Raw genomic sequence first — 56,202 nt, 5'->3', positions numbered from 1 at the left:
GACTCATCCGTTGAGCGCCGCCCCCGTGCGCGCTGTTCGGGGTGTTTCGCCAACGGCGCGCGCCTGGCTTTTCCTCACGCCGTCGATGCTGTTTCTCGGCGTGCTGATCGCCGCGAGCCTGCTGGTACTGCGCATGAGCGTGGGCACCAAGGGCGCGGAATGGTCCGGCTTCAGCCTGGCCAGTTACGCCCAGTTGCTGGAACCCTATTACCTCAAGTCGCTGATGCTGACCCTGCGCCTGGCGCTGATCAGCGCGGTGATCGCAGTGATCCTGGCGATCCCGGTGGCCTACACCATGTCGCGCCTGACCTCGCCGTTCGTGCGACGGATTTTCCTTGCGGCGGTGTTACTGCCATTGCTGGTCAACCTGCTGCTGCAAAGCTACGGCTGGCTGGTGATCCTCGGCCCTGGTGGCATGCTCAACCAGGCCCTGATGGGCCTGGGCCTGATCAAGCGCCCGATCATGCTGTTGTACAACCAGAACGGCGTGTTGATGGGCCTGGTGCAAACCGCCTTCCCGCTGGCCGTGTTGCCGATTGCCAGCGCCATGCGCGGCGTCGCTCGCAGCTACGAAGAAGCTGCCGCCACCCTGGGCGCCAGTCGCTTCCAGGTGTTCCGCCAGGTGGTATTGCCGATGAGTCTGCCGGGGATCATTACCGGTGCGACCCTGGTGTTCGCCTACAACGCCAGCAGTTTCGTGGTGCCCTTGCTGCTCGGTGGCCGGCGCGTGCCGATGCTGGCGGTGATGGTGCATGACCAGATCGCCCCGCTGATGAACTGGCCCGCAGCGTCCGCTGCCGGTGTGGTGCTGATCGTCACCACCCTCGCGATCATGACCCTGTCCGAATACATCACTGGCCGTCGTCGGCGCATGCTGGAGGCTTCGCAATGAGTACCCTGATCAAGAAGCGCCAGTTGTTGCCCGGTGATACCGGCAAGTTTGCCGGCATCCTTTCGGGCTTCATCCTGCTGTTGGCGGTGTTGCCGATCCTGACCATGATCGTGATGTCGTTCAGCGGCGCGTCGAACCTCGACTTCCCGCCGAGCAGCTACAGCCTGCAATGGTACAAGGCCGCCTGGCACACCTTCGTGTCGCCGGACGCCAGTGATGTGCTGAGCCTTGGCCAAGCGATGTCCACCAGCTTGCTGGTGTCGTGCCTGACCATGATTTTCGCCACGATCATCGCGGTGCCGGCGGCCTACGCGCTAACCCGCTGCGAGTTCCGCGGCAAGGCTGTGGCGCTGCAACTGATGTCGTTGCCACTGGTGTTCCCGATGGTGGTGTTGGGTCTGGCGTTGTTGCTGGTGTTCGACAGCCTGCCGTTCCACATGACCACCTCGCGCCTGGTGATTGCCCATGTGATTCTCGCCTTGCCGTTCGTGGTGAAAAACTGCACGGCGGCGATGCTTTCCATCGGCACTGAAGTTGAAGAAGCCGCGCAAATGCTCGGTGCTTCGCCGATGCGGGCGATTGTCGATGTGGTGGTGCCGTTGATGAAGTCGGGGATCCTGGCGGGCATGCTGCTGGCGTTCATCGTCTCGTTCAACGAATTCACCGTGACCTATTTCCTCTACACCATCGACGTGATGACCGTGCCGATCTGGATGTACAGCCGCACCGTGTCTTCGCTCGACCCAACCGTATTTTCGTTTGCCGTGCTGATCGTGCTGATCGACTTCGTCCTGATCTGGGCGCTGGAGAAGCTGGTTGGTGAAGGTGGCGTTTCGTTCTGATTTCTTGAGGTGCTTCTTATGTCTGGTCTGATTCTGGAAAACGTCGAGAAACATTACGGCTCGGCCTGCGCGGTAACCGATGTGAACCTGCATTTGCCCGAGGGCAAACTGGTGTGTTTCCTCGGCCCTTCGGGCTGCGGCAAAACCACCTTGCTGCGCATGATCGCCGGCCTTGAAACCCTGACCGGTGGCGAGATCCGCCTGGACGGCGAAGACATCGGCAACACCCCGGCGCACCTGCGCAACTTCGGCATGGTGTTCCAGTCCCTGGCGTTGTTCCCGCATATGACGGTCGGGGAGAACATCGCCTATCCGCTGAAACTGCGCGGGGTCAGCAAGGCCGATCAGCATGCGCGGGTGGTGGAGTTGCTGGAGCTGATCCAGCTGCAACAGATGATCAATCGCCCGGTTGCCAAGCTGTCCGGCGGCCAACGCCAGCGCGTGGCGATTGCCCGTGCGATTGCCTCGCACCCGAAAATCCTCCTGCTGGACGAACCGTTGTCGGCACTGGACGCCAAGCTGCGCGAGTCGATGCAGGTGGAAATCCGTCAGCTGCAACAACGCCTGAACATCACCACCATCATGGTGACCCACGACCAGCGCGAGGCCATGACCATGGCCGATATCGTGGTCGTATTGGGTGAACACAAGGTGCAGCAGGTGGGCACGCCGATCGAGATCTACCGGCACCCGGCCAACGAGTTCGTCGCGGACTTCATCGGTTCGGGCAACATCTTCCCGGCCACGGCGCTGGGCAACGGTAAGGTCAGCCTGCCGGGCGGGGACGCGCTGCAAGTGCCGATCTGCAGCAGCATTGTGGTCGGTGAGAAGGTGAAGATGCTGATTCGCCCGGAAGACCTGCAACTGTCCGCACCCCAGGCGACCGCGGGCAACCGTCTTCTGGGCAAGGTGACGTTCGTGCGCGATATCGGCGCGACCATCGAGACCACGGTGGAGTGTTCCGGGGTATCGTTTACCGCGCTGAGCACGCCGTGCCAGGGCTTTGGCCTGAGCGTTGGGCATCCGGTGTCGGTGACCTTGCCGGTGGAGGCTTGCCGGGTACTTGGGGCCTGATCCTGGACTTGTAGTGCCTGAGCTGGCCTCTTCGCGGGCAAGCCCGCTCCCACAGGGGATTATTGGTGGTCACACAAAATGTGTGAACACCGACGATCCCTGTGGGAGCGGGCTTGCCCGCGAAGGCGTCGGTAGTCGCACCGAAAACTCCGGATCAGACGCTCAACCGCAACCGCGCCAGATCCCTCAACGGCGGCGCCCCAAACAACCGGCTGTACTCCCGGCTGAACTGCGAAGGGCTTTCATACCCGACGCGATACCCCGCCGCCGAAGCTTCCAACCCTTCGGCCAGCATCAACCGCCGCGCTTCCTGCAGGCGTAACTGCTTCTGATACTGCAACGGACTCATCGCCGTCATCGCCTTGAAGCGGTGATGCAGCGTCGATACGCTCAGGTTCACCTCCTTCGCCAGATCATCGATGCGCAACGGTTGTTCGAAATTGCCGTTGAGCCATTTGATCGCCTGGCTGATGCGATGGCTCTGACTGTTGGTGATGGCGATTTCGTACAGCCGATGCCCTTGCTTGCTGCGCAACAATCGATAGAGGATCTCCCGGCGAATCAGCGGCGCCAGCATGGCGATGTCTTTCGGCGTGTCCAGTAAGCGTGCCAAGCGCAGCACGGCGTCGAGCATGGCGGTGTCGAGCCGCTCGACATATAGCCCGCGCCCGGTCGGCCGGGTGGGCACGCCGAGGGGGCCGGCGTCGGCGATCAGTGCGGTGATTTCCGCCGGGTCGATGTCCAGGCGCAAGGCCAGGATCGGTTCCTCGGCCGAGACATCCACCACCCGTCCACTCAGCGGCATCGAGACCGAGACCACCAGATAGTTCAACGGGTCGTAATTGAAGTATTCATCGGCCAGCCGAACTTCCTTGCGCCCCTGGGCCATGATGCACAGCGCCGGTTGCGCCAGCCCGGGGGCGAACTCATGGGACTGGCTGTGGCGTGACATGAATAGCGAGCCGATGGCCGTGGCATAACTGCCATCTTCGGCGGTGTTACGGCGGATGATCGCCGCCAGTTCCGCGCGCTGCTTTTCCATGTCGGTGTCCAGCGGGGCTTGAAAGTGATCGAGCGACGACATGCGAGGCATCCTCGGCAAGGCATGGAAGGAATGGAGCAGAGCATAAGTTTGTGCAAGCGGCAGCGGTAGACACATCCTGCCGGATGCTTGCCTGATTCTGCACGAGGTGGCTTCTATCCCTGCGCATATTCAGCGCCCAGTCAGACTGCCTGACGCCACCCAAACCCTGTAGGAGCTGCCGAAGGCTGCGATCTTTAGATTTTGTTTTTAAGATCAAAAGATCGCAGCCTTCGGCAGCTCCTACATGACAGAACCGTGACAGGGTTTTACCGCTTGTTACAGGCTTGTCATGCAGTTTCGCAGGATTGTGCAACGCACCGGCAGGAATCGACTAACGAGACAGGCGTCGCGGCCCTTAACCTTTGATCCTGTCGCAGCCCGTCCCCCGGCTGCCACGCGACTCCCCGGGAGGGTTGAACATGTCCACGCAGATCCCCGTCAGTCATATGGCCTTCGTTCGAGCGCGCGCCGGGCGTTCGGAGGAACTCGGTGTGCGCCTCAGCGCCCTGATCGAACCATCCCGTGCAGCGCCAGGCTGCCTGAGCTTTGCCTTGCAGCATTCGCAATGCGATCCGCAGCTGTGGCTGGTGTCCGGTTTCTGGAGCAATCAACAAGCAATGACCGCGTACTTCAGCACGCCGGCGATGGAGATTTTTGCCGAGCTGGTGCAGGAACTGGTGGTCAACAGCCTGGATTTCCACACCTTCAAGGATGTCTCGGCGGCGCAGGCCCTGGGGCAGTCCACGGTGGCGGTACACAAACTGGCCGGTTGAGGGTTTAATGACGGCATTCTCAACCAGCCAGGATGCGCGACATGGCACGTAAAGCCTTTGAACACTTCGAAGCTGTTTCCGCTGTAGTACCGGGCGAGGGTGGTTACCACGCCGCTATCGCTGTCAAGGCGCTGGGTGGTTCCGGCGCCCCGCGTTTTCACAAAGTGCTGGAAGGCCAGACCTTCAAGACCGCTCACGAGGCCGATGATGCGGCCGCCAAGGAGCTGACCCGCCTCAAGGACGTCAAGGAAAACACCGACCTGCTCTGGTGATCACTTCACCGCCCCCGGGCGGTACATCTTGAACAATGCCTCAGGCCCCAGCTGGAAATAATCCGCCGGCCCGCCGCCGCGCAGAATCGGTTCTGCCGCGGCGGTGTCGTATACCCCATCCTTCAACAGCCATTTGGCGATATGCACGGCGACCACTTCGCCGAGGATCAGCCAGCTCGGCACCACATTGCCGTCCGCCCGTTGCAACTGGATGATCTGCGTGACCTTGCATTCGAATGACACCGGGCTCTCGGCCACCCGTGGCACTTGAATGACCTTCGAGGCTGCGGTTGTCAGCCCGGCCAGTTCGAACTCGTTGACCTCAGGCTTGACCATGGCGCTGCTCTGGTTCATCTGCTCGGCCAGCGGCCGGGTGGCCAGGTTCCAGGCGAACTCGCCGGTTTGCTCGATGTTGTTCAGGCTGTCTTTGCGCCCGACGCTGGAAAAACCAATGATCGGCGGGATGTAGTTGAAGGCGTTGAAGAAACTGTAGGGCGCCAGGTTCAAGCGGCCCTCGGTATCCTGCGAAGAGATCCAGCCGATGGGACGCGGGCCGACGATGGCGTTGAACGGATCGTGGGGCAGGCCGTGGCCGTTGGCGGGTTCGTAGAAGTGGATGTCGTCGGACATGGGGTGGGATTTCCAGAGCTTGCGGGGAGACGTGCATGGTGCAAGCACGCGGGGCAGATTTCCAGTCGGATTCGGTACTTGGAATGATGAGGTCCAATGTGGGAGCGGCGGTGCGACGATTCGACTTGCTCGCGAAAGCGGTGTGCCAGTCACATTGATGTTGGATGGGCCACCGTCTTCGCGAGCAAGTCGAATCGTCGCACCGCCGCTCCCACAGGTTTTATGTGATTGCCAGACTTTGTGTTCCCCCCCCCAAAAAATGACTAAGCCCGGCCGAGGCCGGGCTGTGAATTTCCCTCCACATTCAGCCGATAGCTTCTGCGCTGCCGGTTTTGTCGAAGCCATCGGAGGCATAGGTGCCCGAATGGGCGTGTTCGATGGCCGCGCTGGTGCCGGAGCCGTAGGAGGCCGAACCGGTCTTGTCGTAGCCGTCGGCTGCAAAGGCATTGGCAGCCAGCACGGAAAGGGTCAGGGCAAGGATCAATCGGGTTTTCATGACAGGTACTCCAGGTACGTTCGCTATGGGTACGTTCAGACACTCCTTCGAGGCCTGTAACGGATATACGTGCGTCCTGTAGATATGGATGCACTCAGCAGCAGGCTGCTGCCGGTGCATTAACCGATGATTATCCTGGTGGAGGGGGAGACGAATGGTGCCCTTCGCGAAACCGTCCGCGAAGGGCCTGGCGCTCACCGTTGCAGTGAGCGTCGGTTGGTGATCAGTCGGTGACGATCCGCGAATGCTTGCGGGTGTCTTTCATGGTGACGTAAACCAGCAATGACACGGCAATGCACGCGGTAACGTACCAGTAGTAGCCCGTCTCCATGCCGATGCTCTTGAACCACAGCGCGATGTATTCAGCGGTGCCGCCGAAGATCGAGACGGTCAGTGCGTACGGCAGGCCTACGCCCAGGGCGCGGATTTCGGTCGGGAACAGTTCGGCTTTGACCACCGCGTTGATCGAGGTGTAGCCGCTGACGATGATCAGCGCCGCCATGATCAGGAAGAACGCGCCCCACCAGGTCTGGATGGTGTGAAGGGTGGTGAGGATCGGCACGGTGAACAGCGTACCCAGAATGCCGAAGGCAATCAGGATCGGCCGGCGACCGATTTTATCCGACAGCCCGCCGATGATCGGTTGCAGGCACATGAACAGGAACAGCGTGGCGGCGGAAATGGTGGTGGAGTCGGAAATGCTCATGCCGACGGTGTTCACCAGGTATTTCTGCATGTAGGTGGTGTAGGTGTAGAACGCCAGGGTACCGCCCATGGTCAGGCCGACCACGGTCATCAGTTCCTTGGGGTGACGCATCAAGGTGCGCATGGCGCTTTCCTTGGCTTTTTCTTTCTTGGTGAAGGACTCGGTTTCTTCCATGCCGCGACGCAGGTACAACGCAACCACGGCACACAGCGCGCCGATGGCGAACGGAATGCGCCAGCCCCAGGCGTAGAGCTCTTCGGTGGTCAGCAGTTGTTGCAGCACGATCAGCACCGCCAGGGCGATGAGCTGGCCGGAGATCAACGTCACGTACTGGAAGCTGGAGTAGAAGCCGCGACGTTCCTTGGTCGCCATCTCGCTGAGGTAAGTGGCGGAGGTGCCGTATTCGCCACCCACCGACAGGCCTTGCAGCAAGCGCGCGAACACCAGCAGGATCGGTGCGCCGATGCCGATGACTTCATAGCTCGGGCTCAGGGCGATCAGCAGCGAGCCGAAGCACATCAGGTACACCGAAGCCATCAGGGCCTTTTTGCGCCCGACCTTGTCGGCATACAGACCCATCAGCCAGCCACCGATCGGACGCATCAGGAAGCCCACGGCGAAGATCGCGGCGGTGTTGAGCAGTTGGGCGGTGGTGTCGCCTTTGGGGAAGAAGGTCTTGGCGAAGTACAGGGAGAAGGCGGCATAGACGTACCAGTCGTACCACTCGACCATGTTGCCGACCGAACCGCTGAAGATCGATTTGATGCGGCTGGAAGTGCTTCTTTCTTTGGCCGGCACGGCAGCCGACCCGAGCGGCAGGGAGTTGGAGTTATCCATTGAAGGATCCTTCATTTAATTGTTTTTGTGGAGCGCGATTAAACGCAGCCTGTAGGGGCTATAGCAGGAGCTGTGCCAACGGGGAGAGGGCCGGTTTAGAGGGGTAGTGGTGTTTTTATGAGCGGAAATCCGCCTATAGAAGTTTGACGGTGAGCGGAAAATTGCTGATTCGAATCGTGGATTTGTGATGCCTGCACTGGCCTCTTCGCGGCCAAGCCCGCTCCCACAATGACCGAGTTGAACGCAGATTGTTGAGCACGACACAGAACCTGTGGGAGCGGGCTTGGCCGCGAAGAGGCCAGTTCAGACGCTACAGGAACATCTCTCTGCTCAACCCATGCCGCTGCATCTTTTCATTGAAGGTCCGGCGTGGCAGTTGCAGTTCTTCGAGCACCGCTTTTACATCGCCCTTGTGCCGGGTCAGTGCCGCACGCAGGCATTGCGCCTCGAACGCTTCCTGCTGCGCCGCCAGTGACTGGCCGGGCTCGATGCCCAAGGGCTCCGGCTCACCGAGCCCCAATACCTGACGCTCGGCGACGTTCGCCAGTTCGCGCACGTTGCCCGGCCAGTCGTGGCTCAGCAGGTGACTCAACTGCGCGCCGCTCAACGGTGGAAACTTGCGTCCCAGGCGTTCGGCGGCGTTTTGGGCAAAGGATTCGAACAGCAGGGGTATGTCTTCACGGCGTTCGCGCAACGGCGGCAAACGCAACTCGGCGACGTTCAGACGATAGGCCAGGTCCTCACGAAAACGCCCGGCCCGAGCCTCGTCGAGCAGGTCCGGCTTGGTCGCGGCAATGATGCGCAAATCCACGCGGATGCTCTGGTTCGAGCCCAGTCGTTCAAGCTTTTGCTCCTGCAACACCCGCAGCAATTTCACCTGCTGGGCCAACGGCATGCTTTCGATTTCATCGAGAAACAGCGTGCCGCCGTCGGCGTACTCCAGCTTGCCGATGCGCTTGCCGGACGCCCCGGTGAACGCGCCGCTCTCGTGGCCGAACAGCTCGGCCTCGAACAATTGCTCGGGAATGGCCGCGCAGTTGAGTGCGACAAAGGGCTTGTCGGCCCGCGGCCCGAAGTCGTGCAGGCAACGCGCGACCAGTTCCTTGCCGCTACCGGTTTCGCCGCGAATCAGCACGTTGACCGGCAGTGCTGCCAGGTCCAGCACCTGCCGACGCAGGGTCTGCAACCCCCGGGACACGCCGAGCAGCGTGGCATCCAGTTTGGCGCGGTTGTCCGCCTGCTCGTGCAGCGCGCGGTTTTCCAGCACCAGCCGGCGTTTGTCGAGGGCGCGACGCAGGCTGCCGAGCAGGGTTTCCGGGCTGAAGGGTTTTTCGAGGAAATCGTAGGCACCGTCGCGCATGGCCTCGACGGCCATCGGCACATCGCCGTGGCCGGTCAGCAGGATCACCGGCAAATCGGCATCCCGGCGTTGTACTTCGGCGAGCAGTTCCAGGCCGGTCATGCCGGGCATGCGCACGTCGCTGAGAATCACCCCGGCAAAATGCCTGGGCAATTGCGCCAGACATTCATCGGCGCGGCTGAACAGCTGCACCTCGAAACCCGACAGGCTCAACCATTGCTCGACGGCACTGCGAATGCTGCTTTCGTCGTCGACCACGATCACTGAGTTCAGCATGGTTCATGCACCTCCAGGTCGATGGGCAAGGTCACGGTGAACACCGCCCCTTTGTCATGATTTTCGGCACTCAGGCGCCCGCCGGACTCGTGAACGATGGCGAACGACACCGCCAGCCCGATACCCAGGCCTTCACCCACCGGCTTGGTGGTGAAGAACGGATCGAAGACCTTGGACAGGTTTTCTTCAGCGATGCCTCCACCGTTGTCGATCACGCTCAGGCGCCACAATTGTTCGTCGGCTTCGAGGCGAATTTCCAGGCGTTTGCAGGGTTTGTCCTGCATCGCATCGAGGGCGTTGCGCAGCAGGTTGATCAGCACCTGTTCCAGGCGAATCGCATCGCCACGCACCCAGGCCGGGCGGGTCAGGTGCAGTACGGTGCTGACCTGTTCGTCGCGCAGCCGGGTGTCGAGCAGTTGCAGCGACTGGTCCACTACCGCCGCCAGGTCCAGGCGTTCGCGTAAACCGCTGGGGCTCTTGCGGGCGAAGGTTTTCAGGTGGCCAGTGAGGGCGGCCATGCGGGTGAGCATTTCATCCACCGGTTTGAGCGCCTTGTAGGCGTCGTCGACCCGGCCGTGGTCGAGCAGCAGTCTCAGAGTAGCAAGCTGCATGCGCTGGGCGGTGAGCGGCTGGTTGATCTCATGGGCCAGGGCGGCGGACATCTGCCCCAGCGCCGCGAGTTTGGCCGACTGCACCAGGCCCTCCTGGGCGGTGCGCAGGTCACGGGTACGCTCTTCTACAAGCTGTTCGAGCTCTTCGCGACTGCGTTGACGCAGTTTGGCCAGGCGCCAGCGCTGGTTGAGAAACAGCAGCAGGAACACCAGGGTCAGCCAAAGCCCGGCTGCGGCGAGGGCGGCATTGCGGCTGTCTTCGAAGGCGACCTGCGGACGCCGCAGCAGGTGCAGGGTCCAGCCCTCGGTACTCAGCGGCAGGGATTCCCACAGGTAATCCGCCTTGCCGTCGGGGCCGTCGACCCGAACCAGGTCACTGTTGTCGTCGAAACGTCGCAACGATTGAAACTCAAGCGGCGTCAACGGTTGCTTGTCGTACTGGCGGGTGGCCTTGAGTTCGGCATGATCGCTGTCGCCGAGCGGCTTGAGCAGGCGATAGCGCCAGCCCGGCTGGTTGGCGATGAAGATGATTCCACGTGCGTCGCTGACCAACAGCGTGTCGCTACCCTGACGCCACTCGCGTTCCAGTTCGGGGAATTCCAGTTTCACCACCATGGCACCGAGGAACTGGCCGTCGTCATCGCTGACCGCGCTGGAGAGGAAGTAGCCGGGAATCCCGCTGGTCACCCCCACGGCATAAAAGCGCCCGGTGCCCTGGGTGCGGGTCTGGTTGAAATAGGGGCGGAAACCGTAGTTGTGGCCGACATAACTGCTGGGCAAACGCCAGTTGCTCGCCGCCACGGCCAGACCGGTGCGATCGAGCAGCTCCAGGGTCGAGGATTGGGCGGCGCCGTTGATCTTTTCCAGTTTGCGATTCAGCGCATCCTGTTGCTCGGGACTCACCGCCCCCTTGAGCGCCGAACGCAACTCCGGGTCCAGCGCCAGCACGGCGGGCAGGGCGCGGTACCGTTCGATCAGGGTATGCAGGGACGTGGCATACAGCGCCAGTTGCTGATTGGCGCGAGCCGCGTCTTCGACCATTGACTGGCGCACGGTGTGGCGCATGGCCAGGGTGGCGGCGATGGCGGCACCAGCGATGATCAATAGGGTGTAGAGCGCCAGGCGCAGGGGGCGGGAGGTCGTCAACATGCAGTGAACAACAGGCCAGAATGGGGGAAGGCACCATAGCATGCGAAGGGCGCTCTTCTCTCGCCGGAGTACCGTTATCCGGCCGAAAAAAAACCGGTCTGTCGTTGCCGACAAACCGGTTTTTTCAGCGCAGCCGGGTGCCGTTTATTGCACTTCTACCGCCAGGCTTTCACTGATCTTTTTCTGCCAGATGGCGGGACCGGTGATGTGTACCGACTCGCCCTTGCTGTCGACCGCAACGGTCACAGGCATGTCTTTTACGTCGAACTCGTAGATCGCTTCCATGCCCAGTTCGGCGAAAGCTACCACGCGGGATTTCTTGATCGCTTGCGCCACCAGGTAAGCCGCGCCGCCGACTGCCATCAGGTAGACGGCCTTGTGGTCCCTGATCGCTTCGATCGCGGTAGGGCCGCGCTCGGATTTGCCGATCATGCCCAGCAGGCCGGTTTGCTCGAGGATCTGACGGGTGAACTTGTCCATCCGCGTGGCGGTGGTAGGACCTGCCGGGCCAACTACTTCTTCGCGCACCGGATCGACCGGGCCGACGTAGTAGATGAAGCGACCCTTGAGGTCCACCGGCAGGGTTTCACCCTTGTTCAGCATCTCGACCATGCGCTTGTGCGCAGCGTCGCGACCGGTGAGCATCTTGCCGTTGAGCAGGACGGTCTCGCCCGGCTTCCAGCTCTGTACTTCTTCCGGGGTCAGGGTGTCGAGGTTGACGCGACGGGCCGACGGGCCGGCTTCCCAGACGATTTCCGGGTAGGCGTCCAAAGGTGGCGCTTCCTGGGCAACCGGGCCGGAACCGTCGAGCACAAAGTGCGTGTGACGGGTGGCGGCGCAGTTCGGGATCATGCACACCGGCAGCGAGGCTGCGTGGGTCGGGTAGTCCATGATCTTCACGTCGAGCACGGTGGTCAGGCCACCGAGGCCCTGGGCGCCGATGCCCAGCTGGTTGACCTTCTCGAACAGCTCCAGGCGCATTTCTTCGATGCGGTTCTGTGGGCCACGGGCCTTCAGCTCGTGAATGTCGATGGATTCCATCAACACTTCCTTGGCCATCACGGCTGCTTTCTCGGCGGTGCCGCCGATGCCGATGCCGAGCATGCCCGGTGGGCACCAGCCGGCGCCCATTTCCGGGACGGTTTTCAGAACCCAGTCGACGATCGAGTCGGACGGGTTGAGCATGGCCATTTTCGACTTGTTCTCGGAACCGCCGCCCTTGGCCGCCACGTCCACTTCCACGGTGTTACCCGGAACGATGGAGTAGTGGATGACTGCAGGGGTGTTGTCCTTGGTGTTCTTGCGAGCGCCCGCCGGGTCGGCGAGGATCGAAGCGCGCAGGACGTTTTCCGGCAGGTTGTAGGCGCGACGTACGCCCTCGTTGATCATGTCGTCCAGGCTCATGGTGGCGCCATCCCAGCGCACGTCCATGCCCACGCGGACAAACACGGTCACGATGCCGGTGTCCTGGCAGATCGGACGATGGCCGGTGGCGCACATGCGCGAGTTGATCAGGATCTGTGCCATCGAGTCGCGGGCCGCTGGCGATTCTTCGCGCAGGTAGGCCTCGTGCATCGCCTGGATGAAATCCACGGGGTGGTAGTAGGAAATGAACTGCAGGGCGTCGGCAACGCTCTGAATCAGGTCGTCTTGCTTGATCACGGTCATGAGTCGCGCTCCTCTAAAAGACGGGAACATTCTATAGGGCAGCTGCAAGCCATTAGCGGCAAGCGGCAAGCTGAAGCAATACGCGTACTGCTCTGAACTTGTCGCTTGAAGCTTGAGGCTTGAAGCTGACCCTCAAGGTCACAAGGCACGCCGGGCAAGCTGGCGCGACGCTAAAAAGGCGCGGCAGTATACCGCGCCTCGCGGACAGGCACACCCGCCGGCAGTCAATCGTTGGTCGCATAGGGCGATCCCGAAAATTGAATGGTCATTTATCGGTCACGCCACTAAAGTGACATGCGGTCTGTAGAGTAGGACGCTCTGTCAGTCTCCTTTCATCTGGTGAGTCAACGATTGACCCATAACGCCATCCAGCGCCTGTTGCTCAAACGTTTCGCCCTCGCGGCCGGCACTTATGCCCTGGCATTGCTGTTGCTGTGGCTGGCGTTTTTTACCGGCCACTATGATGCATCGCTTTCCAGTGTCGCCATCGGCAGCGCACTGGTGGTGATCAGCCAGGCCATCCTGTTCTCGGTGTTCTACAGCGGCTGCAACCTGCGCTTCGCCGACACCAGTCTGACCGAGGTGCAAGTCTTGCTGGGGCTGGGCTGGCAAACCTGGCTGATCGCCCATCTGGACGAAGCCCGGGGCGCGTTTCTGGTGTTTTACGTGCTGATCCTGCTGTTCGGCCTGTTCCATCTGTCACGCCGGTCTTTAGTACGATGCGCGCTGCTGGTGTTTTTCAGTTTCAGTGCGATCACGCTGTGGGAGGGCTACCACTTCCAGCTGCCCGACCCGGCCATGGCGTTGTTGCAGGTCTGTGTGCTGTTCATCGTGCTGGTGTGGCTAGTGCTGTATGCCCGCTATGTGCAGGCTTCGCGACAGCGTATGCGCCAGCGACGTTTTGCCTTGCAGGCGCACCAGGACACGTTACGCGGGATGATGCGCCAGCTCGAAGACCTGGTGGCCACCGACGAGCTCACGGGCCTGTTCAATCGACGGCATTTCCTGCGCCTGGCTTCGCGCGAATTGAACGCCATGGACGCCGGTGCCGTGCATGGCCTGGCGCTGATCGACCTCGACCATTTCAAACGCATCAACGACCTGCACGGCCATGCCGCCGGCGATCAGGTGCTGCAAGCCTTTGCCGGCGTTGCCAGCGCGTGCCTGCGCGACGGCGATGTTCTGGCCCGTTACGGCGGTGAAGAGTTCGTGGTACTGCTGCCCGATTGCGATGCCGACAGTCTGACTTCGTGCTGCGAACGGCTGCGCATCGCGTTCACCGATGTCGAGCTGATTGGCCTGAATGTACGTAGCCTCAGCCTGTCCGCCGGCATGACGCTGCTGGAGTTGGGCGACGATCTCGATGACGCCCTGCAACGGGCCGATCAGGCGCTCTATCGCGCCAAGCGTGACGGCCGCAACCGGTGCGCGGCAGCGTGGGAGAACGTCGATGCCTGAGCTGCGGGTCGGCGAGCGCCACTGGTCGGTAGCGGCGGGCAGCAATCTGCTCGACGCGCTGAACCAGAACGGCGTGCCAGTGCCTTACAGTTGCCGCGCCGGTAGTTGCCATGCTTGCCTGGTGCAGTGTGTACAGGGCCTGCCGAGCGACAGCCGCCCCGATGCCCTGAGTGCACAGCAGCGCGAACAAGGCTGGCGGCTGGCGTGCCAGTGCCAGGTGGTCGAGGACTTGCAGGTGCATGCCTTTGACCCGCAAACCGATGGCCATCCGGCCGAAGTCGCGGCGATCGATTGGCTGAGCACCACGGTGCTGCGCTTGCGGGTAATCCCCCAGCGGCCGTTGCGCTACAGCGCCGGTCAGCATCTGGTGTTGTGGGCGGGCAGTGTGGCGCGGCCGTATTCTCTCGCCAGCCTGCCGCAGGAAGACCGTTTTCTGGAGTTTCATCTCGATTGCCGCAAGCCCGGGGAATTCAGCGATGCCGCCCGGCAAATGCGCATCGGCGATCCGATTCGTCTCGGTGAATTGCGCGGCGGTGCCTTGCATTACGACCCTGACTGGCACGCCCGACCGTTGTGGTTGATGGCGGCCGGTACCGGGTTGGGGCCGTTGTTTGGTGTATTGCGCGAAGCACTGCGCCAGGATCACCAGGGCACCATCCGCGTCATCCACCTGGCCCATGATGCCGATGAGCACTACCTGGCCAAGCCCCTGCAAGCCATGGCCGCCAGCCGTCCGAACCTGAGTGTCGAACTCTGGACCCCGGCCGAGTTGCCTGCGGCTTTGGCGCAACTGCGGCTTGTTTCCCGGCAAACCCTGGCCTTACTCTGCGGAGCCCCCGACAGTGTCGACGCCTTTGCCCGGCGCCTGTACCTGGCGGGATTGCCGCGCAATCAACTGCTGGCCGATGTGTTCCTGCCCCGTGGTTGAGCGCTGACTTTTCAGACGCGAGACCTGCCATGACCGATGCCATCGAAGTTGAACGCGAACGCGGCCTGTTGACCCTGCGCCTGAATCGCCCGGACAAGAAAAACGCCCTGACCCGCGCCATGTACAGTCACTTGGCCGAGGCGCTGAAACAGGCCGACAGCGACCCCGGGATCAACGCCGTGCTGATCACCGGTTCTGCCGAATGCTTCACCGCCGGCAACGACATCGCCGATTTCATCCAGCAACCGCCGAGCGGCCTCGACAGCCCGGTGTTCCAGTTCATGCTCAACCTGCTCGAATGCCGCAAACCGGTGATCGCCGCCGTGGCCGGAGCGGCGGTGGGCATTGGTACGACCATGTTGCTGCATTGCGACCTGGTCTACGTCAGCCGCGACGCCCGCCTGCGCATGCCGTTCGTCAACCTTGGTCTATGCCCGGAGTTCGGCTCCAGCCTGATCCTGCCGCGCTTGCTAGGGCAGGCCAAGGCGGCGGAGTTGTTACTGCTGGGTGAAGGTTTCAGCGGTGAACAGGCGGCTGCGTGGGGCATTGCCAATGAAGCCTTGGGCAGTGGCGAAGAGGCCCTGGCCAAGGGGCGGGAGATGGCCTTGCGCTTTGAGTCGCTACCGCCGGAAGCGGTGCGGATCAGCAAGCAACTGATGAAAGCGCCGGATCGGGAACTGTTGCGCAAGGTGATTGAGGAGGAGGGGGCGTTGTTCACCCAGCGGTTGCGCTCGCCGGAAGCCTTGGCGGCGTTGACCGGGTTTATCAAGCGGCATTGAGTTTTCGGTGTCTGGGCCGGCCTCTTCGCGGGCAAGCCCGCTCCCACAGGGTTTTTTGTTGTTTACATATCACAAGACCGCCTCCGGAACCTGTGGGAGCGGGCTTGCCCGCGAAGGGGTCGGATCAGGCAAAACAAAAAATGGATCAGAAAGCAAAAAGCCCCGCCATTCACATGGCGGGGCTTTTGTTTATCAGCAACCGGTCACTCAGACCATCGGGTCGCCAACGTGCAGGATCTTCATGCCGTTGGTGCCGCCGGTGGTGTGGTAGCTGTCGCCCTTGGTCAGGATGACCCAGTCGCCTTTCTGTACTACGCCGCGCTTGACCAGCTCGTCGATCGCTTTCTGGCTGACTTCGTTCGGCGCCAGGGATGCCGGGTCGAACGGGATGGTGTACACGCCACGGAACATTGCCGCGCGAGCCTGGGCTTCGCGGTGTGGGGTGAACGCGTAGATTGGCACCGAGGAGCGGATGCGCGACATGATCAGCGGGGTATAGCCACTTTCGGTCAGGGCGATGATCGCCTTGACGCCCGGGAAGTGGTTGGCGGTGTACATGGTCGCCAGGGCAATGCTCTCGTCGCAGCGCTCGAACTCTTTGCCGATGCGGTGGCTGGAGGTCTTGCTGGTCGGGTGCTTTTCGGCGCCGACGCAGATACGCGCCATGGCCTGAACGGCTTCCAGCGGGTACAAACCGGCAGCACTTTCGGCCGAGAGCATCACGGCGTCGGTGTAGTCGAGCACGGCGTTTGCCACGTCGGACACTTCGGCGCGGGTCGGCATCGGGTTCTGGATCATCGACTCCATCATCTGGGTCGCGACGATCACCGCCTTGTTGTGGCGGCGTGCGTGCAGAATGATTTTCTTCTGGATGCCCACCAGCTCGGCGTCGCCGATTTCCACACCCAGGTCACCACGGGCAACCATCACCGCGTCGGACGCCTTGATCAGACCGTCGAGGGTTTCGTCGTCGGCCACGGCTTCGGCGCGTTCGATCTTCGCCACCAGCCAGGCAGTGCCGCCGGCTTCGTCGCGCAGTTGACGGGCGTATTCCATGTCGGCGGCGTCACGGGGGAAGGAGACCGCGAGGTAGTCGACTTCCATTTCCGCGGCGAGCTTGATGTCGGCCTTGTCTTTTTCAGTCAGGGCCGGAGCGGTCAGGCCGCCGCCGCGACGGTTGATGCCTTTGTGATCGGACAGCGGGCCGCCGATGGTCACGGTGCAGTTCAGTTCGGTGGCCGTGGCAGTATCGACGCGCATCACCACGCGACCGTCGTCGAGCAGCAACTCGTCGCCCACGCCGCAGTCCTTGACCAGGTCCGGGTAGTCGATGCCGACCACTTGCTGGTTGCCTTCGGTCAGAGGATGGCTGGTGGAGAAGGTGAATTGATCACCGATCTTCAGCTCGATCTTCTTGTTGGCGAATTTCGCGATACGGATTTTCGGGCCTTGCAGGTCACCCAGCAGGGCGACGAAGCGGCCGTGCTTGGCGGCGAGGTCACGGACCAGCTTCGCACGAGCCTTGTGCTCGTCGGGGGTGCCGTGGGAGAAGTTCAGTCGGGCGACGTCCAGACCAGCCAGAATCAGCTGTTCGAGAACTTCCGGCGAGTTACTGGCCGGGCCAAGGGTGGCGACGATTTTGGTACGACGGACGGACATGCAAAGACTCCTGAGTTCAAGCGCTGAGTGAGGCTACTATGCTCCGAAGTTGTAGTCATTGTTCGTTTGCACTACTTATTTCTTTCTTTATTGAACCCTGCAACTTTGCGTCCCGGCAGCCTGAAGATTTCCGACCATGGGTCGATACAGCGTTCAAGACAGGAGATTTCCCCATGCGTTTCGTTCTCATTGCCGCCATTGCCATCGGCGCCCTCAGTGTCACGGGTTGCACCCGTTGGTCGATGAACCATCACTTGAACAATGCCTACAGCGCCTACGACCGGGGCAATTGCGAGCAAGTGATGCTCGAACTGTCCAAGGTCGAACGTGACAGCCGCGCGCGGCCTTACGTGTGGCCGGAAGTGTCGATGATGCGCGGCCTGTGCCTTGAGCGGCAGAAGATGTACATCGATGCGGTTCAAACCTATCAGTTCATCATGGCGTCCTATCCCCAGAGCGAATATGCCTACCGCGCCCGTGCCCGCATTGAAACCCTGCAGAGCCTGGGCCACTACCCGACGCGCAGTGCTGCAGCGGCAAAACCGGCGCAGTTCTGACGGCCGTAATCCTCTGATCGCTGGCTCACCGGAGGTGGTGAGCTATAGTCCAGGGAACCGGTTTTAGAGCCTTGCCTCTGAACCGGGGCAACACCTGCGACCGGCACAAGCAGGACTCAGCGCTGTCGGGACTGGCGCACCGGAAGCGGGGAGAGCGGGCAAGACTTATGCATACCCGTTCCGAAGCAGTAGTGCGGCTCTGCTTAAGAGCCTTGCATAGCGAATTTGCACATGTTCACCGACCGCCGAATCGAGCGGCATCAACTGCCGTACTTCCTCAAAGTGTTCAACGGCATCACCGGCAAACCCATTGGCTACCTGGGCAATGTCTCTGAAGACGGGCTGATGTTGATCAGCCTGTTGCCAATGATGATCGGCGCGGACTTCAACCTGCGCCTGAAAATACCCGCCAGCGAAGGTGGCCAGCGGATCATCGACCTGCAGGCCTGTTGTCTGTGGTGCCACGAAGATGCGACCCCCCAACATTACGACGCAGGGTTCAGCCTGCAACGGGCGCCACCGGAATATGGGCAACTGGTGGAAGCGTTGAAGCAGTATTTCAGTTTTCTGCCGTTGCCGGCTTCGGCCTGAGATCAATGGGAACGCGGCTGTGAGTGATTGCCAAGGCTCAGAGTCCGGTTCTTTTCCAGCCCAGGTACCGGGTCACCAGCTCTGCCCCCAACTCGCCGGGCCGCGCGTCCATCACCAACACGCCATGAGCGTTCAAGCGCTCGTGGAGTTCGGCGCGAGCATTGAGGTAGTCCACGGTCCCGCAATAGGCCAGCGCTTCGGGCAAAGTCTGCACCGGCGACTGACGCAGGGCGTCGAGCACGTCTTCGCGCAGGCTCGCGACCAGCACCTGATGCTGCCGGCTCAGACGGTGGACGGCTGAAAGCAGTTCATCGTCGGCCTCTTCGCGCAGGTTGGTCACCAGCACCACCAGTGCCCGGCGTTTTTGCCGTGCCAGCAGTTGCGTGGCCGCGGCTTGATAGTCGGCGCTACGTTGGCTGCTGTTCAAGTCATAGACGGTATTGAGCAGGGTGTTGAGATGGCTGGTGCCTTTTACCGGCGCGAGGTAGCGCGGCTGTTCGCTGGCAAAGGTACTCAGGCCCACCGCGTCGCCCTGACGTAGCGCCACGTAGCTGAGCAACAGGCAGGCGTTGAGTGCGTGATCGAAGTGCGACAGTTCATCATCCTGGCTGCGCATGTACCGGCCGCAGTCGAGCATGAAGATGATCTGCTGGTCGCGTTCGTCCTGATACTCCCGGGCAATCGGCGTGCGCTGGCGGGCGGTGGCTTTCCAGTCGATCTGTCGGAGGCTGTCGCCCTCGCGAAATTCGCGCAATTGATGGAATTCCAGGCCCAGGCCCCGTCGTTGTTTGCGGCGCACGCCAAGCTGGCTGAGCCAGTTGTCCACCGCAAGCAATTGCCCTTCATAGAGGCGGGCGAAGTCGGGGTAGACGCGGGTGGCGTCGGGCAGGTCGAGCATGCGTCTGTCCGACCAGAGCCCCAAGGGGCTTGGCAGGTCGATTTCGCAGCGTTCGAAGCTGAAGTGGCCGCGCTTGAGCGGGCGCAGGCGATAACCCGCCAGGCTGTGCTGGCCGGGCTGCAGCTCGACCGTCAGGGGCAGGTATTCGAAATCCAGGCCCGGTGGCACATGGTCGAAGACTTGTATCTTCAGCGGTTGCGCAAAGTCGTGTTCCAGCGTCAGTTGCACCTCGCTCCATCGCCCCAGCGCCAGGCTGCCGGGTATCTGGCGTTTCAGTCGGGGCGACGGCAAGCGCTTCACGCGCAGCGCATCCAGCAGTGCCAGGGCCAGCAGCGCCAGGAGCAACCCCCAGTTGATCGCCATGAGATTCGCAGGAACCGCGAACTCCAATGCCCGCAAAGTGCCCGACACAATGGTGCAGGCAAGCAGGATCAGCAGCCAGGCGAGCATCAGGCGCGAGGGTTTCACAGGCGCGGCGCCGGCACTTGGTCGAGCATCTGCTGGAGCACCTGATCGACATCCAGGCCCTCGATGTCCAGCTCTGGAGCGATGCGCACACGATGGCGTAGCACGGCCAGGGCGCAGCCTTTGATGTCATCCGGAATCACGAACTCACCGCCGCGCAGCAGCGCACGGGCCCGGGCACATCGCACCAGCGCGATGGAGGCGCGTGGGCCGGCGCCGAGGATCAGGCCGGGCCAGTTGCGGGTGGAACGGGCCAGGCGCACGGCGTAATCGAGCACCTGATCGTCCAGGGCCAGGTCGCTGGCGATGCGTTGCAGGGCCAGTACATCCCTGGCCTGCAACAACGTGCGCATCGGCTGGACATCAAGCATGTCGGCCCGGGTCGAGCGGCTGACCTGACGCACCATGTCCAGCTCTTGCCCGGCATCGGGGTAATCCATGCGCACCTTGAGCATGAAACGGTCCAGTTCAGCCTCCGGCAAGGGGTAAGTGCCTTCCTGTTCGATCGGATTTTGCGTGGCGAGCACCATGAACGGTTGCGCAATCGGCAATGGCCGTCCTTCGAGGGTGACTTGCCGTTCCTGCATGGCTTCGAGCAGCGCGGCCTGGGTTTTCGCAGGGGCACGGTTGATTTCGTCGGCCAGTAGGAGGTTGGTGAACAATGGCCCCTTGCGCAGTTTGAATTGCTCGGTCTGCAAGTCATACACGGCATGCCCGGTGACGTCGCTGGGCATCAGGTCCGGGGTGAACTGGATGCGCGCGAACTCACCGCCGAAGCAGCGGGCGAGGGCGCGCACCAACAGGGTCTTGCCCAAGCCTGGCACGCCTTCGAGCAACACGTGGCCACCGGCGATCAGTGCCGTCAGGACGTCGTCGATCACGCTGTCCTGGCCAATCACGGCTTTTTGCAGTTCTTTGCGTACGGCCTGGGCCAGATGGCTGGCACGTTGACGCTGTTGAGCGGCATGGCTCGGTGCGTCGGGCTCGATCGGTTGACTCATAGGGCGTTCCTCAAGATTTGCAGGTGGGCGACCTGACGGCTGAATTCAACGCTGGAAAGCCGTTGTTTCGGTCGCGGGCTCATGGCCTGGCTGATGGCGCGAGTGGGTTGGCCGGTCAGGCGCGCGAGCACCAGCCATTGTTCGGCAATGCCGAGCTGTTCAAAACCGGGGTGGCGACGCCGCACGCGCCGCAGGATGTCCTGCTGCAAGGCTTGCAGCAGGCCGGCCTGACCGTTGCGGCGCAACAGGAAGTCGGCACTGGCGCGCAGGTGCTCCTGCAATTGCCGGCGTGCTTTCGGTGCGGGCTCCAGCAGCGGCCCCTGACGCACGCCAAAGTGCCAGAAACCCAGGCCGATCAAGGCAAGCAACGCAACCAGCGCCTGGGGGAAATAACGCAGCAGCAAGGTCAGCAGGCTGTCGTGATCGGTGTTGAAGATCAGGGTCACGCGGGTGTCGGCGGTCAGGTACCAGAGCAGCCAGGCGTTGTCGTACCGGTCGATGGCCGGGGTTTTCCACAGGTCGGCATCGGTAACCACGATGATCGAGCCAAGCCCGTGGTTGAGTTGCATCATGTGGGTGGCCCTGGCGCTGTTGGCCCAGGCCAGGGCGAGGTTTTTCGGGTCTTCGAGGTGGAACGCGGTATCGAAACCGGCATAGGCCGGGGCGTCCTCGTCTTCCAGATAGAGCTTGGTCAGTAGCGGGTACGGATCGTCACCGATACCCGGCGGTGGGTCCTTGAGGTCTTTGCTCAGGGACTGGTGCAGTTGCACACGGTCGAGCAGCAGGTCATCGCTATGGCCGAGTTTGTCATCCCACAGCGACTCGGCGACGAACAGAAGTCGCCCGCCGGCCCGGGTCCAGTTCATCACCTGGTCGATTTGCCGTGGGGTCATGTTGCCGCGTTCCCCGAGCAACAGCAGGCTGTGTTGATGCGGGTCGAGGCTGGGCAGGATATCGAGGCCGTTGGCGTGGCCGACGTTCAGGCCTTGCTTGCGCAGGAACAACTCGGCCGCCAGATAAGGGTTGGCATCGGCTTCGGGGGAGGGACCGTGGTCGATTTCGGTCTGGTAGGGAGTTGCCTTGAGGTACAGATAAACGCACAGCGCAGCCAGCAACACGGTGATCGATACCCCGGCTATCGAGCCCCAGCGCCGACTCAACGGACTGCCTCCGGGCCGAACAGGACACGCCAGCCATTACACAGTTCCTGCTGCACCTGAGCGGGCGGCAGGCGATGCCCGTAGGCCATGTTTTGCCAGTGCCCGGTCAGGTTTTGGCTGTAGGCCAGCAAGGCCGGCTGCTGCAGTAACTCGACGCGCCTAAGCACCTGGCCTTCAGTGTCGGCGGCCTTGAGCGCGATGTTGAAGTCGTGCAGCAGGCGGCTGAGCAGGGCGCGATAAAGCAAACCAAGCGCTTCGCGTGGATGAGTCTGCCAAAGGCTTTCGGCGTGGGCGGCGATGTCGGCGGGCAGGGATTCGGGCTTGAGGTCCATGCCGAAAGTCTGCTGCGGTAACGGACGCGTGGCTTTCTTGTCGGGGATCGGTCGGCGGCTGACGAAGGCCTGCAACCAGTCGCGATAGCGCCAGATCAACAGGCCGACGGCACCCATGACGATGCCCCACAGCACGATTTCAATCAGGGTCGCCAATGCCCCGAACCCTTGCCCCTCGAACAGTTTCAGCAGGGCCCTCAACCATTGCGGTGTCTTGCCATCGTCCGCGGTTTCAGCACTCGGTTGCTCTTCGCCAAAGCGGTAGCGCGTGACCGATTCCCGGTTCTTGAAGGGCGGCTGTTCGAGGATCGCCTTGATGCTGTCCCTGGAGGCCTGGCTGTTCAGGGGCTGGTCCAGCAGGCGCGGGCTGTCGGGTGAAATGGGCAATTCGGCGGCCCACAGGCTGTGGGTGGTAGGCATCAGCACAATCACGGCCATCAACAGGACCGCGCCTGCACTGACCAGACGCTGGCGCATTCGGCGGAACACCAGTTCGATATCCCAGGCCTCCAGCACGGTGCGCCTGTTCAGGTACAGGCTGAAACCGCAGGCGACATAGATCGGTTCCCAGACTACCAGCACCAGTGCATAAAAGGCGTTGGTCAGGTGTTCCAGCCAGCGCCAGTCCTGGGTGGCCGCCGAGATCAGCGACTGCCAGCTCCAGTCGAGCGCGACCTGTTGTGGCAGCAGCAGATAGAACAACACCATCAAGCCGATCCACAATGCGCCTTCCAGGTGTGCGCCGATGATCGTCAGCCAGCGTGCGGCACCGGCGTCTCGCTGCAACAGCACCTGTAGACGCTGTTGCCGTTGCCGCCCGTCGAGGCCTTCGAGTTGCACCACCGGCATCACGAAGCTGCGGGACAAACTCAGGCGTCGCCAGGTCAGGCTGGCCAGCAATTGCGGTTTGAGCAGGCGTATCCATTGGTGCAGGGCCTGCTTGAGCGTGGGCGTTTCACCGAACATCGCCTGGGACAGGATGTATAGGGGCAGGCGTTCGAATGCCGGCTTCAGCCACCAGAAAATGAACACGGCGAGAGAGGGCGAATCCCAGAGCCCCCAGCTGAGCAGCGCGAAAACCGGCAAGGTGACCAAGGCCCAACTGGTCATCAACAGACGTCGATGGCGCTGGCTCAGGAGCACCCCGAGGTCCATGGCTTCCCAGGTCGAACGTGGGCGAATCACCACCGTGGCGTCACTCAGGCGCATGGCGGTGACGTCCGGAAAACACGAGATAAACCACTACCAGCAGCCAGAGCGCCGCGCCGACCAGGTATTTGGTCTGGTGCGAAGGGCCGGTCATCGATGACCAATAGGCTTCGATAAACGCAGCGATCAACAGAAACAGCATGACCCCGCAGATCAACAGCACGCTCTTGCGCGCAGCCAATCGCAAGGCCTCGGCCCGTGGCAGACGCCCCGGGGCGACCAAGGCCCAACCCAGCTTCAGGCCAGCGGCACCGGCCAGGGCGATGGCGCTGAGTTCGAAAGCGCCATGGCCGATCACGAATGACCAGAAGGTTTGCCCGTAGCCGACGTAGGTCAGGTGCCCGGCCACCGCACCGATCATCAGGCCGTTGAAAATCAGGAAAAACACGCTGCCCAGGCCGAACAGCAAACCGCTGGCGAAGGTCTGAAAGGCAATGCCGATGTTGTGCATGATGTAGTAGCCGAACATCGCCCAATCCTCACTGGCAGCCCGTTCCGCCGTGCGCCCGAGGTGACCGGCAACGGGGTCGTACATGCTTTGCATCTCGCTGACCTGCTCGGCGGGGATCAGGTTGTAGACCAGCTCCGGGTACAGGTACACCAGTAGCGCGAAACCGGCCAGGCTGCCAAAGAACATCAGGCTGGCGGCGAGGACAAAACGCCACTGTTCGCGCACCAGCCGCGGAAAGTCGGCCAATATGAATGCCAGCACGTTGGCCCCCAAACGACTGCGATGACGGTAAAGCTGTTGGTGTCCGCGCAGCACCTGTTGCTGCAAGGAGTCGATCAGAAAACTGCTGTAGCCACGCTCCCGTGCCAGTGCCAGGTGTTGGCAGAGGCGTCGGTAGTCTTTCGGGAAACTGCCGGCGTCGGTGGCTTTACCGTCCCGTTCCAACTGCTCGAGCAGGTGGGAGAAATGCTCCCATTCGGCCTTGTGCCGGCTTTCAAAAAGGCTTTGCTTCATGTCGGCCCCAACAAGCCGCGGGCGATGCCGTTAAGCTCGGTCACCGCCTGCGGGGGCTGGACTTGCAAGGGCTGGGCGAGAATCGAAGCCAGTTCAATGACCCGCGCTTCGGAGAGTTCACCCTGGCGTTCGGCAAACCCGAGGATGGCCCGTTGCTCGGTGAGTGTCAGGACAAAGGCTGGGCGGCGAGGCGGGGCTTCGGGGAGCTGGGGGCGGGTGTGCGGTCGTTCGCGGTAGATCACCAGGGTCCCGGCGGCGATATCGCCGAGGCGTTTGAAGTGGGGGTGTTGCAGGCAACTGATGGCCCCGAGGAAGTAACCGAATGGCAGAAGGTCGACAACGCGCAGCAGGTTGCGCAGCAGCGACGCGGACCAGCCGACCGGGGTGCCATCGTCGTGCACCACCCGCAAGCCCATCCATTGCTTGCCCGGCGAGCGGCCGTGGTTCAGCACCTCGAACAGCACCATGTACCACCAGCTCACCACGAACAGCAGGATAGAGACGAGCCCGGCTCCCAGTTTACCGAGCATCGCCAGCACAATGAACAGCACGCCCAGGACCAGGCCGCGCAAACCAAGATCGATGGAGAATGCCAGCGCACGAACCATCAGCCCGGCCGGCCGCAGTGGCAGGTCGACGCCCTCCGGCGTTTCGACCTGATATCGCGTATCCAGCGGCGGTGACAGCGGCGCAGTCCCTGGCAGTGCTGTGGTCTCGAGCATGGGCAACCTGGTGATGTGGCCGGGATCGGAATTCTGTATCCATTCGATGCTAGCAGCCTATGCGGGGGGAAACGACATAACTATGTATTGCATGGTGAGTCGCGCAAGGTGCTTGAATGACAAGACTACTGGCCGGGGCGGGAGGTGAACGCCTAGACTTTGCCGATCTTCAGTTCAGGAATCGCCCGTGACCTCCATCTTCTGGTACGACTACGAAACCACTGGCATCAACCCCCGTTGCGACCGTCCGTTGCAAATGGCCGGCCTGCGCACTGACTTCGATCTCAATGAAATCGACGAGCCGGTCAATCTTTACTGCCAGCCCAGTGATGACATCCTGCCGCATCCGGCTGCCTGCACGATCACGGGGATCACCCCCGGGCAACTGCAGGCGCAAGGCTTGAGCGAAGCCGATTTCATGACCCGGGTGCATGCCCAGCTTGCGGCACCCGGTACTTGTGGCGCGGGGTATAACACCTTGCGTTTCGATGACGAGATGACCCGCTACAGCCTGTACCGAAACTTTTTCGACCCCTATGCGCGGGAGTGGCAGGGCGGCAACAGCCGCTGGGATCTGATCGATGTGGTGCGCGCGGCCTATGCCTTGCGCCCCGATGGCCTGGTCTGGCCGACCGATGACGAGGGGCGGGTCACGCTCAAGCTCGAACGCCTGACCGCCGCCAATGGCATCGATCATGGCAATGCCCACGAAGCACTGTCGGACGTTCGCGCGACGATCGCCCTGGCGCGCCTGATACGGGAAAAACAACCGAAGTTGTACGACTGGCTGTTTCAACTGCGCAGCAAACAGAAGGTCATGGACCAGATACGCCTGATGCAACCTTTGGTACATGTTTCCGGACGTTTTTCGGCCGCGCGCAACTATGTGGGGGTGGTGTTGCCGCTGGCCTGGCACCCACGCAACAAGAACGCCCTGATTGTCTGTGACTTGCACCTCAATCCCCAGGGCCTGCTTGACCTCGATGCCGAAAGTTTGCGCCAGCGCTTGTATACCCGTCGCGACGAACTGGCCGAAGGCGAGTTGCCGGTGCCGTTGAAGCTGATTCACATCAACAAGTGCCCGGTGGTGGCTCCGTTGTCGGTACTTCGCCAGGAAGATCAGCAACGTCTGGGTCTGGATATGGCGTTGTATCAGCAGAGGGTTTCGCAGCTCAATGACACCCGCAAAGTTTGGCTGGATAAAATCCTGGCGATTTATGCCCGCGAAGATTTTTCCCAGAGTCAGGATCCGGAGCAACAGTTATACGATGGATTTATCGGTGACCGGGATCGGCGATTGTGTGAACAAGTCAGGACCGTTGACCCGATGCAGTTGGCACAAGAGCAGTGGCCTTTCGATGACGAACGTTTGCCGGAATTACTGTTTCGATATCGCGCACGCAACTTTCCCGACACGTTGAATTCCGAAGAGCAAGAACGCTGGCGAATATTCTGTCAGAAACGTTTGTCAGACCCTGAATGGGGTGCGCCAAATACCCTTGATAGTTTTGTGGACGCCGCAGCCCAATTGAGCGTTAGTGTTACTGCGTTTCAGCAAGGGGTGCTCGGTGAGTGGCAGGATTATGTCCAGGGACTGCGCCAGCGTTTGCGTCTTTGAAATCGAACATGCCTGGGATTAAACGCCGCGCATAAAAAAACGCCAGCATTTGCTGGCGTTATTTTTTGTCACGGATCCATCTGCGACAAGCTCTGATGCTTAGCCCAGCAGAGTAGCCCAGCCTTCCACCACGTCACCGCCCCACTTGGCTTTCCACTCTTTCAGAGTCTTGTGGTTGCCACCTTTGGTTTCGATGACTTCACCGTTGTGCGGGTTTTTGTATTGTTTAACTTTGCGGGCACGCTTGGTGCCGGTAGTTTTCACTGCACCGCCGCGTGGTGCCTTGGTTTTGGATTCTGGATCCAGCAGCGCAATGATGTCACGCAGGGACTTGGAGTATTCACCCATCAGGGTGCGCAGTTTGCCTTCGAATTCCAGCTCGGTTTGCAGTTTGTCGTCTTGGGACAGGTTCTTCAAACGGGCTTGCAGCTCTTTGATAGCTTCTTCGGTGGCGCGATATTCGTTGATCAAGGACATGGTGACTACCTTATGTTGTACGCTGGATGGCAGGTGACAGTGCGGCAATAATAGTCACGGTGTTTCATCAAGTAAACATTTAAGGCAAGTTTATTTAATTTAATTGCCGGGGTTTTGGCGCGCATTGGTAGTGCAGTAATTAGTGTGGTCCCGGTCTGTCGGATATACATAAATTAACAATTGACCGGCACCGCAAGAGCATCTGTGCAAGCCGGCACTGCTGGTGTCCGCGCCGCAGCATCGACCTTCCGGCAGGGCGAAACGTCAACAATACTGCAGTTTTGCTGCGCAATCGCTAGAATGGCGGCCTTTGCGAAGTTCTGGAGTTTCCCCCTCATGCGCACTTTTCGTCTGGTGATTTCTTGCCCGGACCGTGTTGGCATCGTTGCCAAAGTCAGTAACTTTCTGGCATCACACAACGGCTGGATCACTGAAGCGAGCCATCACTCGGACAATCTCAGTGGCTGGTTCTTCATGCGTCACGAAATCCGTGCCGACTCCCTGCCATTTGGTATCGAAGCGTTTCGTGAAGCCTTTGCCCCGATCGCCGAAGAGTTCTCGATGGACTGGCGCATCACCGACACCGAGCAAAAGAAACGCGTGGTCCTGATGGCCAGCCGCGAGTCGCACTGCCTGGCCGACTTGCTGCACCGCTGGCACAGCGATGAACTGGACTGCGAAATTTCCTGTGTGATTTCCAACCATGATGACTTGCGCAGCATGGTGGAGTGGCACGGTATCCCGTACTACCACGTCCCGGTCAATCCGCAGGACAAGCAGCCGGCCTTCGCCGAGGTTTCGCGCCTGGTCAAACAGCACGACGCCGAAGTGGTGGTGCTTGCCCGCTACATGCAGATCCTGCCGCCGGAGCTGTGCAGCGAGTATGCGCACAAGGTCATCAACATTCACCACAGTTTCCTGCCGTCGTTCGTCGGCGCCAAGCCGTACCACCAGGCCTCCCTGCGCGGCGTGAAGCTGATCGGCGCGACTTGCCACTATGTGACCGAAGAGCTGGATGCCGGCCCGATCATCGAGCAGGACGTGGTGCGCGTCAGCCATAGCGACAGCATCGAAGACATGGTGCGTTTCGGCCGCGATGTCGAGAAAATGGTGCTGGCCCGTGGCTTGCGTTATCACTTGGAAGACCGCGTGCTGGTGCACGGCAACAAGACCGTCGTCTTCTGACAGACCGGCGGCACCGTTGAAACTCGAAGGGCCTGGGCTAATGCCGATCAGTCAGGCGAACCCAGACGCTACGCCTTCCTTGTAGCAGCTGGCGTAGCCTGCGTCCGGCTGCGCAGCAGTCGTAAATCCGGCTTGCACGATCTCTCTAAGGTACCGCGAACTCTGATTTTACGACTGCTGCGCAGCCGGACGCAGCCTTCGGCAGCTGCTACAGATTGCGTTGTGGCTTAACTGATCGGCATTATGGTCTGGGCGTTCAATCGCTTCAGGCCCTTCGCCGTTTCTGCACCAAGGACATGACCATGGCCGATCCACTGGACAAAGCCACCTCCAAGGCCCCCGCCACGCTGGGCGAGGGTTGCCTGAGCCGCTACGACCCGGATGACATGGGGCCAGAAACCGGTACGGAGTTTCCTGACGCCGCGCAATTGTGGGAACAGTTGCAGCAAGAGCCCCAGGACAAACCTAAGCCTGCCTGAGGCTCATCAACGTCATCAGCAGCGGCCGACCCGGCATCAGCAAAAACACCGGCCCACCGACCAGTAAAAAGAAGTAAATAGGTCACCACCCGCCAAATCAGAATCGCCGCGAGCAGGCCGCCGGGCAACAGCAGTCCGCGACTCATGCGGCACGCCCCAGTCGGTCGTTTTGCAGCGCCAGCCAGTGGGCCTTGGTCATTGGCACCCGTCCGTTGTCGAGCAGGCGCTCAAGGGTTTGTAGCCAGTATCGATGTGAGAACTCATGGCGCATGTCCACCGGGTGCAGGCCCAGGCGAATCACCGGGGCGTGCTGCCAGAGCTGTTCACGCCGGTCGCTGACGAGCTTCGATACGCCCCGGCGCCAGGCGCTGCGCGCACTCCAGACCAGCCCCGGCGCCTCGATCGCAGTGAAATCTGGTAGTCGGTATAAATGTTGCGAGTCGCTGGTGTAACTCAACGGCAATTGGCGCAATACCTGGCGAGTGCCTTGGCTCATCAGCCAGGCCGGGGCAACGAACCCCGCGAGCGGCCAGTCATGGCGGTGGAACATCTCGATACCCGAACGCAGGCGGGCGAGGGCGGCTTCTTGTGACAAACGATAAAACTCGCCTTCGTGGGTGTAGACCCGACGCATGAACCAGTCGCGGGGATTGATGGTCATCGGCCCGTCGTCGCAATGGAAATAGCCATGCAATGCCATTTCGTCGCCCCGGACGACCCTGGCACCGAGCTGACGGCAAAATTGCGGATGGGCGTCCAGATTGTTGTGTTTGTGGAAATCCGGGACCACCAGCCAGGTGATCGGCACGTCACCCAAGGCGTCGACGGCTTTGACGAATGGCTGGTAATCGGCCCAGGTGGGCGGTGCCACGTCGTGCAGTACCAGCAGTAAAGCGGGCCTGTTCATGGGCTCAACCATTGGCGGTCAGCGGCCATTGGCTGCCGAGCACGGCGTGGTAATGGCGCAGCAGGCTGTTGACCACCGTGTCCCAGGCGTAATGTCGTTCGACATGTAATCGCGCTTGTCGGCCCAGCGCTACGCTGCCCGAGCCAAACAGTTCTCGAACAGCGGTGGCCATCGCGGCGGGATTGTTCGGCGTACAGAGCCGGCCGCAGTCCTCGGTGACGATTTCCTCGAAGGCCCCGGCCGCCACGGCTACCACCGGAATACCGCTGGCCATGGCCTCCAAAATAACCAGGCCGAAGGTTTCCTGATCGCCGGCGTGAAGCAAGGCGTCGGCGCTGGCCATCAGGCGGGCCACCTGCGCCGCCGGGCAGAACTCGTCGATCACCGTCACGTTGGACGGCACGGCCGTGGGCATCGACGAGCCAACCAGCAACAGGTGATAGCGTCGGCCCAGGCGTTTCATGCAGTCGAGTAGCACCGGCAGGTTTTTTTCCTTGGAACCTCGCCCGGCGAAGATCAAGAGGCGGGTGTTTTCGTCCAGGTCCAGTTCGGCACGCAGCCCGGGGTCTCTGGCATCGGGATTGAAGGTTTGCAGGTCGACACCGAGCGGTTGCACGTAGACATTCCTGACCCCAAGCCCGGTGAGCTTGTCGGCCATGACCCGGCTGGGCGCCAGGACCCGGTCGAAGTTGCCGTAGAGCTTGCTGACATAGGCCTCGACGTTGTTGGTCACCCAATTGCCCATGCGGTTGCGGACCAGCAGCGGCAGGTCCGAGTGATAAAAACCGATGACCGGCACATCGAGTTGGCGCCGTGCATCCAGTGCCGCCCAGGCAGTGAGGTAGGGGTCGCCGACTTCGATCAGATCGGGCTGCAAGTCTTGCAGGACATTGCGCCAGGGTGCGAGGCGCAGAGGGAAGCGATAGCCCTTGCCGAAAGGCAGGGCAGGGGCGGGAACCGTGAAGATGCCATCCTGCTCGCTAAAAGAAGATCCGGGAATCAACAAACTGTGGCGAATGCCCGGCTTGATCCCCAAACGACGGTGCTTGGCATCCAGGTAAGTGCGCACGCCACCGCTGGCAGGGGCGTAGAACATGGTGATGTCAGCGATATGCACGATGAACGATCCTCCAGTCCCGGTACTCCCTTGGTTGACCTATATGAAGGATAGATGTTCGGTTGGGGTTGTGCGGGTGGGGGTGTCAGCGGGGATATGTATCGTTTGACAGGCCGCCTTCGCGGGCAAGCCCGCTCCCACAATAGATCTCCAGTGCGACAAAGATCCCTGTGGGAGCGGGCTTGCCCGCGAAGGGGCCCGCAAGAGCACCTCAGATCCTGAAACTGCCCACCAACTGCTTCAACCGCGCCGCCTGTTGCTCAAGATCCGAGCAGGCGCGCAATGTCGATTGCAGGTTTTCCACGCCTTCCTGGTTCAGCGTGTTGATCTCGGTGATGTCGACGTTGATCGACTCCACCACGGCGGTCTGTTCTTCGGTCGCAGTGGCCACCGACTGGTTCATGCCGTCGATTTCACCGATGCGCAACGTCACGCTGTTCAGGCGTTCACCCGCGAGGTTGGCGATTTCCACGCTGTCCTGGCTGTGGCGCTGACTGTCGCTCATGGTGCTGACCGATTCCCGGGCACCGACTTGCAGTTCCTCGATCATGGTCTGCACCTGTTGCGCCGATTCCTGCGTGCGGTGTGCCAGGTTGCGCACCTCGTCCGCCACCACGGCAAACCCACGACCGGCTTCACCGGCGCGGGCGGCTTCAATGGCGGCGTTGAGTGCCAGCAAGTTGGTTTGCTGGGAAATGCTGGTGATCACTTCGAGAATCTGCCCGATGTTCACCGTTTTGCTGTTCAGCGATTCGATGTTGGAACTCGATGCGCTGAGCATGCTCGACAGTTGATTCATCGCCACGATGCTGCGGTCCACCACTTGCTGGCCGTCTTCGGCCAGGCTGCGGGCATCGCTGGCCTGGCTCGAAGCCTGAGCGGCGTTACGGGCAATTTCCTGGGCGGCGGCGCCGAGTTGGTTGATGGCGGCCGCGACGCTGCTGGTGCGCGAGGCTTGCTGGTCGGAGTTGAACATCGACGAGTTGGAAGCGGCCACTACGCGCAAGGCCACTTCGTTGACCTGCCCGGTTGCCGAGGACACTTCGCGGATCGAGCCGTGAATGCGCTCGACGAACCGGTTGAACGCGGTGCCCAGGGTGCCGAATTCGTCATTGTTCTGGATGGTCAGGCGCTTGGTCAGGTCGCCTTCGCCGTCGGCGATGTCGGCCATGGCGCGGGTCATGACGTGCAACGGCTGGATCAGGATGCGAATCAGCATGCCGAGCAGGGCGATGATGATGGCCACGGCAATGACGGTCGCAATGACAGCCGAGGCGCGGAATTTGCTGAGCATCGAGTAGGCTTTTTCTTTGTCGACCGATACACCGATGTACCAGTTGACCGACGACAAGCCTTTGATCGGGGTGAAGGTCACGATGCGGGTTTTGCCGTCGACCTGGATTTCGCTCATTGCGCTGCTGATGGCCGGCGTGTCTTGCGGGTAGACATCCTTGAGCATCTTCATCGCCAGCGCTTTGTCGGGATGTACCAGGATCTTGCCGTCGGAGCTGACCAGGAAGGCATAACCCATACCGTCGAAATCCAGTGTGCCAAGGCTGTCGGCGATCACCTGCAAACTCAGGTCGCCACCGACCACGCCTATGTTCTGGCCGTCCTTGATAACGCTGTCGACAATGGATATCACCAGTTGGCCGGAGGCCAGATCAATATAAGGCTCGGTCAATGCCGAACCGCTGCTCCCTTGCGCGCTCTTGTACCAAGGGCGTGCACGCGGGTCATAGCCATCGGGCATCTTGCTGTCTGGGCGAATGATGAATGAGCCATCCTTGCTGCCGAGGTAGGCGCCCATGAAGGTCGAGGTCACGGCTTTTTGTACAAGCAGGCTGGAAACGTTGTCGGCATCGGGGTTGAGCGCGACGGTTTGCGACAGGTTTTCAATCAGCAGGCTGCGCCCGTTCAACCAGGTCTGGATATTGTTAGCGGTAACTCCGCCCATTTCCTGCAGATAATTTTCCAGGTTTTCGCGAATGGCATTGCGCTGCAAATAATCGTTGTACAGCGTGAATGAGGCGAAGGCGGCAATCACAATGAGGGCGGCGGCAAGCAGGATTTTATGGCTGAAACGCAGATTTTTGTTCATGGCTTGGGGTTCCGCTAAGGTCTTAATGTCCAGCGCGTGCTTTTATAAAGGGACGCACGACGGGCAAGGTTGAAAGCAAGTGAATTTTCCGACTCTCCTTAGGGAAATTTCCGACCAGATCGTGTCTGACTGCTTTGTCGTTATCTCTATCGGCCGTGCAGGACCAAAGATTAATCATGGGTGACCAAATGCCTGACTCATTGCAACTCGTTATCGGCGCCGATCTCAAAGGGCAGCCGATTGCCCAGGCCATGCGCCTGGCGAACCGCCACGGATTGATCGCGGGCGCGACCGGCACCGGCAAGACCGTCACTTTGCAACGATTGGCCGAAGCCTTCAGCGATGCCGGCGTGGCGGTGTTCGCCGCCGACATCAAGGGTGACCTGTGCGGACTTGGCGCCGCGGGCAACCCTCAGGGCAAGATCGCCGAGCGGATTGCCGGGATGCCCTGGCTCAACCATAAGCCTCAGGCTTATCCCGTGACGCTGTGGGACATACACGGTCAGTCCGGTCATCCTTTACGCACAACCTTGAGTGAAATGGGGCCGCTACTGCTGGGCAGCCTGCTGGAGCTGACCGACAGTCAGCAGTCGGCGCTGTATGCCGCGTTCAAGGTGGCGGACCGCGAAGGCCTGTTGTTGCTCGATCTCAAGGACCTGAAGGCGTTGCTCAATCACCTGCGGGACAACCCCCAGTTGCTGGGCGACGATGCGGCGTTGATGACCACCGGCTCCAGTCAGGCGCTGCTGCGACGACTGGCGACCCTGGAGCAACAGGGCGCCGAAGCCCTGTTCGGCGAGCCGGCGCTGCAACTCGAAGACATCCTCCAGCCCACGGCGGACGGCCGTGGTCGCATTCATTTGCTGGATGCCAGCCGCCTGGTGCATGAGGCGCCGAAAGTCTACGCGACGTTCCTGCTGTGGCTGCTGGCCGAGCTGTTCGAACAGTTGCCCGAGCGTGGCGATGCCGACAAACCGTTGCTGGCGCTGTTCTTCGACGAGGCCCACTTGCTGTTCAACGGTACGCCCCAGGCATTGCGTGATCGCCTGGAACAGGTCGTGAGGCTGATTCGTTCGAAAGGCGTGGGCGTGTATTTCGTCACCCAGTCGCCGGGTGACCTGCCTGATGATGTGCTGGCGCAGTTGGGCTTGCGCATCCAGCACGGTCTGCGTGCGTTCACCGCAAAGGAGCAGAAGTCCCTGCGCGCGGTGGCCGAGGGTTTCCGGCCGAATCCTGCGTTCGATGCCTTAGCGGTGTTGACCGAACTCGGGATCGGTGAGGCGCTGGTCGGCACCCTGCAGGAAAAAGGCACGCCGGAAATGGTCCAGCGGGTGCTGGTGGCACCGCCGCAATCGCGGATCGGGCCTTTGACGGAAACCGAGCGCACGATATTGATCGCAGGCTCACCGTTCAAAGGGCGTTATGACCAACCGATCGATCGCGAATCAGCCTATGAGGTGCTGGTGGGACGCAAGGGACTGGCGCCTGAGCCCGAAGCGGAGCAGGGCAAACAGGAACCGAGCTTCACCGAGCAGGCGGGAGAATTCCTCGGTACCGCGGCAGGGAAGGCGCTGAAATCGGCGATGCAACAGGCGGCAAACCAGATTGGCCGACAGTTGGTGCGCGGCTTGATGGGCTCGTTACTGGGCGGCAGCAAGCGCCGGTAGCAAGTGGACACAATCTAACTGTGGGAGCGGGCTTGCTCGCGAAGGCGTCAGTACATTCAACATTGATGTGACTGATGTACCGCTTTCGCGAGCAAGCCCGCTCCCACATTGGTCCAGTGTCAGGTTTTGGATTTGGCGTGCGCCGCCAACCGCTCCAGCGCCGCCCGCAAATTCGGGTCGCTGATGCCATCGGCCGTGGCCTGAATGGTCGCTGCCGCGTCGTTGGACAAATCCATCGTATGCCCGGCCGCACCTTGCTGAACGGTCGGCGGTTGAACTTTGAACAGGATCCGGGTCAGATTGGCAAACTCGTCGAACATTTGCAGTTGCCGTTGCAGGCGTTTCTGCTGGTAGCGCAGGCGGGTTGCCCAATGACCGTCAGTGACAATCAGCAACAAACTGCCTTCGCGCCAGGAAGCCACGTGGCAATGCTCGCGAGCGGCGGGTTGCAATTGGCTTTCGAGCAAACGTTGCAGATGACCCAGGCGTTGAGCGTGGCCGAGAATGGCCTTCAGCGGCTTGGCTTCGCGTAGTAGAACGGCAGGTACTTTGGCCGTAAGTGGGCGAAATGCCATGATCAGACACCTGAAGTAACAGAGGCGCCATGGTAGCAGAAAGCGCCGGATGCACCCGCCCATTGCTTTTGTGGGTGCTTTGCCCATTAAATCAACAACTAACTTCTGCCTTGAACGGCTTGAAGTTGAGCAAAACGCCCTTATTTTAAGTGAGCCCCGTCAAAGCGCTGTGCCAGCATCGTGGAATATCGCCACTTTCCTCTCCATCGTTTCCGGGTAGAATGCTCGTTCGCATGCGGCCATGAGGGCTGCACGGGCGACTCACGGGGCCGCCCTCCATCCCTTTAGTGTGGAAGATCCTGCCGATATGTTTGCGCCTTTGTTAAAGAAACTTTTTGGAAGCAAGAACGAGCGTGAAGTCAAACGCATGCTCAAGACGGTGCAACTCGTCAATGCCTTCGAAGAGCAAATGGTGGCCCTTTCGGACGATCAATTGCGTGCCAAGACAAGCGAGTTCAAGGCCCGCATCGCCAAAGGGGAATCCCTCGACAAACTGCTGCCAGAAGCCTTTGCGGTCGCCCGCGAAGCCGGCAAGCGTGTCATGGGCATGCGCCACTTCGATGTCCAGCTGATCGGCGGCATGACCTTGCATGAAGGCATGATCGCGGAAATGCGTACCGGTGAAGGCAAGACCCTGGTGGCAACACTGGGCGTTTACCTCAACGCGCTGTCCGGCAACGGTGTGCACGTTGTGACGGTGAACGACTACCTGGCCCGCCGCGACGCCAACTGGATGCGCCCGCTGTATGAATTCCTCGGCATGACGGTCGGCGTTGTCACGCCGTTCCAGCCGCCGGAAGAGAAGCGCGCTGCCTACGCCGCCGACATCACCTACGGCACCAACAACGAATTCGGTTTCGATTACCTGCGCGACAACATGGCGTTCAGCATGGAAGAAAAATTCCAGCGTGAACTCAATTTTGCCGTGATCGACGAAGTCGACTCCATCCTCATCGACGAAGCCCGTACGCCGCTGATCATCTCCGGTCAGGCCGAGGACAGCTCCAAGCTGTACATCGAGGTCAACAAGCTGATCCCGCAGCTCAAGCTGCACGTTGAAGAAGTCGAAGGCGAAGTGACCCAGGCCGGTCACTACACCGTCGACGAGAAGACCCGTCAGGTCGAGCTCAACGAAGCCGGTCACCAGTACGTCGAAGAAACGCTGACCCGCATCGGCCTGCTGGCTGAAGGCGAGAGCCTGTACTCGGCGCACAACCTGAGCCTGCTGACTCACGTCTACGCCGGCCTGCGCGCGCACAAGCTGTTCCATCGCAACGTCGAATACATCGTGCAGGACGGTCAGGTCATACTGGTCGACGAGCACACCGGCCGTACCATGCCGGGCCGCCGCTTGTCCGAAGGCCTGCACCAGGCCATCGAAGCCAAGGAAAACCTGAACATCCAGGCCGAAAGCCAGACGTTGGCGTCGACCACCTTCCAGAACTACTTCCGTCTGTACAACAAGCTGTCCGGCATGACCGGTACGGCCGACACCGAAGCGTTCGAGTTCCATCAGATCTATGGCCTGCAGGTCATGGTGATTCCACCGAACAAGCCGCTGGCCCGTAAGGACTACAACGACCTGGTGTTCCTGACCGCCGACGAGAAATACGCGGCAATCGTGGCCGACATCAAGGAAAGCATGGCCGCGGGCCGTCCGGTTCTGGTCGGTACTGCCACCATCGAAACCTCCGAGCACATGTCCAGCCTGCTCGTGAAGGAAGGCATCGAACACAAGGTCCTGAACGCCAAGTTCCACGAAAAGGAAGCCGAGATCATTGCCCAGGCCGGTCGCCCGGGCGCACTGACCATCGCCACCAACATGGCCGGTCGTGGTACCGACATCCTGTTGGGCGGTAACTGGGAAGTGGAAGTGGCTTCCCTGGAAAACCCGACCCCTGAGCAGATTGCCCAGATCAAGGCCGACTGGCAGAAGCGTCACCAACAAGTGCTCGAATCGGGCGGTTTGCAGGTGATTGCCTCCGAGCGTCATGAATCGCGCCGTATCGACAACCAGCTGCGTGGTCGTGCCGGTCGTCAGGGCGACGCCGGTTCCAGCCGTTTCTACCTGTCGCTGGAAGACAGCCTGATGCGCATCTTCGCCTCTGACCGGGTGAAGAACTTCATGAAGGCTCTGGGCATGCAGCCTGGTGAAGCGATCGAGCACCGCATGGTGACCAACGCCATCGAAAAGGCCCAGCGCAAGGTTGAAGGCCGCAACTTCGACATTCGCAAGCAACTGCTCGAGTTCGACGACGTCAACAACGAACAGCGTAAAGTGATCTATCACATGCGTAACACGTTGCTGGCCGCCGACAACATCGGCGAGACCATCGCCGACTTCCGTCAGGACGTGCTCGACGCCACCGTCAGCGCGCACATTCCTCCGCAATCGCTGCCTGAGCAGTGGGACGTGGCAGGTCTGGAAGCTGCATTGCAGAGCGATTTCGGTGTGACGCTGCCGATCCAGCAATGGCTCGACGAAGACGATCACCTGTACGAAGAAACCCTGCGCGAGAAACTGATGCAGGAACTGATCGCGGCGTACAACGAGAAAGAAGACCAGGCGGGCGCCGAAGCGCTGCGCACCTTCGAGAAGCAAATCGTTCTGCGCGTACTGGACGACCTGTGGAAAGACCACCTGTCGACCATGGACCACCTGCGTCACGGTATCCACTTGCGTGGTTATGCCCAGAAGAACCCGAAGCAGGAATACAAGCGCGAGTCGTTCACCCTGTTCTCCGAATTGCTGGATTCGATCAAGCGCGATTCGATCCGTGTGCTGTCCCACGTTCAGGTTCGCCGCGAAGACCCGATCGAAGAAGAGCAGCGCCTGCGTCAGGAAGCCGAGGCATTGGCCGCTCGCATGCAGTTCCTGCATGAAGAAGCCCCAGGTCTGGAGCAGCCGGAAGTGTTGGGCGAAGAGGTCGATGTTGCCCTCGCTGCCGCGCCGGTTCGCAACGAGCAGAAGCTGGGTCGCAATGAGCTGTGCTACTGCGGTTCGGGCAAGAAGTTCAAGCATTGCCACGGGCAGATTCAGTAAAACCCGTTTCAATCGCTGAAATACCCGCGCCGCGACCGGCTTCTGCCGTCGCGGCGTTTTACCATTCGAACCACCGTTCTGCTGAAACGGTGCAGACATCATTTATAAAGGAGCGCATTCATGGCTGTTGGTCTTGGTCCTTTGCCAACGTTGCACCCGGTTGCCGGTTTTGAACTCGGTATCGCCTCGGCCGGCATCAAGCGCCCGGGGCGCAAGGATGTTGTGGTCATGCGCTGTGTAGAAGGCTCCACGGTTGCCGGCGTGTTCACCCTGAACGCCTTTTGCGCCGCACCGGTGATCCTGGCCAAGCAACGCGTGCAAGGCCCTGTGCGTTACCTGCTGACCAACACCGGCAATGCCAACGCCGGAACCGGTGAGCCTGGCCTGGTCGCCGCCGAGCGCACTTGCGCGAAACTGGCCGAGTTGACCGGTGTCGATGCCAACCAGGTGCTGCCGTACTCCACCGGTGTAATCGGCGAGCCACTGCCGGTCGAGAAAATCGAAGGCGCGCTGCAGGCGGCCCTCGACGACCTGTCGATCCACAACTGGGAAGCTGCCGCCACCGGCATCATGACCACAGACACCCTGCCAAAAGGCGCGAGCCGTCAGTTCCAGCACGACGGTGTGACCATCACCGTTACCGGCATCAGCAAAGGCGCCGGCATGATTCGCCCGAACATGGCGACCATGCTCGGCTATATCGCCACCGACGCCAAAGTCTCGCGCGACGTGCTGCAAAACCTGATACTGGACGGCGCCAACAAGTCGTTCAACCGCATCACCATCGATGGTGATACATCGACCAACGACTGCTGCATGCTGATCGCCACCGGTCAGGCCGCACTGCCGGAAATCACCCGCGCCGAAGGCGAGCTGTTCGCCAAGCTCAAGCAAGCGGTGTTCGAAGTGTGCATGGACGTGGCCCAGGCCATCGTTCGTGACGGTGAAGGCGCAACCAAATTCGTCACCGTTGAAGTCAATGGCGGCGGCAATCACCAGGAGTGTCTGGACGTCGGTTACACCGTGGCTCACTCGCCGCTGATCAAGACCGCGCTGTTTGCTTCGGACCCGAACTGGGGCCGTATCCTGGCGGCCGTAGGCCGTGCCGGTGTGCCAAACCTGGACGTGAGCAAGATTGACGTGTTCCTCGGCGACGTGTGCATTGCCAGCCGTGGCGCGCGCGCGGCGACCTACACCGAAGTCCAGGGCGCGGCGGTGATGCAGCAGGAAGAAATCACTATCCGTATCGAGTTGGGTCGTGGCGATTGCAGCGAAACCATCTGGACCACCGACCTGTCCCACGAGTACGTGAAGATCAACGCCGAGTACCGTACTTGATACACGGTTCATGACCGAGTCGCCCCATTCGCGAGCAAGCCCGCTCCCACATTTGATTTGTGTACACCTCAAACCACTGTGGGAGCGGGCTTGCTCGCGAAGGCGGCCGATCAGACACTAAAGAGTCTGGCCATACCCCCACCAAAAGGTCCCGAATATGAGCCTGCACCTGATCATCGGCGACAAACTGCATTCCTCCTGGTCCCTGCGCGGGGCCCTGGCCCTCGATCTGGCTGGCGCCTCCTACACCGAAGAATTGATCAAGCTGAACCAGCCGGACACCTGTGAGCGTCTGCTCAAGCATTCGCCCACCGGCAAGGTCCCGCTGCTGAAAACCGAACACGGCACCATCGCCGACTCCCTGGCGATTGCCGAATACCTGGCAGAACAGTTTCCCGACGCGAACCTGTGGCCCAAAGACACTGCCGCCCGCGCCCAGGCACGCTCGGCGTGTGCGCAGATGCACAGCGGGTTTTTCGCCATGCGCGGCAACATGCCGTTTGACCTGAGCCATGACGCCCCGTTGTCGCCAGTCCCGGCTGACGTTCAGGCCGACATCGAACGCATGTCGGCGCTGTGGGCCGAATGCCGTGCTGCCGCGACCGAAACCGGGCCGTACCTGTTTGGCCGTGCAACCCTGGCTGACGTGTTTTTCGCACCGATTGCCGTGCGTTTGCGCACCTATCAGGTGAAGCTGTCTGCAATTGACGAAGCCTACGTTGAAACCCTCTACCAATGGCCGGCGTTCAAGGCCTGGCAGAAGGCCGGACTGGAGGAGTTGGAAAAGTGAAGCGAGTCCATGTCGCCGCCGCCGTCATCCGCGATGGCAGTGGCCAGATCCTGATCGCCCGCCGTGCCGATTCACAGCACCAGGGTGGCCTGTGGGAGTTTCCAGGCGGTAAGGTCGAGGCCGACGAGTCGGTCGAAACCGCACTGGCCCGCGAACTTCATGAAGAGCTAGGCATCGTGGTCGGCGCTGCGCGCCCGCTGATCAAGATCCGGCACGATTACCCGGACAAGCAGGTGTTGCTGGATGTCTGGGAAGTCTCATCGTTTACCGGCGAACCTCACGGCGCCGAAGGCCAACCGCTGGCCTGGGTGTCGCCCCGGGATCTGTCGGGTTACGAGTTTCCGGCGGCCAATCAGCCGATCGTCGCAGCGGCCCGATTACCGTCGCAGTACCTGATTACCCCGGAAGATCTGGAAACCCCGGCCTTGCTGCGGGGAATCCAGAAAGCCATTGCCGGCGGTATCAAGTTGATCCAGTTGCGTGCACCGAACGGATACGACCCGAAGTATCGCGACCTGGCCGTGGATGCGGCAGGACTGTGTGCCGGCAAGGCGCAATTGATGATCAAGGGGCCGTTCGAATGGCTGGGCGATTTCCCGTCCGCCGGTTGGCACATTACCTCGGCGCAGCTGCGCAAGTACGCAGCGGCTGGCCGACCGCTACCGGCATCGCGCTGGCTGGCGGCGTCATGCCATAACGCTGAAGAGTTGGAGCTGGCTGAACAGATGGGAGTGGATTTCGTGACCCTGTCGCCGGTTCAACCCACCCTGACTCACCCGGGCACCGAGCCGTTGGGTTGGGAGCAGGCGTCGAGCCTGATCGAAGGGTTCAGCAAGCCGGTGTTCCTGCTCGGCGGGGTTGGCCCGGCTGAGGTCGAGAAAGCCTGGGCGGCGGGTGCGCAGGGTGTGGCGGGGATTCGGGCGTTTTGGCCTGAGGCCTGATTTTGTAGCGCTCCTGCTGGCCTCTTCGCGGGCAAGCCCGCTCCCACAGTGTTCAAGGTGAAACACAGATTGTGTGAACACCAACAATCCCTGTGGGAGCGGGCTTGCCCGCGAACGCGGCCTGACAGTCGCCGATTATTTATCAGGCTTCGCCGCCGGCTGCCAAAGAATCTCCGCCACGCCCTGACGCTTGGCAATCAGCCGCGCCACCACGAACAACAAATCCGACAACCGATTGATGTACGCCAGGCCAACCCCGGCCAACGGCTCAATCGCATTGAGCTGCTGACACCGCCGCTCGGCACCGCGAGCGACGCTACGGCAGACGTGAGCCTGGGCAATCAGTGCCGAACCGCCGGGCAAGATGAAATTCTCCAGTGGCCCCAATTCTTCATTCCAAACATCGATCGCCGCTTCCAGGCGCTCGATTTCTGCTGCATTGAGCGCCTGATACACCGGCATCGCCAGTTCACCACCCAGATCAAATAACCGATGCTGACAAGGGGCCAATACCTCGATCACTTCGTTCAAGCCTGGAAACTCGCCAGTTTCCGCCGCCAACCCGGCCAGAAGCACCCCAACCTGGCTGTTCAGCGTATCGACCTCGCCAATTGCTTCGATGCGCGGGTGATCTTTCGGTACGCGTCGACCATCGCCCAGCCCGGTCTCGCCTTTGTCGCCAGTGCGGGTGTAAATCTTCGACAAACGAAAGCCCATGGTTACCTCGATAGCAGATTGAGTTCTTGCGAGACAGGCGGCGTGCTCGCCAGGGGCAGGCGCAAGGTGAAGCAGGTGCCTTGGCCCAGGGTCGATTGCACTTCCATCTGCCCTTTGTGGTTATTGGTGATGATGAAGTACGACACCGACAGGCCAAGCCCGGTGCCCTGGCCGATTTCCTTGGTCGTGAAAAACGGCTCGAAGGTCCGTTTGCGCACATTTTCGCTCATGCCAATGCCGTTGTCCTCGACCTGAATTTCCGCCCATGGCGGATTCAGCCTGGTGCGCAGAACGATCCGCCCAGGCTCGCTGTCGTCTTCGCGCTGGTGGATGGCTTGCGCGGCGTTTTTCAACAGGTTGAGCAGCACTTGCTCCAGTTCGTTGGCGGTGCCGGGGACCGGTCCCAGGGCTGGATCGAACTGGCGAATGATGGCCTGGCCCTTGAAGTCGAAGCCGATCGCCAGGTCGAAATCATTCCCGGCGATCTCCACCGCCTGGTCGATCAGGGCGGGCAGGTCGCACGGGGCCATCTGGCGGGTGCTGCGACGGCTGAAACTGAGCATGTGGGTGACGATTTTCGCCGCCCGGGCACCGGCCTGCTGGATGCCGTCGAGCAACTGTGGCACTTCGCGGATTTGCAGGTACTGGTTGACCGTCGCCAGTTCGATGCCGGCCTGTTCGGCCACTTCGAGGTTCTTCGGTAAATCGGGCGACAGGCGTCGGCGAATGTTTTGCACGTTGTGCAGGATCGCGCCCAGCGGGTTATTGATCTCGTGGGCCATGCCGGCGGCCAGGCCACCCACCGACAGCATTTTCTCGGACTGCACCATCATCTCCTCCAGGGACAGGCGCTGGGTGATGTCGTCGATCCGGATCACCACGCCACGCCCGGCACCGCCCATCAATGGATAGAACGTCAGGGCGTAGTGGCGGGGTTCGTCGTCCTTGAGCCAGGTGACACGTTCGATCTTGGCCACCGTATGCTGCTCGACCGTTTCCTTGAGTTGCGGCAAGAACGGCTTGAGCGGTTCGAAGGCCAGGAAGATTGGCTGGTTCAGAGCTTCATCGAGGCGCGTGCCGGACAGGGCGCTGGCCTCCTGGTTCCATTGCGTCACGTAGAGCTGTTCGTCGAGGGCGATCAGCGCCGACGGCATGGAGTCGATGATGCTGTTGAGGTAGTTCTGGAAACCGGTGAGCTTTTTCTCGATCTTGCTGCGCACCTGGACTTCGAGCTCCAGTTTGCGGTTGGTATGGCGGGTTTCTTCCGCCAGACCCTGGGCCTGGTCGTAGGCTGCCTGGGAGTCGTCCCTGGCCCGCTTGAGTTGCTGCTCCCGGGCCTCGATCCGTGAGAGCATGGTATTGAACGCCTCGGCGAGGCTGCCGATTTCATCGTGGTTTCCGCGTGAAGCACGCAGTGCGTAGTTTTCTTCGCGGGTTACCTGTCGGGACAACTCTTCGAGCTGGTGGATCGGCCGGGTGATCAGACGCTTGATCTGGCGGGCAATGATCAGCCACAGCAGCACGCTGAAGATCAGAATCCCCAGGCTGGCTGTCAGGGTCCCGGTGTAGAACGCCATTGGCAGTTCGCTTGTGGCCACCAACAGTAGGTGCCCTGGTGGCGCACCGGTGCGGGGCAGGGGGATGACTTGGTTGGTACGAAACTCTGTGGCCTGCCAGTCTTCGATATGCCGGAATCGCTTCGGCAGTTCCAGGTCGTCGCCACGCTGCAATTGCGCCAATCGCTCACCCTTACCGTCATAGAGGGCTGCCGCGCGCAACGGCGAATAGCTGTCGAGTTCATTCAGCAGGCGCTCGGCGCTTTGGGGGGACGCCAGGGCTTCGGAGGCAAGGCTCGGGTTGGATACCAGCCGGCCGATGGTCTGCAGGGCCTGGGGCGCCATGCTTTCCTGGGAGATGTAGTAGGCGGCGCTGATAAAGGTCAGGTTGGCAACCAGCAGGACGGTGACCATCAGTACCAGCAGGGCAGCCAGCAGTTTCTGGCCGACGGGCAGGTTTTCAAGGCGCTGGCGCAATGGCATCGGATTCATCGCAGAAAAGGAACAAGTGGCCAGCGTAGCCGCTGCTCAGTCGCTGGGCAATCCAAGGCTTTGCAGGCGGGCGATCAGCCTTGCCTCAAGTTGATTGAGGTGAGGCAGGTTCAGTTGATGACGTCCGGCCACTTTGCAGGCGTAACCGAGCAGGTAGCTGATTTCCGTGCGGCGCTGGCTCGTGACGTCCTGATGCATCGAGGAGTAGTTGGCCGCGGTGGCGTGAATCACCCGTTCGACTTCCTGCTGCAGGTTTTCGGCTGCTGCCGGCTGACCACAGCGCTCAAGCAATTCCACCAGTTCGCCGCACAGGGTGGCGACTTCACAGTGATGTTGCTGCAAACCTCCGTTGCGGCAATCGTGCAGCACCGTCAGCGGATTGATCGCACAGTTTAGGGCGAGTTTGCGCCACAGCCTGGTCAGGATTTCGGTGCTCCACTCGTGAGGGATACCGGCAGCGCTCAGGTCATCGAGCCAGATCGGCGCCACCGGATGGCTCGCATCCCCCAGCCAGGTGAAGCCATGCCCGGCAAACACCACGCGCCAATCGCCATCGCGAAAGGCACCTTCGGTACTCGAGGCATAGATGCAGCGTGCCTGAGGAACCTGTGCGGCCACCGCGTCCTGACTGCCCAGGCCGTTTTGCAGCAGGATCAGTTCGGCGCCTGGAGCCAGGCGTGGCGCCAATCGGGCCACCGCACTTTCGGTGTCGTAGGCTTTGCACGCCACCAGCAGGCGGTGGATCGGTTGGGGATTGTCGGCTGTCTCGGCGGGCACGGCATAGAGTTGCGCCTCGCCGTGTTCCACCAGTGTCACTCCACCGGCCGTCTCATAGGCCAGCAGTCTCGCGGCGTCCCGCAGGATCAGCCTGACCGGCACTCCGGCCCGTGCCAGACGTGTCGCCCATAAAGTGCCGAGGCTGCCGGCGCCCAGTACATGCCAGGTGGTGGACATCAGCTTTTTGCTCTGTTTAAGGCGTGCATCGGCAGCTCGCAGTGAATGATGGGAAAGACCCGTTATAATCAGCGCGGATTTTAACCGCAAGCCAGGCGTGCTCCATCAGTGCGCCTTTAAATTTGGAGAGATTACATGCCGTCGTTCGACGTGGTATCCGAACTGGACAAACACGAAGTCACCAACGCGGTCGAGAACGCCGTCAAGGAACTCGATCGTCGTTATGACCTGAAAGGCAAAGGCAGCTTCGAGTTCAAGGAAAAAGACCTGACCGTCAACCTGACCGCCGAAGCGGATTTCCAGCTCGAAGCGATGATTGAGATCCTCAAGCTGGCGCTGGTCAAGCGCAAAATCGACGTGCAGTGCCTTGAAGTCAAGGACGCGTTCGCATCGGGCAAGCTGATGAAGCAGGAAGCCGTCCTCAAGGAAGGCATCGACAAGGAGCTGGCGAAGAAAATCGTCGCCCATGTCAAAGACGCCAAGCTCAAGGTCCAGGCGGCCATTCAGGGCGAGCAGGTTCGCATCACCGGCAAAAAACGTGATGACCTGCAAGAAGCCATTGCAGTGCTGCGCGCCAAGGAATTCGGTATGCCGCTGCAGTTCAACAACTTCCGCGACTGAGTCTGAAAGCGGGAACCTCTTGGCGTTTGCGACGTCGCAGATCCAAGCACCGGCAGAAACGATTGAGCCCGTCGCGGTTCGATCTTTCTGCCGCTTTTTTACGCATGCCGGGTAGCCGGAAAACAGGAGAGAGTAGATGGACTTAAATGCCGAGGTAGACAATCTGGTCAAGGTATCCCAAACCTGGATCCCGATGATCATGGAATACGGCAGCCGTGTACTGCTGGCGGTCATCACCCTGGCCATCGGCTGGTGGCTGATCAACAAGGTCACGAAAAAGCTCGGCGGCCTGATTGCATTGCGTAATGCCGACCTGGCGCTGCAAGGTTTTATCAGCAGCCTGGCGAACATCATCCTCAAGATCCTGCTGGTCGTCAGCGTGGCCTCGATGATCGGTGTGGAAACCACTTCGTTTGTGGCAGCGATTGGTGCGGCAGGCCTGGCCATTGGCCTGGCCTTGCAGGGCAGCCTGGCGAACTTCGCCGGTGGCGTGCTGATTTTGCTGTTTCGCCCGTTTCGCATCGGTGACTGGATCGAGGCTCAGGGGATTGCCGGCACCGTCGACAGCATCCAGATTTTCCATACCGTACTGCGTACCGGTGACAACAAGACCATCATCGTGCCTAACGGCAATCTGTCGAATGGCATCATCACCAACACCAATCGCCAGCCGACCCGCAAAGTGGTGTTTGATGTAGGCGTCGATTATGAAGCGGACTTGCAGAAAGCCCGGAAAGTGTTGCTGGAGTTGGCCAAGGATCCGCGTGTATTGGCAGATCCGGAACCACAGGCAGTTGTTTCTACCCTGGGTGACAGCTCGATCACGCTTTCGCTTCGTGTCTGGGTAAAGACTGCCGATTACTGGGACGTGATGTTCATGTTCAACGAACTGTCCCGTGATCGTCTGAGAGAGGCCGGCATCGATATTCCATTTCCACAGCGGGTTATTCGCGTGGTTCAGGAGTCCGCAGTGCAGTGATAGACCTTGTCATACATGCCTGACTTTTCGGTCAGGCATGTAGGGTGATTGTTCAATAATTGAACAATATTCACAGACAACAAAAAAGGCCCATCCGAAGATGGGCCTTTTGTTTGTTACCGCAAACTAACTGGATGCGATTACAAAACCGACAGCGGGTAGTCGACGATGAAACGGAACTCTTTCACGTCGCCTTCACCTTCGTCAGCGTTAGCGAAGTGCCATGCTTGACGAATACGGAAGGACAGGTCTTTTGCCGGGCCAGTCTGAACAACGTACTTGGCTTCGAAGTTGGTCTCGTTGTGCTTGCCGTCTTCGCCATACAGGCCAGCGTAAGGGCTGCCAACTGGAGTTTTGGTGCCGTCGATGTCCCAGCCTTTAACGTAACGGGTCATGAAGCTCAGACCTGGAACGCCGTACTCAGCCATTTTCAGGTCATAACGAACCTGGGCAGACTTCTCGCCAGGGGCGTTGAAGTCAGAGTACTGGATGGAGTTGGCGAGGAAGATCGAGTCGCCGCCGCGGTTGTTTTTGCCCACACCGATGTAGTCGAACGGAGTGTCACCGTTAACCTTCTGGAAGGCGAGGGTGATGGTGTGTGCTTTCATGAACGAGAAAGCGGCTGCCAGGGAGTAAGCAGTGTTGCTGATCTCGCCCGCTTTGGCATCACCAGTGTCTTTGGTGTTGTAGATGTTACCGTCCAGGTTCAGCGACTCGTCGCCGCCCAGCGGGATGGTGTAGTTCAGGTTGGCGTAGTACTGGTTCCAGATGTCTTCCAGCTTGGCGCCGTACAGCGATGCCGACAGGTTGTCGGTGATGCCGTATTTGCCACCGAAGTAGTCGATGGAGTTGGCTTCTACGCCAGCGTAGGTTGCAAACAGGCCGCCGTCACGAGCGTTGCGGTCCTGGCTGGTCGCCGAGTAGAAGTGACCGGCTTCGAGGTCAAGGTCTTTGACTTCGCTGCTTTGCAGCTGGATGCCGCTGGCAGTTTGAGGAAGGATACGGGAACCGCCAACAGCGAACACCGGAGCAGTGCTTGGCTGCATGTCGCCGACTTTCAGCTCGGTTTTCGATACGCGGAATTTAACGGCGCCGCCGGCTTTGCCTTGGCTGTCGTTAACTTCGCCATCGGCGTCGCGGCTCATGTTACCGGTGCCGCCGGTGCCATCACCGCCGTCCAGTTTGATTGCCAGGTAACCGAAAGCGTCAACACCAACACCGATCAGGCCTTGGGTGTAACCGGAGCTGAAATTGCCCCAGATACCTTGGGTCCAGTCTTTCTGGTCGGTTGCGCCATCTTTGCGGTCACGGTTGAAGTAGTAGTTGCGAACCAGCAAGTTCAAGGAGCTGTCTTCAACAATACCTTTGGCTTCAGCCTGGTCACTTACGAAAGGGGCGGCCGTAGCCAATTGGGTACTGGCTGCTGCTGCAACTGCCAGTGCGATCATGCTCCACTTCATCACGCGCATCGTGATTTGCTCCTTTGGTTTTAGAAGAGTACTGCCGTCCCACCTGTTTTATTATCTGGGCGGCTCTTTCTTTTTGTGTCGGCGCAAACTTATATCACGCCGACAATGTTGGCGATACTTGCGCATCTAACCTTTCGCCTTCTTTACGACCCTGTCGCAAACAGCAAGGTAGATGTCGCAAATTTCCAGCTCCGACGCAACCCGGCGGACAACTTTAATGCTGTTTTTTGCGCCTTGTCGTCGGTAAAAAGAGTCCTGGTGAAACGTTTGAATCTCCATCGGGCTACCTTGCCACTGTTTTTTTTGCCTGAGGATCCCCGCTTCCAGCGGGTGCCACATCGGGCGATGTTGAGTATGAATGCAACAAGCGTGCACAAATTCGTGTTTTGTTACGCTTTTTTTCTAATTGATTGCCAAGTGCTGTAAAAACCTCATAAAACCGGGGGGGCAAGCGCTTTTGGTTTGGGCTTGACGCCTTGCCTGGCATCATGTTGCGCCCTTCTCATCGACAGCCTGGCAACCAGAAATGTTACCGGTTCACCCCACCACTGGGTAAATGGCGGATGTCGAAGCGTTCAGCGTAGACCCACTGTGCGGTTTTGGTGCAAAAAATTTTAACCCTGTGTTGAATACATCTCTGTCGGCCGCTTGCCTGAAGCGAACTTTTCCTTGTTGATCAGTCATTTCGGCGTTTTTTGCCTGCTGCTCGGTTCTGTAATGGTGCGCGGCAGCGATAATTGTCCCATCCGGGGGCGGCTGTCAGCTTTTCGCTGGCGCTCCAGGCCTCGATGCAAGGTTCGCCGTGAAGCGTACGCCGTTCGCAGGTATGCTGCCGTCCGGTCGCTTGGTGCGCTGTTCCGTCTGGATGGGCGCTAAGCTGAAAAATGATGGCCCGGCGGGAGTACGCGCAGTGTTCGCTCTAGATTCACGACTTCAACAAGACACGTTACCGATCGGGGACTTTCCGCTCTGCCGGTTGCTGCTGTCCAACGATTCGAACTATCCATGGTTCATCCTGGTACCTCGTCGCGAGGCTATCAGCGAGATATTTCAGTTGGATGTCGCAGACCAGCAACAGCTTTGGCAGGAAACCACTGCGCTGTCACAAGTGCTCAAGGACGCGTTCGATGCGGACAAGTTGAATGTGGCGGCGCTGGGCAATGTCGTCAGTCAGTTGCACATGCATGTGATTGCGCGCAAGCGCGAAGATGCCGCCTGGCCAGCGCCGGTTTGGGGTAAGCATCCGGCAAAACCCTACGGTTCGGAGCAGATCGCCGCGATTCGCGAACGTTTGCGCTTGATTTTGACCGATGATTTTACGTTTCTGGAGGGCTGAACCATGAGCCTGGAAGAACGCGTTACCGAGCTTGAAAGCCGTCTGGCGTTTCAGGATGACACCATCCAGGCATTGAACGATGTGCTGGTGGCGCAGCAGCGGGTGGTCGAGCGTCTGCAACTGCAAATGGCCGCGCTGCTCAAGCGGCAGGAGGAAATGGTCGGGCAGTTCGAGTCATTCGAAGAAGAAGCGCCGCCGCCGCACTATTGAACGCATCGCAGGCATGAAAAAACCGCGGACAGCTGGGCTGTGCGCGGTTTTTTTTGGGGGGAGGCCTTGAATCAGCGGCGCGGCAGTGCGGCGATCACATCTTCGGCTTGCAGGCCCTTGTCACGATTCATGACGGAGAACTCCACGCGCTGGCCTTCGACCAGGACACGGTGGCCTTCACCGCGAATGGCCCGGAAGTGGACGAAGATATCGTCGCCGGAGTCGCGGGAGATGAAGCCGAAGCCTTTGGATGTGTTGAACCACTTGACGGTGCCGGTATCGCGGTTGCTCATGTCGTAGCTTGGCGAGGCGGCGGCTGGTGACGACTTGTAGAAGCTGATGCCCAGGTGCAGGGCAACGGCGATCAGGGCTGCGACCAGGCTGAACAGCACGGCGGGTTGACCGGCGATGACGGGCATTGGTGCGATCAGCGTCAGGGTTTGCAGGACCACGCTCAGAACCAGCAGGGCGCTGACCAGGTTTTGCAGTTGGTGGCGCGGGCCTTTGTTCCAGTAAGGGATGACAGGTGCAAGTGTGAGGTTGAGCAGGCCGAAAAAGGCCAGGTACAGTGCGTCGGGTTGTTGCAGGTAAGGTAAGGCCTCGGATTGCAGGCTAGGGATGAAGGACAGCAGCAAGGCCGCTGCGCCTATCAACAGATGGACGATTTTCAACATTTTGATTAACTCACGTTAAGGCAGCTCACAAGGAAGAGCTGATGGCGCACGGTTCGCTTCAAGATAATAAAGAGGCGTTGGACACGTACCCGGTATCAGCCTATGCGCCATGCCCGGAAAAATAGGCATTGGCGACACACCGTCTATTTAACAGCAAAGCCGCAGGCTACTCAAATCAGGGCGTCCGGCGGCTCTTTTGGGGGGCAAATTGCCGCAGGTCGCCCCCAAGTTACGGGGTTGCGGTACCTGACGGCGGCCGACTTGCTGATCCGGCGTATGCAGGCGCATGAAAAAAACGGCGTGGATGCTCCGCGCTCTGCTGGACCAGTAACGCACTCGTGCGCGGATGACACCTTGAAGTGTTGTTCGCGCTCTTCTTTCCTACACCATTCCGTACGGTGTTTCTGAAGGGGGTATCGCTTCTCTGCGTGGGAAAGTGTCCGGGGTAGGACGTTCTCCAGGGTCTGCCAAAAGTTGTTGGCTTATCCTACGTCGAGGGTCATAAAGTCGGCTGGAAAATACCTTTGCACCTGCGTTTTTATAAAGCGACAAGCAGTTGCGCTTAAAGAAACCAGGATGACAAAGGAGTGTCAGCGTTATGGTTTATGAAAGGCTGGAAGAGCGGCGATACGGTTCGCACATGGATGTAAGGGTTGATCCGTTTGTTCGCGAGTTCGATATGGGGCTGGCCCAACCCTTGTCACGCTCCGTACGATTGAATGGCTTCGCCACTTGTTTGCGGCTTGAGCAGGTTTATTGGGATATTTTGGCGCAGATGGCCCGGGTCAATGGTTGCTCTGTCAATAACCTGTTGTCCCATGTGGATCGCGAAGTTCACTTGCGCCATGGCGGGGTAAGGAACTTCAGTGGATTGGTGCGGGTTGTCTGCGTCGTGCACAGCCTCAAGGAGGGGGGTTGCATCGCCACGGCCTAGTCGGGGCGGCGAAAGCAGCAGAGTGTCGGTCTGTGCAGTCTTACGGCTGCACAGGCCGCATTTAATGGATATAATCCCGCTCTTTGCCGCAAAACCCTGCGTGTGCGGTAGCAATCTGATCGCCGAGACAACCTCCATGCCGATGTACGATTATCAATGTGCTTCCTGTGGTCATCAGTTGGAAGCCATTCAAAAGATCAGCGATGCACCGCTGGTCGACTGCCCTGCCTGTCAGGCGCCAGAGCTTAAGAAGTTGCTGTCCATGCCGGGCTTCCGCCTCAGCGGCACGGGTTGGTACGAAACCGATTTCAAGACCGGTTCCAAGAAGAACCTGGCCGGCGGCGACAAAGCTGACTAAGGTCTGGAACCTGAGTTGAACGACACGCGAGCTCTTGCATCACCCGGCGACTTTTTTAAAGGCGGGGCTGCTGTAGGATCTCCAACCGAATTTCGAATTACGAGAAGTGAAACCACGACCATGATGCGCAGCCATTATTGCGGCCAACTGAACGAAAGCCTGGACGGCCAGGAAATTACCCTTTGCGGATGGGTCCACCGTCGCCGTGACCACGGTGGGGTGATTTTCCTCGATATCCGTGATCGTGATGGTCTGGCCCAGGTCGTGTTCGATCCGGACCGTGCTGAAACCTTCGCCGCTGCCGATCGCGTGCGTAGCGAGTACGTCGTGAAGATCACCGGCAAGGTTCGCCTGCGTCCGGCCGGTGCGACCAACGCCAACATGGCGTCGGGCATGATCGAAGTCCTGGGCTACGAGCTGGAAGTGCTGAACGAATCGGAAACTCCGCCGTTCCCGTTGAACGAGTTCTCCGACGTCGGCGAAGAAACCCGCCTGCGCTATCGCTTCCTCGACTTGCGTCGCCCGGAAATGGCCGAGAAGCTGCGTCTGCGTTCGCGCATGACCACCAGCATCCGTCGCTTCCTGGACGAGAACGGCTTCCTTGACGTCGAGACGCCGATCCTGACCCGCGCCACCCCCGAAGGCGCGCGCGATTACCTGGTGCCGAGCCGTACTCATGCCGGTTCGTTCTTTGCCTTGCCGCAATCGCCGCAGCTGTTCAAACAACTGCTGATGGTGGCCGGCTTCGATCGTTACTACCAGATCGCCAAGTGCTTCCGTGACGAAGACCTGCGTGCCGACCGCCAGCCGGAATTCACCCAGATCGACATCGAGACCAGCTTCCTCGATGAAAAAGAGATCATGGGCCTGACCGAGCAAATGATCCGCAACCTGTTCAAGGAAGTGCTGGGCCTGGAATTCGGCGAGCTCCCGCACATGACCTTCGAAGAAGCCATGCGTCGCTACGGTTCCGACAAGCCAGACCTGCGTAACCCGCTGGAACTGGTTGACGTGGCCGACCAGCTCAAGGACGTCGACTTCAAGGTGTTCAGCGGCCCGGCCAACGACCCGAAATGCCGTATCGCCGCCCTGCGCGTGCCTGGCGGCGCGAGCATGCCGCGCAAGCAGATCGACGACTACACCAAGTTCGTCGGCATCTACGGTGCCAAGGGCCTGGCGTACATCAAGGTCAACGAGCGCGCCAATGGCGTTGACGGTCTGCAATCGCCGATCGTGAAGAACATCCCTGAAGCCAACCTCAACGTGATCCTGGATCGTGTTGGTGCAGTTGACGGCGATATCGTGTTCTTCGGCGCCGACAAGGCCAAGATCGTCAGCGAAGCGTTGGGCGCATTGCGCATCAAGCTCGGTCACGACCTGAGCCTGCTGACCTGCGAATGGGCTCCGATGTGGGTCGTTGACTTCCCGATGTTCGAAGAGAACGACGACGGCAGCTTCAGCGCCTTGCACCACCCGTTCACCGCGCCGAAGTGCTCCCCGGCGGAGCTGGAAGCCAACCCGGCTGGCGCTCTGTCCCGTGCCTACGACATGGTGTTGAACGGTACCGAGCTGGGTGGCGGTTCGATCCGTATCCACCGCAAAGAGATGCAGCAAGCGGTCTTCCGCCTGTTGGGCATCAACGAAGCGGAACAGGAAGAGAAATTCGGCTTCCTGCTCGACGCCCTGAAATACGGCGCGCCGCCGCACGGTGGCCTGGCCTTCGGTCTGGACCGTCTGGTGATGCTGATGACCGGCGCCCAGTCGATCCGTGAAGTGATCGCCTTCCCGAAAACCCAGAGCGCGGCGGATGTCATGACTCAGGCACCGGGCCAGGTGGATGCCAAGGCATTGCGCGAACTGCACATTCGTCTGCGCGAAACGCCTAAGGCCGAGTAAGGTTGACCTGAAGGGCGCATCTGTGGATGCGCCCTTTCTTTATAGATAGAGCTGTTCAAGATTTTTGTTTGCCGGCCGGCGCAATACAGTGCGGCGGGCAATGTTTCAAAGAGAATTCGGAGCGAGTTATGGCAGGTCATTCCAAGTGGGCGAACATCAAGCACCGCAAAGAACGTCAGGATGCCAAGAGGGGCAAGATCTTCACCAAGTGGATTCGTGAGCTGACCGTCGCTGCCCGTCAGGGTGGGGGTGATCCAGGCTCCAATCCGCGTCTGCGCCTGGCCCTGGACAAGGCTTTGGGTGCGAACATGAGCCGCGACATCATCGATCGTGCCGTCGCCCGCGGTACCGGAGCTGCCGACACCGACGACGTGGTCGAGCTGACCTACGAAGGTTACGGTCCGGGCGGCGTGGCGGTGATGGTCGAATGCATGACCGACAACCGTAATCGCACCGCAGCCGCTGTTCGTCATGCGTTCAGCAAATGCGGCGGCAACCTGGGGACTGACGGTTCTGTGGCCTATCTGTTCGAACGCAAGGGGCAGATCTCCTTCGCTGCCGGCGTTGACGAAGACGCACTGATGGAAGCCGCCATGGAAGCCGACGCCGATGACGTTGTGACCAACGAAGACGGTTCGATCGACGTGTTCACCTCTTTTTCCGGGTTCTATTCGGTGCGTAACGCACTGGAAGCGGCGGGCTTCAAGGGTGACGACGCGGAAATCGTCATGTTGCCGACCACTAGCGCCGAGCTCGATCTGGAAGGTGCCGAGAAAGTCCTCAAGCTGATCGACATGCTCGAAGACCTGGATGATGTGCAAAACGTCTACTCCAATGCGGACATCCCGGAGTCGGTGGCTGCACAGCTCGGCTAAAGGGCAACAATGTCCCATGTGGGAGCGGGCTTGCTCGCGAACGCGGATTTGCAGGCAACGTTGTTGCTGAATATGAAACCGCTTTCGCGAGCAAGCCCGCTCCCACATTTGTTATTCGTTGTATTGAATTTTCGTGCTCTTACTTAACCCGCAGGCGTTATGACTTTAATTCTTGGTATCGATCCTGGTTCGCGCATCACCGGTTACGGTGTGGTTCGTGATACCGGCCGTGGCTGTGAGTACGTCGCCTCCGGTTGTATCCGCACCGGTGCCGGCGAGCTGCATGAGCGACTGCAGATTGTCTATCGCGGGGTACGGGAGATCATTCAGACGTACCATCCGGTGACCATGGGGATCGAAAAGGTGTTCATGGCCCGTAACGCCGATTCCGCCCTGAAACTGGGGCAGGCACGAGGCGCCGCGATCGTGGCTGGGGCCGAGGAAAGCCTGGAAATTGCCGAATACACCGCAACCCAGGTCAAGCAGGCGGTCGTCGGTACCGGTGCGGCCAACAAGGAGCAGGTGCAAATGATGGTCATGCACATGCTCAAGCTCACCAGCAAGCCGCAGATCGATGCCTCGGACGCCCTGGCCATTGCCATTTGCCACGCTCACACCCGTTCCAGCCTGTTGCCCCATGGGCTGGGAGCTGCACGCAGTCGTGGCGGGCGCCTGCGTCTCTGATAGCATCAGCAATCATTTTCATGGAGTGAGTGCGTTCCGCCTGTGTTGTCGGCGGTATTGCTCGCTCTATCAGTCGCTGGCCAAGAGCTGGCCAACGCTCAAGGATTTGTAACGTGATTGGACGTTTGCGCGGCACCCTGGCTGAGAAGCAGCCTCCCCATCTGATTCTGGATGTAAATGGCCTGGGCTATGAACTTGAAGTGCCCATGACGACCCTTTACCGCTTGCCGTCGGTCGGTGAGCCGCTAACCTTGCATACCCATTTGGTCGTGCGCGAAGACGCACAGTTACTCTATGGTTTTGTCGGCAAGCGTGAGCGCGACTTTTTTCGCGAATTGATCCGCCTCAACGGCGTCGGGCCAAAACTGGCCCTGGCCTTGATGTCGAGCCTGGAAGTCGATGAGCTGGTTCGCTGCGTACAGTCCCAGGACACTTCGGCGCTGACCAAGGTCCCGGGCGTCGGCAAGAAGACCGCCGAACGCTTGCTGGTGGAGCTCAAGGATCGCTTCAAGGCCTGGGAAACCGTACCGGCCATGTTCGCCCTGGTGCCGAACCAGCCGGATGGACCGGCTCCGGTGAACACTGCCGAGACTGACGCCGTCAGCGCCTTGATTTCCCTGGGCTACAAGCCCCAGGAAGCAAGCAAGGCGGTGTCTGCGATCAAAGAGAAAGATTTGAGCAGTGAAGACATGATCCGCCGCGCCTTGAAGGGAATGATCTAAGTGATTGAAGCTGATCGTCTGATCGCTGCCACGCACAGCCCGCGTGAGCGCGAAGAAGTCCAGGACCGCGCCATTCGCCCGGTCAGCCTGGCCG

At 60.4% G+C, this 56,202-nt stretch carries 53 protein-coding genes and 2 pseudogenes (2 of these 55 running past the window's edge); 29 read left to right on the top strand and 26 right to left on the bottom strand.

Annotation, left to right across the window (positions count from 1 at the left end; genetic code table 11):
• The 3 genes in view from AC07W4_RS06695 to AC07W4_RS06685 are tightly spaced (at most 18 nt apart) and all read left to right on the top strand, a layout consistent with a single transcriptional unit that may run on beyond the window.
• A protein-coding gene (locus AC07W4_RS06695; protein WP_495031907.1) for an ABC transporter permease crosses the window boundary here: on the top strand, positions 1-892 show its 3' portion. The gene continues 17 nt to the left of window position 1, outside the view; 892 of the gene's 909 nt are visible here — the last part of the coding sequence; its start codon lies beyond the left edge, outside the window; it ends in the stop codon at positions 890-892.
• Positions 889-1,734: an ABC transporter permease gene (locus tag AC07W4_RS06690; RefSeq protein ID WP_008052509.1), complete on the top strand. Its 846-nt coding sequence runs from the start codon at positions 889-891 to the stop codon at positions 1,732-1,734. Before AC07W4_RS06695 ends, AC07W4_RS06690 begins: the two co-directional genes overlap by 4 nt.
• Before the next feature lie 18 nt (positions 1,735-1,752).
• Positions 1,753-2,808: an ABC transporter ATP-binding protein gene (locus tag AC07W4_RS06685; protein ID WP_495031906.1), complete on the top strand. Its 1,056-nt coding sequence runs from the start codon at positions 1,753-1,755 to the stop codon at positions 2,806-2,808.
• 154 nt (positions 2,809-2,962) lie between these two features.
• Here the strand turns inward: AC07W4_RS06685 and AC07W4_RS06680 are convergent, their stop codons facing one another.
• Positions 2,963-3,892: an AraC family transcriptional regulator gene (locus AC07W4_RS06680; RefSeq protein WP_007986108.1), complete on the bottom strand. Its 930-nt coding sequence runs from the start codon at positions 3,890-3,892 to the stop codon at positions 2,963-2,965.
• Between the two features lie 419 nt (positions 3,893-4,311).
• Between AC07W4_RS06680 and AC07W4_RS06675 the strand changes: the two genes are divergently transcribed.
• Together AC07W4_RS06675 and AC07W4_RS06670 are read left to right on the top strand one after the other, a co-directional pair.
• The gene (locus tag AC07W4_RS06675) at positions 4,312-4,665 is read left to right on the top strand and encodes a putative quinol monooxygenase (RefSeq protein ID WP_495031905.1); all 354 of its coding nucleotides are present in this window, start codon (positions 4,312-4,314) and stop codon (positions 4,663-4,665) included.
• Between the two features lie 41 nt (positions 4,666-4,706).
• Positions 4,707-4,937: a hypothetical protein gene (locus AC07W4_RS06670; protein ID WP_020799486.1), complete on the top strand. Its 231-nt coding sequence runs from the start codon at positions 4,707-4,709 to the stop codon at positions 4,935-4,937.
• Here the strand turns inward: AC07W4_RS06670 and AC07W4_RS06665 are convergent, their stop codons facing one another.
• The 6 genes from AC07W4_RS06665 to AC07W4_RS06640 all read right to left on the bottom strand — a co-directional run bounded on the left by AC07W4_RS06665 (position 4,938) and on the right by AC07W4_RS06640 (position 12,670).
• On the bottom strand, positions 4,938-5,567 hold the full coding sequence (locus AC07W4_RS06665) for a flavin reductase family protein (protein WP_008052503.1): 630 nt from the start codon (positions 5,565-5,567) through the stop codon (positions 4,938-4,940). It abuts the gene before it with no gap.
• A gap of 304 nt (positions 5,568-5,871) precedes the next feature.
• On the bottom strand, positions 5,872-6,063 hold the full coding sequence (locus AC07W4_RS06660; protein ID WP_495031904.1) for a hypothetical protein: 192 nt from the start codon (positions 6,061-6,063) through the stop codon (positions 5,872-5,874).
• A gap of 223 nt (positions 6,064-6,286) precedes the next feature.
• Positions 6,287-7,606: an MFS transporter gene (locus AC07W4_RS06655; RefSeq protein ID WP_495031903.1), complete on the bottom strand. Its 1,320-nt coding sequence runs from the start codon at positions 7,604-7,606 to the stop codon at positions 6,287-6,289.
• Positions 7,607-7,916: 310 nt separating this feature from the next.
• The gene (locus AC07W4_RS06650) at positions 7,917-9,242 is read right to left on the bottom strand and encodes a sigma-54-dependent transcriptional regulator (RefSeq protein WP_008052500.1); all 1,326 of its coding nucleotides are present in this window, start codon (positions 9,240-9,242) and stop codon (positions 7,917-7,919) included.
• Entirely contained in the window at positions 9,236-11,002 is a 1,767-nt protein-coding gene (locus AC07W4_RS06645; RefSeq protein WP_495031902.1) for a sensor histidine kinase, read from the bottom strand. Before AC07W4_RS06645 ends, AC07W4_RS06650 begins: the two co-directional genes overlap by 7 nt.
• A 144-nt stretch (positions 11,003-11,146) precedes the next feature.
• Positions 11,147-12,670 carry a fumarate hydratase gene (locus AC07W4_RS06640; protein WP_008052498.1) on the bottom strand — a complete coding sequence of 508 codons (1,524 nt, stop codon included), beginning with the start codon at positions 12,668-12,670 and terminating at the stop codon, positions 11,147-11,149.
• A gap of 351 nt (positions 12,671-13,021) precedes the next feature.
• Here AC07W4_RS06640 and AC07W4_RS06635 point away from each other — a divergent pair, with 351 nt between their 5' ends.
• The 3 genes from AC07W4_RS06635 to AC07W4_RS06625 are packed head-to-tail and all read left to right on the top strand — an operon-like array spanning position 13,022 to position 15,835.
• Positions 13,022-14,128 carry a GGDEF domain-containing protein gene (locus AC07W4_RS06635; RefSeq protein ID WP_495031901.1) on the top strand — a complete coding sequence of 369 codons (1,107 nt, stop codon included), beginning with the start codon at positions 13,022-13,024 and terminating at the stop codon, positions 14,126-14,128.
• On the top strand, positions 14,121-15,056 hold the full coding sequence (locus AC07W4_RS06630; RefSeq protein WP_495031900.1) for an iron-sulfur-binding ferredoxin reductase: 936 nt from the start codon (positions 14,121-14,123) through the stop codon (positions 15,054-15,056). Before AC07W4_RS06635 ends, AC07W4_RS06630 begins: the two co-directional genes overlap by 8 nt.
• A gap of 29 nt (positions 15,057-15,085) precedes the next feature.
• Positions 15,086-15,835: an enoyl-CoA hydratase-related protein gene (locus tag AC07W4_RS06625; RefSeq protein ID WP_495031899.1), complete on the top strand. Its 750-nt coding sequence runs from the start codon at positions 15,086-15,088 to the stop codon at positions 15,833-15,835.
• Between the two features lie 207 nt (positions 15,836-16,042).
• On the opposite strand, the gene pyk is transcribed toward AC07W4_RS06625, so the two are convergent.
• On the bottom strand, positions 16,043-17,494 hold the full coding sequence (pyk, locus tag AC07W4_RS06620) for a pyruvate kinase (RefSeq protein ID WP_008052494.1): 1,452 nt from the start codon (positions 17,492-17,494) through the stop codon (positions 16,043-16,045).
• Positions 17,495-17,667: 173 nt separating this feature from the next.
• On the opposite strand from pyk, the gene AC07W4_RS06615 reads away from it, so the two are divergent.
• Positions 17,668-18,051, top strand: a complete 384-nt coding sequence (locus AC07W4_RS06615) for a tetratricopeptide repeat protein (RefSeq protein WP_495031898.1) — start codon at positions 17,668-17,670, stop codon at positions 18,049-18,051.
• A gap of 231 nt (positions 18,052-18,282) precedes the next feature.
• Positions 18,283-18,642, top strand: coding sequence for a PilZ domain-containing protein (locus AC07W4_RS06610; RefSeq protein WP_095942803.1), 360 nt, complete (start codon positions 18,283-18,285; stop codon positions 18,640-18,642).
• Between the two features lie 37 nt (positions 18,643-18,679).
• Here AC07W4_RS06610 and AC07W4_RS06605 read toward each other — a convergent pair whose 3' ends face one another.
• Genes AC07W4_RS06605 through AC07W4_RS06580 form a run of 6 tightly spaced genes read right to left on the bottom strand, consistent with a single transcriptional unit; the run spans position 18,680 to position 25,393 of the window.
• Complete coding sequence (locus tag AC07W4_RS06605) at positions 18,680-20,008, bottom strand: DUF58 domain-containing protein (protein ID WP_495031897.1); 1,329 nt, start codon at positions 20,006-20,008, stop codon at positions 18,680-18,682.
• Positions 20,005-21,006 (bottom strand): AAA family ATPase, encoded by a 1,002-nt coding sequence (locus AC07W4_RS06600; RefSeq protein ID WP_008052490.1) that lies wholly within the window; start codon positions 21,004-21,006, stop codon positions 20,005-20,007. Before AC07W4_RS06600 ends, AC07W4_RS06605 begins: the two co-directional genes overlap by 4 nt.
• Positions 21,003-22,166 carry a DUF4350 domain-containing protein gene (locus AC07W4_RS06595; RefSeq protein WP_495031896.1) on the bottom strand — a complete coding sequence of 388 codons (1,164 nt, stop codon included), beginning with the start codon at positions 22,164-22,166 and terminating at the stop codon, positions 21,003-21,005. The genes AC07W4_RS06600 and AC07W4_RS06595 overlap by 4 nt, the downstream gene beginning before the upstream one ends.
• Positions 22,163-23,707 (bottom strand): DUF4129 domain-containing protein, encoded by a 1,545-nt coding sequence (locus AC07W4_RS06590; protein ID WP_495031895.1) that lies wholly within the window; start codon positions 23,705-23,707, stop codon positions 22,163-22,165. The genes AC07W4_RS06595 and AC07W4_RS06590 overlap by 4 nt, the downstream gene beginning before the upstream one ends.
• Positions 23,694-24,671, bottom strand: a complete 978-nt coding sequence (locus tag AC07W4_RS06585; protein ID WP_495031894.1) for a stage II sporulation protein M — start codon at positions 24,669-24,671, stop codon at positions 23,694-23,696. Before AC07W4_RS06585 ends, AC07W4_RS06590 begins: the two co-directional genes overlap by 14 nt.
• Complete coding sequence (locus AC07W4_RS06580) at positions 24,668-25,393, bottom strand: RDD family protein (RefSeq protein ID WP_495031893.1); 726 nt, start codon at positions 25,391-25,393, stop codon at positions 24,668-24,670. The genes AC07W4_RS06585 and AC07W4_RS06580 overlap by 4 nt, the downstream gene beginning before the upstream one ends.
• Positions 25,394-25,580: 187 nt before the next feature.
• Between AC07W4_RS06580 and sbcB the strand changes: the two genes are divergently transcribed.
• On the top strand, positions 25,581-27,011 hold the full coding sequence (gene sbcB / locus AC07W4_RS06575) for an exodeoxyribonuclease I (protein ID WP_495031892.1): 1,431 nt from the start codon (positions 25,581-25,583) through the stop codon (positions 27,009-27,011).
• A gap of 99 nt (positions 27,012-27,110) precedes the next feature.
• Here sbcB and mvaT read toward each other — a convergent pair whose 3' ends face one another.
• Positions 27,111-27,488, bottom strand: coding sequence for a histone-like nucleoid-structuring protein MvaT (gene mvaT / locus AC07W4_RS06570; protein WP_007933316.1), 378 nt, complete (start codon positions 27,486-27,488; stop codon positions 27,111-27,113).
• Between the two features lie 336 nt (positions 27,489-27,824).
• On the opposite strand from mvaT, the gene purU reads away from it, so the two are divergent.
• Complete coding sequence (gene purU, locus AC07W4_RS06565; protein ID WP_007993692.1) at positions 27,825-28,673, top strand: formyltetrahydrofolate deformylase; 849 nt, start codon at positions 27,825-27,827, stop codon at positions 28,671-28,673.
• A 302-nt stretch (positions 28,674-28,975) separates the two neighbouring features.
• Positions 28,976-29,152 (top strand): hypothetical protein, encoded by a 177-nt coding sequence (locus AC07W4_RS06560; protein WP_495031891.1) that lies wholly within the window; start codon positions 28,976-28,978, stop codon positions 29,150-29,152.
• Here AC07W4_RS06560 and AC07W4_RS06555 read toward each other — a convergent pair.
• From AC07W4_RS06555 to AC07W4_RS06535, 5 genes and pseudogenes are all read right to left on the bottom strand, one after another.
• A pseudogene (locus tag AC07W4_RS06555) lies at positions 29,139-29,262 on the bottom strand (TIGR00374 family protein); the annotation flags it as partial. The gene AC07W4_RS06560 and the pseudogene AC07W4_RS06555 sit on opposite strands and share 14 nt — an antisense overlap.
• Before the next feature lie 32 nt (positions 29,263-29,294).
• A complete protein-coding gene (gene gpgD, locus AC07W4_RS06550) occupies positions 29,295-30,071 on the bottom strand; it encodes an N-acetylglucosaminyl phosphatidylglycerol deacetylase (RefSeq protein ID WP_495031890.1) in 777 nt (258 codons plus the stop codon).
• A complete protein-coding gene (gpgS, locus tag AC07W4_RS06545) occupies positions 30,064-31,176 on the bottom strand; it encodes an N-acetylglucosaminyl phosphatidylglycerol synthase (protein ID WP_495031889.1) in 1,113 nt (370 codons plus the stop codon). The genes gpgD and gpgS overlap by 8 nt, the downstream gene beginning before the upstream one ends.
• A 211-nt stretch (positions 31,177-31,387) precedes the next feature.
• Positions 31,388-32,152, bottom strand: coding sequence for a methyl-accepting chemotaxis protein (locus AC07W4_RS06540; protein WP_412072454.1), 765 nt, complete (start codon positions 32,150-32,152; stop codon positions 31,388-31,390).
• Positions 32,153-32,245: 93 nt separating this feature from the next.
• Positions 32,246-33,277 (bottom strand): annotated as a pseudogene (locus AC07W4_RS06535) (HAMP domain-containing protein); the annotation flags it as partial.
• A 188-nt stretch (positions 33,278-33,465) separates the two neighbouring features.
• Between AC07W4_RS06535 and AC07W4_RS06530 the strand changes: the two are divergent.
• Complete coding sequence (locus AC07W4_RS06530; RefSeq protein WP_495031888.1) at positions 33,466-34,944, top strand: helicase HerA-like domain-containing protein; 1,479 nt, start codon at positions 33,466-33,468, stop codon at positions 34,942-34,944.
• Between the two features lie 119 nt (positions 34,945-35,063).
• Here AC07W4_RS06530 and AC07W4_RS06525 read toward each other — a convergent pair whose 3' ends face one another.
• On the bottom strand, positions 35,064-35,519 hold the full coding sequence (locus tag AC07W4_RS06525; protein WP_008052476.1) for a DUF721 domain-containing protein: 456 nt from the start codon (positions 35,517-35,519) through the stop codon (positions 35,064-35,066).
• A 307-nt stretch (positions 35,520-35,826) separates the two neighbouring features.
• Here AC07W4_RS06525 and secA point away from each other — a divergent pair, with 307 nt between their 5' ends.
• From secA to AC07W4_RS06505, 4 genes are all read left to right on the top strand, one after another.
• Positions 35,827-38,562 carry a preprotein translocase subunit SecA gene (gene secA / locus AC07W4_RS06520; protein WP_032829809.1) on the top strand — a complete coding sequence of 912 codons (2,736 nt, stop codon included), beginning with the start codon at positions 35,827-35,829 and terminating at the stop codon, positions 38,560-38,562.
• Between the two features lie 120 nt (positions 38,563-38,682).
• A complete protein-coding gene (gene argJ / locus AC07W4_RS06515; protein ID WP_495031887.1) occupies positions 38,683-39,900 on the top strand; it encodes a bifunctional glutamate N-acetyltransferase/amino-acid acetyltransferase ArgJ in 1,218 nt (405 codons plus the stop codon).
• A 157-nt stretch (positions 39,901-40,057) separates the two neighbouring features.
• The gene (locus tag AC07W4_RS06510) at positions 40,058-40,690 is read left to right on the top strand and encodes a glutathione S-transferase family protein (protein ID WP_495031886.1); all 633 of its coding nucleotides are present in this window, start codon (positions 40,058-40,060) and stop codon (positions 40,688-40,690) included.
• Complete coding sequence (locus AC07W4_RS06505; RefSeq protein WP_495031885.1) at positions 40,687-41,631, top strand: Nudix family hydrolase; 945 nt, start codon at positions 40,687-40,689, stop codon at positions 41,629-41,631. Before AC07W4_RS06510 ends, AC07W4_RS06505 begins: the two co-directional genes overlap by 4 nt.
• 135 nt (positions 41,632-41,766) lie before the next feature.
• Here the strand turns inward: AC07W4_RS06505 and AC07W4_RS06500 are convergent, their stop codons facing one another.
• From AC07W4_RS06500 to AC07W4_RS06490, 3 genes are read right to left on the bottom strand one after another with little or no spacing between them, the layout of a single operon-like run.
• Positions 41,767-42,348 (bottom strand): cob(I)yrinic acid a,c-diamide adenosyltransferase, encoded by a 582-nt coding sequence (locus AC07W4_RS06500; RefSeq protein WP_495031884.1) that lies wholly within the window; start codon positions 42,346-42,348, stop codon positions 41,767-41,769.
• A gap of 2 nt (positions 42,349-42,350) precedes the next feature.
• A complete protein-coding gene (locus tag AC07W4_RS06495) occupies positions 42,351-44,387 on the bottom strand; it encodes a sensor histidine kinase (protein WP_495031883.1) in 2,037 nt (678 codons plus the stop codon).
• A gap of 45 nt (positions 44,388-44,432) precedes the next feature.
• On the bottom strand, positions 44,433-45,350 hold the full coding sequence (locus tag AC07W4_RS06490; RefSeq protein ID WP_008052466.1) for a putative 2-dehydropantoate 2-reductase: 918 nt from the start codon (positions 45,348-45,350) through the stop codon (positions 44,433-44,435).
• A 135-nt stretch (positions 45,351-45,485) separates the two neighbouring features.
• Here AC07W4_RS06490 and AC07W4_RS06485 point away from each other — a divergent pair, with 135 nt between their 5' ends.
• Together AC07W4_RS06485 and AC07W4_RS06480 are read left to right on the top strand one after the other, a co-directional pair.
• On the top strand, positions 45,486-45,971 hold the full coding sequence (locus tag AC07W4_RS06485; protein ID WP_007977344.1) for a YajQ family cyclic di-GMP-binding protein: 486 nt from the start codon (positions 45,486-45,488) through the stop codon (positions 45,969-45,971).
• Positions 45,972-46,107: 136 nt separating this feature from the next.
• Entirely contained in the window at positions 46,108-46,950 is an 843-nt protein-coding gene (locus AC07W4_RS06480) for a mechanosensitive ion channel family protein (protein ID WP_495031882.1), read from the top strand.
• A gap of 140 nt (positions 46,951-47,090) precedes the next feature.
• Here AC07W4_RS06480 and AC07W4_RS06475 read toward each other — a convergent pair whose 3' ends face one another.
• Positions 47,091-48,419, bottom strand: a complete 1,329-nt coding sequence (locus tag AC07W4_RS06475; RefSeq protein WP_007977342.1) for an OprD family porin — start codon at positions 48,417-48,419, stop codon at positions 47,091-47,093.
• A 910-nt stretch (positions 48,420-49,329) separates the two neighbouring features.
• Between AC07W4_RS06475 and AC07W4_RS06470 the strand changes: the two genes are divergently transcribed.
• Together AC07W4_RS06470 and AC07W4_RS06465 are read left to right on the top strand one after the other, a co-directional pair.
• A complete protein-coding gene (locus AC07W4_RS06470; RefSeq protein WP_495031959.1) occupies positions 49,330-49,755 on the top strand; it encodes an HIT family protein in 426 nt (141 codons plus the stop codon).
• Between the two features lie 3 nt (positions 49,756-49,758).
• Entirely contained in the window at positions 49,759-49,965 is a 207-nt protein-coding gene (locus AC07W4_RS06465) for a SlyX family protein (RefSeq protein WP_008052459.1), read from the top strand.
• Between the two features lie 71 nt (positions 49,966-50,036).
• Here AC07W4_RS06465 and AC07W4_RS06460 read toward each other — a convergent pair whose 3' ends face one another.
• Positions 50,037-50,639 carry a cold-shock protein gene (locus AC07W4_RS06460; protein WP_008052457.1) on the bottom strand — a complete coding sequence of 201 codons (603 nt, stop codon included), beginning with the start codon at positions 50,637-50,639 and terminating at the stop codon, positions 50,037-50,039.
• A 598-nt stretch (positions 50,640-51,237) separates the two neighbouring features.
• On the opposite strand from AC07W4_RS06460, the gene AC07W4_RS06455 reads away from it, so the two are divergent.
• The 7 genes from AC07W4_RS06455 to ruvB all read left to right on the top strand — a co-directional run.
• Positions 51,238-51,573: a ribbon-helix-helix domain-containing protein gene (locus AC07W4_RS06455; protein WP_008052454.1), complete on the top strand. Its 336-nt coding sequence runs from the start codon at positions 51,238-51,240 to the stop codon at positions 51,571-51,573.
• A 136-nt stretch (positions 51,574-51,709) separates the two neighbouring features.
• Complete coding sequence (locus AC07W4_RS06450) at positions 51,710-51,931, top strand: FmdB family zinc ribbon protein (RefSeq protein WP_032829812.1); 222 nt, start codon at positions 51,710-51,712, stop codon at positions 51,929-51,931.
• Positions 51,932-52,051: 120 nt separating this feature from the next.
• Positions 52,052-53,827 carry an aspartate--tRNA ligase gene (aspS, locus tag AC07W4_RS06445; protein ID WP_495031881.1) on the top strand — a complete coding sequence of 592 codons (1,776 nt, stop codon included), beginning with the start codon at positions 52,052-52,054 and terminating at the stop codon, positions 53,825-53,827.
• Positions 53,828-53,955: 128 nt separating this feature from the next.
• Complete coding sequence (locus AC07W4_RS06440) at positions 53,956-54,702, top strand: YebC/PmpR family DNA-binding transcriptional regulator (protein ID WP_008052451.1); 747 nt, start codon at positions 53,956-53,958, stop codon at positions 54,700-54,702.
• A 159-nt stretch (positions 54,703-54,861) separates the two neighbouring features.
• Positions 54,862-55,386, top strand: coding sequence for a crossover junction endodeoxyribonuclease RuvC (gene ruvC, locus AC07W4_RS06435; RefSeq protein WP_008015799.1), 525 nt, complete (start codon positions 54,862-54,864; stop codon positions 55,384-55,386).
• 113 nt (positions 55,387-55,499) lie between these two features.
• Positions 55,500-56,108, top strand: coding sequence for a Holliday junction branch migration protein RuvA (gene ruvA, locus AC07W4_RS06430; protein WP_008052450.1), 609 nt, complete (start codon positions 55,500-55,502; stop codon positions 56,106-56,108).
• On the top strand, positions 56,109-56,202 hold the 5' end (the start) of the coding sequence (gene ruvB, locus AC07W4_RS06425) for a Holliday junction branch migration DNA helicase RuvB (RefSeq protein ID WP_008015800.1). Its footprint extends 968 nt past the window's final position; only the first 94 of its 1,062 coding nucleotides appear in the window; its start codon is at positions 56,109-56,111; the stop codon falls past the right edge of the window.

It is taken from the genome of Pseudomonas sp. GW821-FHT02A08, from assembly GCF_059422045.1.
This window is presented reverse-complemented; position numbering and strand designations above follow the sequence as displayed.

Bases quoted from the DNA above. Each gene is read 5' to 3' on its own strand.
- AC07W4_RS06580 (WP_495031893.1), bottom strand. From the start codon at position 25,393: ATGCTCGAGACCACAGCACTGCCAGGGACTGCGCCGCTGTCACCGCCG.
- AC07W4_RS06640 (WP_008052498.1), bottom strand. From the start codon at position 12,670: ATGACCGTGATCAAGCAAGACGACCTGATTCAGAGCGTTGCCGACGCC.
- aspS (WP_495031881.1), top strand. From the start codon at position 52,052: ATGATGCGCAGCCATTATTGCGGCCAACTGAACGAAAGCCTGGACGGC.
- AC07W4_RS06530 (WP_495031888.1), top strand. From the start codon at position 33,466: ATGCCTGACTCATTGCAACTCGTTATCGGCGCCGATCTCAAAGGGCAG.
- AC07W4_RS06615 (WP_495031898.1), top strand. From the start codon at position 17,668: ATGCGTTTCGTTCTCATTGCCGCCATTGCCATCGGCGCCCTCAGTGTC.
- mvaT (WP_007933316.1), bottom strand. From the start codon at position 27,488: ATGTCCTTGATCAACGAATATCGCGCCACCGAAGAAGCTATCAAAGAG.
- AC07W4_RS06465 (WP_008052459.1), top strand. From the start codon at position 49,759: ATGAGCCTGGAAGAACGCGTTACCGAGCTTGAAAGCCGTCTGGCGTTT.
- AC07W4_RS06610 (WP_095942803.1), top strand. From the start codon at position 18,283: ATGTTCACCGACCGCCGAATCGAGCGGCATCAACTGCCGTACTTCCTC.
- AC07W4_RS06460 (WP_008052457.1), bottom strand. From the start codon at position 50,639: ATGTTGAAAATCGTCCATCTGTTGATAGGCGCAGCGGCCTTGCTGCTG.
- pyk (WP_008052494.1), bottom strand. From the start codon at position 17,494: ATGTCCGTCCGTCGTACCAAAATCGTCGCCACCCTTGGCCCGGCCAGT.
- AC07W4_RS06600 (WP_008052490.1), bottom strand. From the start codon at position 21,006: ATGAGTCAACCGATCGAGCCCGACGCACCGAGCCATGCCGCTCAACAG.
- AC07W4_RS06560 (WP_495031891.1), top strand. From the start codon at position 28,976: ATGGCCGATCCACTGGACAAAGCCACCTCCAAGGCCCCCGCCACGCTG.
- AC07W4_RS06480 (WP_495031882.1), top strand. From the start codon at position 46,108: ATGGACTTAAATGCCGAGGTAGACAATCTGGTCAAGGTATCCCAAACC.
- AC07W4_RS06475 (WP_007977342.1), bottom strand. From the start codon at position 48,419: ATGCGCGTGATGAAGTGGAGCATGATCGCACTGGCAGTTGCAGCAGCA.
- AC07W4_RS06685 (WP_495031906.1), top strand. From the start codon at position 1,753: ATGTCTGGTCTGATTCTGGAAAACGTCGAGAAACATTACGGCTCGGCC.
- AC07W4_RS06590 (WP_495031895.1), bottom strand. From the start codon at position 23,707: ATGCGCCTGAGTGACGCCACGGTGGTGATTCGCCCACGTTCGACCTGG.
- AC07W4_RS06510 (WP_495031886.1), top strand. From the start codon at position 40,058: ATGAGCCTGCACCTGATCATCGGCGACAAACTGCATTCCTCCTGGTCC.
- AC07W4_RS06500 (WP_495031884.1), bottom strand. From the start codon at position 42,348: ATGGGCTTTCGTTTGTCGAAGATTTACACCCGCACTGGCGACAAAGGC.
- AC07W4_RS06440 (WP_008052451.1), top strand. From the start codon at position 53,956: ATGGCAGGTCATTCCAAGTGGGCGAACATCAAGCACCGCAAAGAACGT.
- AC07W4_RS06675 (WP_495031905.1), top strand. From the start codon at position 4,312: ATGTCCACGCAGATCCCCGTCAGTCATATGGCCTTCGTTCGAGCGCGC.
- AC07W4_RS06485 (WP_007977344.1), top strand. From the start codon at position 45,486: ATGCCGTCGTTCGACGTGGTATCCGAACTGGACAAACACGAAGTCACC.
- AC07W4_RS06680 (WP_007986108.1), bottom strand. From the start codon at position 3,892: ATGTCGTCGCTCGATCACTTTCAAGCCCCGCTGGACACCGACATGGAA.
- AC07W4_RS06660 (WP_495031904.1), bottom strand. From the start codon at position 6,063: ATGAAAACCCGATTGATCCTTGCCCTGACCCTTTCCGTGCTGGCTGCC.
- AC07W4_RS06630 (WP_495031900.1), top strand. From the start codon at position 14,121: ATGCCTGAGCTGCGGGTCGGCGAGCGCCACTGGTCGGTAGCGGCGGGC.
- AC07W4_RS06490 (WP_008052466.1), bottom strand. From the start codon at position 45,350: ATGTCCACCACCTGGCATGTACTGGGCGCCGGCAGCCTCGGCACTTTA.
- purU (WP_007993692.1), top strand. From the start codon at position 27,825: ATGCGCACTTTTCGTCTGGTGATTTCTTGCCCGGACCGTGTTGGCATC.
- AC07W4_RS06450 (WP_032829812.1), top strand. From the start codon at position 51,710: ATGCCGATGTACGATTATCAATGTGCTTCCTGTGGTCATCAGTTGGAA.
- AC07W4_RS06585 (WP_495031894.1), bottom strand. From the start codon at position 24,671: ATGAAGCAAAGCCTTTTTGAAAGCCGGCACAAGGCCGAATGGGAGCAT.
- ruvC (WP_008015799.1), top strand. From the start codon at position 54,862: ATGACTTTAATTCTTGGTATCGATCCTGGTTCGCGCATCACCGGTTAC.
- AC07W4_RS06645 (WP_495031902.1), bottom strand. From the start codon at position 11,002: ATGTTGACGACCTCCCGCCCCCTGCGCCTGGCGCTCTACACCCTATTG.
- AC07W4_RS06665 (WP_008052503.1), bottom strand. From the start codon at position 5,567: ATGTCCGACGACATCCACTTCTACGAACCCGCCAACGGCCACGGCCTG.
- AC07W4_RS06525 (WP_008052476.1), bottom strand. From the start codon at position 35,519: ATGGCATTTCGCCCACTTACGGCCAAAGTACCTGCCGTTCTACTACGC.
- AC07W4_RS06670 (WP_020799486.1), top strand. From the start codon at position 4,707: ATGGCACGTAAAGCCTTTGAACACTTCGAAGCTGTTTCCGCTGTAGTA.
- secA (WP_032829809.1), top strand. From the start codon at position 35,827: ATGTTTGCGCCTTTGTTAAAGAAACTTTTTGGAAGCAAGAACGAGCGT.
- AC07W4_RS06650 (WP_008052500.1), bottom strand. From the start codon at position 9,242: ATGCTGAACTCAGTGATCGTGGTCGACGACGAAAGCAGCATTCGCAGT.
- AC07W4_RS06625 (WP_495031899.1), top strand. From the start codon at position 15,086: ATGACCGATGCCATCGAAGTTGAACGCGAACGCGGCCTGTTGACCCTG.
- AC07W4_RS06540 (WP_412072454.1), bottom strand. From the start codon at position 32,152: ATGTTCAACTCCGACCAGCAAGCCTCGCGCACCAGCAGCGTCGCGGCC.
- AC07W4_RS06495 (WP_495031883.1), bottom strand. From the start codon at position 44,387: ATGCCATTGCGCCAGCGCCTTGAAAACCTGCCCGTCGGCCAGAAACTG.
- argJ (WP_495031887.1), top strand. From the start codon at position 38,683: ATGGCTGTTGGTCTTGGTCCTTTGCCAACGTTGCACCCGGTTGCCGGT.
- gpgD (WP_495031890.1), bottom strand. From the start codon at position 30,071: ATGGTTGAGCCCATGAACAGGCCCGCTTTACTGCTGGTACTGCACGAC.
- AC07W4_RS06690 (WP_008052509.1), top strand. From the start codon at position 889: ATGAGTACCCTGATCAAGAAGCGCCAGTTGTTGCCCGGTGATACCGGC.
- AC07W4_RS06455 (WP_008052454.1), top strand. From the start codon at position 51,238: ATGGTTTATGAAAGGCTGGAAGAGCGGCGATACGGTTCGCACATGGAT.
- AC07W4_RS06655 (WP_495031903.1), bottom strand. From the start codon at position 7,606: ATGGATAACTCCAACTCCCTGCCGCTCGGGTCGGCTGCCGTGCCGGCC.